The organism is Acidobacteriota bacterium (assembly GCA_009861545.1).
In the GTDB taxonomy this organism is placed as follows: Bacteria; Acidobacteriota; Vicinamibacteria; order Vicinamibacterales; family UBA8438; genus WTFV01.
In genome coordinates this window covers 54,119-102,913 of sequence record VXME01000125.1, presented here as the reverse complement: position 1 = coordinate 102,913, position 48,795 = coordinate 54,119, and the positions used below count along the sequence as shown (strand labels likewise).

Annotated in this window: 37 protein-coding genes and 3 pseudogenes; 35 read left to right on the top strand and 5 right to left on the bottom strand. The window is 69.0% G+C overall.

Annotation, left to right across the window (positions count from 1 at the left end; all coding sequences use genetic code 11):
- Positions 1-161 precede the first annotated feature (161 nt).
- From F4X11_20195 to F4X11_20135, 13 genes are all read left to right on the top strand, one after another.
- Positions 162-785: a DUF1015 domain-containing protein gene (locus F4X11_20195; protein ID MYN67317.1), complete on the top strand. Its 624-nt coding sequence runs from the start codon at positions 162-164 to the stop codon at positions 783-785.
- 7 nt (positions 786-792) lie between these two features.
- Complete coding sequence (serC, locus tag F4X11_20190) at positions 793-1,878, top strand: 3-phosphoserine/phosphohydroxythreonine transaminase (GenBank protein ID MYN67316.1); 1,086 nt, start codon at positions 793-795, stop codon at positions 1,876-1,878.
- Between the two features lie 200 nt (positions 1,879-2,078).
- A complete protein-coding gene (locus F4X11_20185; protein MYN67315.1) occupies positions 2,079-2,507 on the top strand; it encodes a type II toxin-antitoxin system HicB family antitoxin in 429 nt (142 codons plus the stop codon).
- Positions 2,508-2,753: 246 nt separating this feature from the next.
- On the top strand, positions 2,754-3,878 hold the full coding sequence (locus F4X11_20180; protein ID MYN67314.1) for an XdhC family protein: 1,125 nt from the start codon (positions 2,754-2,756) through the stop codon (positions 3,876-3,878).
- Positions 3,868-4,485 (top strand): nucleotidyltransferase family protein, encoded by a 618-nt coding sequence (locus F4X11_20175; GenBank protein ID MYN67313.1) that lies wholly within the window; start codon positions 3,868-3,870, stop codon positions 4,483-4,485. Before F4X11_20180 ends, F4X11_20175 begins: the two co-directional genes overlap by 11 nt.
- Before the next feature lie 5 nt (positions 4,486-4,490).
- Complete coding sequence (locus F4X11_20170; protein MYN67312.1) at positions 4,491-5,642, top strand: YHS domain-containing protein; 1,152 nt, start codon at positions 4,491-4,493, stop codon at positions 5,640-5,642.
- 34 nt (positions 5,643-5,676) lie between these two features.
- Positions 5,677-6,540: a MoxR family ATPase gene (locus F4X11_20165; protein ID MYN67311.1), complete on the top strand. Its 864-nt coding sequence runs from the start codon at positions 5,677-5,679 to the stop codon at positions 6,538-6,540.
- A complete protein-coding gene (locus F4X11_20160) occupies positions 6,533-7,708 on the top strand; it encodes a VWA domain-containing protein (GenBank protein MYN67310.1) in 1,176 nt (391 codons plus the stop codon). The genes F4X11_20165 and F4X11_20160 overlap by 8 nt, the downstream gene beginning before the upstream one ends.
- 1 nt (position 7,709) lies before the next feature.
- Positions 7,710-8,471 carry a membrane oxidoreductase gene (locus tag F4X11_20155; GenBank protein MYN67309.1) on the top strand — a complete coding sequence of 254 codons (762 nt, stop codon included), beginning with the start codon at positions 7,710-7,712 and terminating at the stop codon, positions 8,469-8,471.
- Positions 8,472-8,482: 11 nt separating this feature from the next.
- On the top strand, positions 8,483-9,355 hold the full coding sequence (locus F4X11_20150; GenBank protein ID MYN67308.1) for a xanthine dehydrogenase family protein subunit M: 873 nt from the start codon (positions 8,483-8,485) through the stop codon (positions 9,353-9,355).
- Between the two features lie 2 nt (positions 9,356-9,357).
- Complete coding sequence (locus tag F4X11_20145; protein ID MYN67307.1) at positions 9,358-9,837, top strand: (2Fe-2S)-binding protein; 480 nt, start codon at positions 9,358-9,360, stop codon at positions 9,835-9,837.
- 23 nt (positions 9,838-9,860) lie between these two features.
- A complete protein-coding gene (locus tag F4X11_20140; GenBank protein MYN67306.1) occupies positions 9,861-12,227 on the top strand; it encodes a carbon-monoxide dehydrogenase large subunit in 2,367 nt (788 codons plus the stop codon).
- 126 nt (positions 12,228-12,353) lie between these two features.
- The gene (locus F4X11_20135; GenBank protein ID MYN67305.1) at positions 12,354-13,043 is read left to right on the top strand and encodes a hypothetical protein; all 690 of its coding nucleotides are present in this window, start codon (positions 12,354-12,356) and stop codon (positions 13,041-13,043) included.
- A 380-nt stretch (positions 13,044-13,423) separates the two neighbouring features.
- Here F4X11_20135 and F4X11_20130 read toward each other — a convergent pair whose 3' ends face one another.
- A complete protein-coding gene (locus F4X11_20130; protein MYN67304.1) occupies positions 13,424-14,077 on the bottom strand; it encodes a hypothetical protein in 654 nt (217 codons plus the stop codon).
- Between the two features lie 678 nt (positions 14,078-14,755).
- Between F4X11_20130 and F4X11_20125 the strand changes: the two are divergent.
- From F4X11_20125 to F4X11_20110, 4 genes and pseudogenes are all read left to right on the top strand, one after another.
- Positions 14,756-15,219 (top strand): annotated as a pseudogene (locus F4X11_20125) (hypothetical protein).
- Positions 15,220-15,379: 160 nt separating this feature from the next.
- On the top strand, positions 15,380-15,610 hold the full coding sequence (locus F4X11_20120) for a DUF433 domain-containing protein (protein MYN67303.1): 231 nt from the start codon (positions 15,380-15,382) through the stop codon (positions 15,608-15,610).
- Positions 15,607-15,981: a hypothetical protein gene (locus F4X11_20115; protein MYN67302.1), complete on the top strand. Its 375-nt coding sequence runs from the start codon at positions 15,607-15,609 to the stop codon at positions 15,979-15,981. The genes F4X11_20120 and F4X11_20115 overlap by 4 nt, the downstream gene beginning before the upstream one ends.
- A gap of 87 nt (positions 15,982-16,068) precedes the next feature.
- Positions 16,069-16,305: pseudogene (locus tag F4X11_20110) on the top strand (oxidoreductase, large chain).
- Between the two features lie 27 nt (positions 16,306-16,332).
- On the opposite strand, the gene F4X11_20105 reads toward F4X11_20110, so the two are convergent.
- Entirely contained in the window at positions 16,333-16,794 is a 462-nt protein-coding gene (locus F4X11_20105; protein ID MYN67301.1) for a nucleoside 2-deoxyribosyltransferase, read from the bottom strand.
- 236 nt (positions 16,795-17,030) lie between these two features.
- Here F4X11_20105 and F4X11_20100 point away from each other — a divergent pair, with 236 nt between their 5' ends.
- Entirely contained in the window at positions 17,031-17,504 is a 474-nt protein-coding gene (locus F4X11_20100; GenBank protein MYN67300.1) for a DUF2384 domain-containing protein, read from the top strand.
- Positions 17,505-17,508: 4 nt separating this feature from the next.
- Here F4X11_20100 and F4X11_20095 read toward each other — a convergent pair whose 3' ends face one another.
- Positions 17,509-17,988 (bottom strand): RES domain-containing protein, encoded by a 480-nt coding sequence (locus tag F4X11_20095; GenBank protein ID MYN67299.1) that lies wholly within the window; start codon positions 17,986-17,988, stop codon positions 17,509-17,511.
- A gap of 415 nt (positions 17,989-18,403) precedes the next feature.
- Between F4X11_20095 and F4X11_20090 the strand changes: the two genes are divergently transcribed.
- From F4X11_20090 to F4X11_20045, 10 genes and pseudogenes are all read left to right on the top strand, one after another.
- Positions 18,404-22,027, top strand: coding sequence for a DUF3883 domain-containing protein (locus tag F4X11_20090; GenBank protein ID MYN67298.1), 3,624 nt, complete (start codon positions 18,404-18,406; stop codon positions 22,025-22,027).
- Positions 21,678-23,783, top strand: a complete 2,106-nt coding sequence (locus F4X11_20085; GenBank protein MYN67297.1) for a DUF2813 domain-containing protein — start codon at positions 21,678-21,680, stop codon at positions 23,781-23,783. Before F4X11_20090 ends, F4X11_20085 begins: the two co-directional genes overlap by 350 nt.
- The gene (locus F4X11_20080) at positions 23,780-25,690 is read left to right on the top strand and encodes an ATP-dependent helicase (GenBank protein MYN67296.1); all 1,911 of its coding nucleotides are present in this window, start codon (positions 23,780-23,782) and stop codon (positions 25,688-25,690) included. Before F4X11_20085 ends, F4X11_20080 begins: the two co-directional genes overlap by 4 nt.
- Positions 25,684-27,006, top strand: a complete 1,323-nt coding sequence (locus F4X11_20075; GenBank protein MYN67295.1) for an AAA family ATPase — start codon at positions 25,684-25,686, stop codon at positions 27,004-27,006. Before F4X11_20080 ends, F4X11_20075 begins: the two co-directional genes overlap by 7 nt.
- A gap of 304 nt (positions 27,007-27,310) precedes the next feature.
- Positions 27,311-27,949: a toll/interleukin-1 receptor domain-containing protein gene (locus F4X11_20070; GenBank protein MYN67294.1), complete on the top strand. Its 639-nt coding sequence runs from the start codon at positions 27,311-27,313 to the stop codon at positions 27,947-27,949.
- Positions 27,946-28,461, top strand: a pseudogene (locus tag F4X11_20065) (DUF1156 domain-containing protein). The gene F4X11_20070 and the pseudogene F4X11_20065 overlap by 4 nt, the downstream one beginning before the upstream one ends.
- Positions 28,462-31,210: 2,749 nt before the next feature.
- Positions 31,211-31,453: a hypothetical protein gene (locus F4X11_20060; GenBank protein MYN67293.1), complete on the top strand. Its 243-nt coding sequence runs from the start codon at positions 31,211-31,213 to the stop codon at positions 31,451-31,453.
- 185 nt (positions 31,454-31,638) lie between these two features.
- Entirely contained in the window at positions 31,639-32,940 is a 1,302-nt protein-coding gene (locus tag F4X11_20055) for an AAA family ATPase (protein MYN67292.1), read from the top strand.
- Positions 32,937-33,521, top strand: a complete 585-nt coding sequence (locus tag F4X11_20050) for a hypothetical protein (protein ID MYN67291.1) — start codon at positions 32,937-32,939, stop codon at positions 33,519-33,521. Before F4X11_20055 ends, F4X11_20050 begins: the two co-directional genes overlap by 4 nt.
- Before the next feature lie 14 nt (positions 33,522-33,535).
- The gene (locus F4X11_20045; protein ID MYN67290.1) at positions 33,536-36,856 is read left to right on the top strand and encodes an ATP-binding protein; all 3,321 of its coding nucleotides are present in this window, start codon (positions 33,536-33,538) and stop codon (positions 36,854-36,856) included.
- A 17-nt stretch (positions 36,857-36,873) separates the two neighbouring features.
- Here the strand turns inward: F4X11_20045 and F4X11_20040 are convergent, their stop codons facing one another.
- Positions 36,874-37,797, bottom strand: coding sequence for an MBL fold metallo-hydrolase (locus F4X11_20040; GenBank protein MYN67289.1), 924 nt, complete (start codon positions 37,795-37,797; stop codon positions 36,874-36,876).
- Between the two features lie 17 nt (positions 37,798-37,814).
- Between F4X11_20040 and F4X11_20035 the strand changes: the two genes are divergently transcribed.
- The 4 genes from F4X11_20035 (at position 37,815) to F4X11_20020 (ending at position 42,499) form a co-directional block, all read left to right on the top strand.
- Positions 37,815-39,419, top strand: a complete 1,605-nt coding sequence (locus F4X11_20035; GenBank protein ID MYN67288.1) for an ATP-binding protein — start codon at positions 37,815-37,817, stop codon at positions 39,417-39,419.
- Between the two features lie 156 nt (positions 39,420-39,575).
- A complete protein-coding gene (locus tag F4X11_20030) occupies positions 39,576-39,899 on the top strand; it encodes an ATP-dependent Clp protease adaptor ClpS (protein ID MYN67287.1) in 324 nt (107 codons plus the stop codon).
- Positions 39,900-39,923: 24 nt separating this feature from the next.
- Positions 39,924-42,257 (top strand): AAA domain-containing protein, encoded by a 2,334-nt coding sequence (locus F4X11_20025; GenBank protein ID MYN67286.1) that lies wholly within the window; start codon positions 39,924-39,926, stop codon positions 42,255-42,257.
- Between the two features lie 35 nt (positions 42,258-42,292).
- Positions 42,293-42,499 carry a hypothetical protein gene (locus F4X11_20020; protein ID MYN67285.1) on the top strand — a complete coding sequence of 69 codons (207 nt, stop codon included), beginning with the start codon at positions 42,293-42,295 and terminating at the stop codon, positions 42,497-42,499.
- An 11-nt stretch (positions 42,500-42,510) separates the two neighbouring features.
- Here the strand turns inward: F4X11_20020 and F4X11_20015 are convergent, their stop codons facing one another.
- Positions 42,511-42,762 (bottom strand): ACT domain-containing protein, encoded by a 252-nt coding sequence (locus F4X11_20015; GenBank protein MYN67284.1) that lies wholly within the window; start codon positions 42,760-42,762, stop codon positions 42,511-42,513.
- Here F4X11_20015 and F4X11_20010 point away from each other — a divergent pair.
- The 3 genes from F4X11_20010 to F4X11_20000 are packed head-to-tail and all read left to right on the top strand — an operon-like array spanning position 42,761 to position 48,704.
- Positions 42,761-44,149 (top strand): aminotransferase class I/II-fold pyridoxal phosphate-dependent enzyme, encoded by a 1,389-nt coding sequence (locus F4X11_20010; GenBank protein MYN67283.1) that lies wholly within the window; start codon positions 42,761-42,763, stop codon positions 44,147-44,149. The two genes, F4X11_20015 and F4X11_20010, sit on opposite strands and share 2 nt — an antisense overlap.
- Positions 44,150-44,152: 3 nt before the next feature.
- Positions 44,153-46,924, top strand: a complete 2,772-nt coding sequence (locus tag F4X11_20005) for a M1 family metallopeptidase (GenBank protein MYN67282.1) — start codon at positions 44,153-44,155, stop codon at positions 46,922-46,924.
- Entirely contained in the window at positions 46,890-48,704 is a 1,815-nt protein-coding gene (locus tag F4X11_20000; protein ID MYN67281.1) for a hypothetical protein, read from the top strand. The genes F4X11_20005 and F4X11_20000 overlap by 35 nt, the downstream gene beginning before the upstream one ends.
- Positions 48,705-48,795 lie beyond the last annotated feature (91 nt).

Sequence of the window (48,795 nt, the reverse complement as noted above, 5' to 3'; positions counted from 1 at the left end):
CCCCCCCCCCCCCCCTCCCCCCCCCCCCCCCCCCGCCCCCCCACCCCCACCCCCCCGCCCCCCCCCCCCCCCCCCCCCCCCCTCCCCCGCCCCCCCCCCCGCCCTTTTCACCCCCCCCCCCCCCCCCCCCCCCCCCCCCCCCCCCCGGCGCGTTCGCCGACGTGCCGGCCGTGTACATCGCCGACGGGCATCACCGGATCGCCAGCGCCGCCCGGGCGCGCGACGAGCTGGCCGGCGGCGATTCGCAACACGAGGCGTGCTTCTTTCTCGGGGTGGCGTTTCCCGACCGGCAGACCCGCATCCTGCCGTACAACCGCACCGTCGCCGACCTCGCCGGCCGGACCGCGGCGGAGCTCCTGGACGCTTTGCGGGCGCGATTTCCGGTCGCGGCCGGGGGACCGCCGGTGCCGCCCAAGGGCCGGATCGCGATGTACCTGGAAGGCGTCTGGTACACCATCGAACCGGCGGGCGTCGGCGCTGCGGGGGGCACCGGAGCGCCGGCCGCGCGGCTCGACGCAGCCATCCTCCAGGACCGGATCCTGGCGCCGCTGCTCGACGTGGCGGACATCCGCACCGATCCGCGGGTGGGATTCGTCGGCGGGGCGCACGGCGTGGCGGCCCTGGAGCAGGCAGTCGATTCCGGCGCGGCCGCCGTCGCCTTCTCGCTGGCGGCGGTGACGCCGGACGAGCTGCTCGCCGTGTCGGACGTGGGCGGCATCATGCCTCCGAAATCCACCTGGTTCGAGCCGAAGCTGCGCGACGGCCTGCTGATTCACACCATCTGAGGCTTCTGTGGCGGAACGGGTCTTCAACTTCGGCGCCGGTCCGGCGGTGCTTCCCGAGCCGGTCATCGAGCAGATCCGCGACCACCTGCCGGCGCTGCCGGGGGTGGGGATGTCGGTGCTGGAGATCAGCCACCGGTCCCCGGCGTTCGACGAGATCCTGGCGGCGGCCGAGGCCAACATCCGCGCTCTGGCCGGCGTTCCCGACGACTACCACGTCCTGTTCCTCCAGGGTGGCGCGACGCTGCAATTCTCGATGGTCCCGATGAACCTGCTGCCCGCGGACGGAACGGCCGACTACCTGCTGACCGGGTCGTGGGCCGTGCAGGCGGCGCGGGAGGCGGAGAAGTTCGGGTCCGTGCGCGTGGCCGCCACCACGGCGGCGGAGGGTTTCCGGTGTCTGCCGGCGGCAGCGGAAATCGACCTCTCGCCCACCGCCGCGTACGTCCACGCGACGACGAACAACACCATAGCGGGGACGCAGTGGCCGGCCATGCCGGACGTCGGTGATCGGCCGCTGGTCGTGGACGCGTCGTCGGACATTCTCAGCCGCCCGATCGATGTCGCCGGGCACGGACTCATCTACGCCGGCGCGCAGAAGAACCTCGGGCCGGCCGGTGTGACGGTGGCGATCGTCCGACCGGACCTGGTGGAGCGGGGACCGTCGTCGCTTCCGAAGCTGCTCCGCTACGCCACGTACGTCCAGGGCGGCTCCCGGCCCAACACGCCGCCGGTCTTCGCCATCTACGTGGTGTCGCTGGTCACGGCGTGGCTGCGCGACCAGGGCGGCCTGGAGGCCGTTGCCGAGCGCAACGAACGCAAGGCGGCGAAGCTGTACGCGGCCATCGACCGCACCGACTTCTACCGCGGCGTGGCCGATCGGGACAGCCGCTCGCGGATGAACGTCACGTTCCGGCTGGCGACGCCGGAGCTAGAGGCCGGATTCATCCAGGAAGCCGGCGCCGCGGATCTGGCCGGCCTCAAGGGCCACCGGTCGGTCGGCGGCCTGCGCGCCTCCATCTACAACGCGTTTCCCGAAGCGGGCGTCGACGCGCTCGTTGCGTTCATGGCCGAATTCGAGCGGATATACGGGTAGCCGGCCCGCGGGCATCCCGGCGGGCTGCACGCCGGACCCGACGCATGGCGTCACTCGATGTCCTTCACTATGGGGACCGCAAGACCATCGTGAAGGACCTCCGGAAGGAACTCGGCCCGGGACTACTGGCCGCCATGCTCCGTCAGTTGGGCCTCACCGACCGGGATGTTCGGTAAGCGTACGTGTTCCGGAGGTCGCCGATGCGTTTCATCTACCCCGCGCGTTTGCAGCGTGCCGCTCCCGACGAGGCCGTCGTTTCCTTCCGCGACTTGCCGGAATGTCTGACCTCCGGCAGGAACGATGCCGAGGCGCTGACCGAAGCCGCAGACGCCTTGGAGGAGACGATCGCAGGCCGCATCATCGACGGCGATCCGATTCCGCGACCCAGCGCCCGGCGCACCGGCGAGCATCGAGTCGCCGTGCCTCCAACGATGGCCGCCAAGGCGGCGCTGGTACTGGCTTTCCGGGACAGCGGCCTGTCACGTGTTGCGTTTGCCCGGCGTCTCGGCGTCGACGACAAGGTCGTCCGGCGCATGCTGGACCCGCGCCACGCGACCTCCGCCAACCGGCTCCACAAGGCATTGAGGCTGCTCGGCCGCGAGCTCGTCGTGGAATCCACCGCGGCGTGAATGGCGCCGCGCTGCCGGAGGACACAGTGACGATCTCGGCCAGCCATCGCGCGCCGCCACGGCTGGCCTTTCCCGCCACGCTAGCGGCAGACGGGCTGCCGGGTTTGTTTCCGGACCGCGGAATTTGACCGGCCAGTGGGTGACTCCACGGTCCTGCCGCGGCCAGTTGCGACCCGACGCCGGAGCTTCGGGATCGTTCCGCCCATGTAGAATCACGGCTGGCTGCCCCGGTGCGACCGATCCACCATGAAGCACTGGCAGGAAACGTCGCAGATCGTGGACCGTGTTGCCGAGCTGGCGGCGGCTGGCCGGCACGCGGCGCTGGCGACCGTCGTGCGGATCGAGGGGTCCGCGTACCGGCGCCCCGGCGCCAAGCTGCTGGTGGAAGAGAGCGGCGCGACTCGCGGCGGCGTCAGCGGCGGATGCCTCGAGGCGGACGTGCGCGAGATCGCCATGGCGGTGATGCGCGAGCGAGCGCCCTGCCTCCGCCACTACGAAACCGGCGACGATGATCGCACCGTCTGGGGACTTGGCCTGGGCTGCAATGGCGCGGTCGACATCTTCGTTCAGCCGGCCACCTCCGGGGACACCGTGGACGCGGCGCGCCGCGTGCGGGCGCGTCTGGCTGGAGATGCGCCGTTCGCCGCGTCCACCGTCGTCCGCGGTCCAGCCGCGGTCCTGGGCAGGGTGCTCGTATCGGGCGATGCCCCGCCAGCCGGCTCGACGGGGGGGCCCGAACTGGATCGCGTGATTGCCCGACGCTCCGAGGCGCTCCTTGCGACCGGCGAATCGCAGTGCTACGAGATCGAAGCGACCGGCATCGGTCTCCCATCGACCGAGGTCTTCACCGAGGTACACGTACCGCCGCCCCGGCTCGTCATCTGCGGCGCGGGCGACGACGCGATTCCCCTCGCGGCGTATGCGTCACAGGTCGGGTTCCGCGTGACGGTCGTCGACCACCGTCCCGCCTACCTGTCCGCGGAACGCTTTCCCGGTGCGGAGCGCATCGACCGCAGACCCGCCGCCGGCCTGGAAGGGCTGCCGCTCGGCCCGCGCACTTACGCGGTGGTCATGACTCACTCGTTCGCCCACGACCGGGACTGGGTCGGGCGCCTGTTGCGGACCGATGTCCCCTACGTCGGCCTTCTCGGTCCGCGCGCCCGCCGAGACGAAATGCTCGAACAGCTCGACGGCGTGGGCGCGCAGATCGAGGCGGGCGCCGACCGTCTGTTCGCCCCCGTCGGTCTCGATCTGGCCGCGGACGGACCCGAGCAGGTGGCCGTGAGCGTCGTGGCGGAGCTGCTTGCCGTCCGCGCCGCGAGCGTGCCGCGCCACCTGCGCGAGAAGGAAGGTGTCATCCATGCCGTCTGAGCCGTCTGAGCGGAGCGGCCCGGTGGCCGGCGTCGTCCTCGCCGCCGGCAGCTCGACCCGCATGGGACGCAACAAGCTGTTCTTCGAGCTCGACGGCGAGACGCTGCTGAGACGGGTCGTGCGGCGCGCCATCGACGCCGGGCTCGATCCGGTCGTCGTCGTCGTAGGCCACGAGGCGGAGCGGGCCCGAGCGGAGCTTGCGGAACTGGCGTGCACGCCGGTCGACAATCCCGATCACGCGCTGGGGATCAACCGGTCGCTGCGGGCCGGCATCTGCCACGTACCGGAGGGCGTGCCGGCGGCGGTGGTGATGCTGGCGGACATGCCGTTCGTCACCACCCGCATGGTCGCGAGTCTCGTCACGCGTTACCGGGAGAGCACGGCCCCGCTCGTCATCTCCGCCTACGGCGACGTCAACGCGCCGCCGATGCTGTACGACCGTGCGCTGTTCTCCGAGCTCCGGCAGATGTCGGGAGAAGGTTGCGGGCGGCAGGTCGTGCGGCGGCATCGTCACGAGGCGGTCGCGGTCTCCTGGCCGGCGGCGGCGCTCCAGGACATCGACGTTCCCGAGGACTACGAGCGGATCAAGGCGGAGTTGGGAGCCTGACATCGATGCGCACCGAAATCCTGCAGCTTGCGTCCGAACTCGCCGGCCGCAGCGAGGCGTTCGCGCTGGCCACGGTGGTCCGCCGCGAGCCCCCGAGCTCGGCCCGGGTCGGCGACAGCGCCGTCGTGACCCCGGACGGCGAGTTCCACGGCTGGCTGGGGGGAAGCTGCACGCGGCCGACGGTGATTCGGGAGGCGCTCGCGGCCCTCGCGGACGAGAAGCCGCGGCTGATAGGGATCGTCCGCGACCCCGACTCGATATCGCACACTCGACCCGGACTGACGGTGTTTCCCATGGCCTGCCACAGCGGGGGAAGCGTGGAGATCTACATCGAGCCGCTGCTGCCGGCGCGCCGGTTGCTGATCTTCGGCGTGTCGCCCACCGCGCGGGCGCTGGCGCGCCTGGCCGCCGTGCTCGGCTACCGGGTGGAAGCGGTCGATCCGGAGGCCAGCGAGACGCTGTTCCCGGACGCGGGCCGCCTGGTGACCAGCGACGAATCCGTCGAGCCTCCCGGGTCGGCGCAGGACGCGTCGCGTTGCTTCGCCGTCGTCGCGACGCTCGGCCAGCGGGACGAGGAGGCGGCCTGGACCGCCAGTCGGTTGATGCCGGCGTACGTCGGCGTGGTGGCCAGCCGCAAGCGGTTCGGACAGATGCGCGAGACGCTGGCCGCGCGCGGCGCCACACAAGAGCAGCTCGACCGCATCGCCAATCCGGCCGGTCTCGACATCGGCGCGGAGACGCCGGAGGAGATTGCCCTGAGCATCCTCGCCGAGATCACCCGGCGCGTCCGCGCCGAGGGTCCCCGGCAAGAGAGCGACCGCCGTCCCGGCCGCGGTTCTGCTCCCCCCGCCCCGGCCACGCGGACCGAGCAGGCTCCGGCTCCGGCCGCGACCGTCGCCACCGCGCGCGAATCCGGTCCCGGCGCCGGTCCGGCGTCTCCGGCACCCGTCACGCGGACCGAGCAGGACCCGTTTCCCCCCGCGGCCGCCCCGGAGACAGCGCGCGACCCGGTGTGCGACATGTCCGTCGCCGTGGCGGCGGCCAGCCACCAGGCCGACGTCGGGGGAAGGACCTACTACTTTTGCTGCGCGCACTGCCGCGAGCAGTTCCTGGCCGAGCCGCAGAAGTACGCCGCGGCGGCGGCGCCGGAGGGGTAGCGTGCGGCCCGAGGTGCGCGAGACGCAGGCGGCGATGGAGCGGGAGGGGTACATCGCCGAGCCGGCCATCGCCACCGCGGTCTACCTGGCTCGCACGATGCGCAAGCCGCTCCTCGTCGAGGGGGAGGCTGGCGTGGGCAAGACCGAGATCGCCAAGGTGCTGGCCCGGATGCTGGACACCGAGCTGATCAGGTTGCAGTGCTACGAGGGGATCGACGTCAACACGGCCCTGTACGAGTGGAACTACCAGCGGCAACTGCTGCGCCTCCGCATCGCGGGAGCGGACGGCAGGGAACCGGTCGAGACCGAGCAGATGATCTTCAGCCGCGACTGTCTGCTGGAACGCCCGCTGCTGCGCGCCATCACCCGCCGCGAGGGCCCGCCGGTCCTGCTGATCGACGAGATCGATCGGGCCGACGACGGTTTCGAGGCCTTCCTGCTGGAAATCCTCTCCGACTTCCAGGTGACGATTCCCGAGCTCGGCCCCATCGCCGCCACGCACGTGCCGTACGTCGTGCTGACGTCGAACCGGACGCGCGAGGTCGGCGACGCGCTGCGCCGCCGTTGCTTCTACCTGTACGTCGAGCACCCGTCGCTGGAGAAGGAAATCCGCATCATCCGCGCCAGGGTGCCGGAGGTCATCGGTGAATTGGCCCGGGAAGTGGCGGCAGTCATGCAGGCGTTGCGCGCGCGCCGTCTCCACAAGGCGCCCGGCGTCGCCGAGACGCTGGACTGGACCCGCGCGTTGGTGGCTCTGCGGCAGGATCGGCTCGATGTCGACACGGTGGAGGAAACGCTCGGGTGCGTTCTGAAGGACCACCACGACGTGGAGGATCTGACCGCGCAGGACGTCGAGTCACTGCTCGCCCAGGCACGATCACCGAGCGCCGATGCCTGACCGTGACATCGTGGAACGGCTGGCCCGCTTCGCGGGCCGACTGCGGCAACGCGGCGTCGGCGTGTGCGTGAGCGACGAGATCGACGGGGCGGCCGCGCTCCTGCTGGTGGATGTGGACGATCGCGACGAGGTTCGCTTTGCGCTGCGCGCCGCGCTGAAGATCCAACGGTCCGACTGGGACACGTTCGACGAGCTGTTGCAGGACTTCTGGGCGGCCGCCCCGGCCGTCGAGCCGCCGGCCACCCCGCGGGAACCGCCGTCGCGGCCGCGCTCCGACCGGACCGGACCGATCCCCCAATGGCGTTGGATGCAGGCGATCGGACAGCTTCCCGGCGAACCTGGGCGCGAAAGGACGGCCGGAGACACGCCGGGCTACTCTTCGGAGGTGCTCCTGCGCCGCAAGCCGTTCGACGACTGGAGCCCGGACGACCTGCCCGCCATGGAGCGTCTGCTGACCCGGGCGGCGCGCCGGTTGCGATGCCGGCCGAGCCGGCGCCTGGTGCCGGTCCGCACCGGCGGCCGGGCGGATCTGCGGCGCAGCTTCCGCTGGGCGGTCGGCACCGGAGGCGAGTTCCTCTCGCTGGCGCGGCGGGACCGCGCCGTGGAGAGGCCGGACGTGGTGCTGCTGTGCGACACCAGCGGCTCGATGGATCCGCATACGCGCTTCCTGCTGACTTTCGCACTGTCCCTCAAGCGCGTGGTGCGGCGTTGCGAGGTCTTCGCGTTCAACACGTCGCTGACCCGGTTGACGCCGTGGCTGACACCGGACAAGATCGGTCCGACCCTGGACCGCCTGGCCGCCGGCGTGCCCGACTGGTCCGGCGGGACCCGGATCGGCGCGAGTCTGGACGAGTTCGTCACGCGGTACCTGGATACGCTGGTGAGCGCGAAGACCGTCGTCGTGGTGCTCAGCGACGGGCTGGACCTGGACAGCCCCGCGAAGCTCGCCGACGCGATGCGCGCCGTCGGGGAGAAGGCGCGAAAGGTGATCTGGCTCAACCCGCTGCTCGGCGACCCGCGCTACCGGCCGGAGGCGCGAGGCATGCAGGCCGCTCTCCCCTACGTCGAACATTTCGTGCCCGCGCACAATCTGGAATCGCTCGAACGGCTGCTGCCCCTTCTGGCGGCTGGTGGCGGAACCCCGCGTAGCACCGAGAGTGGCGTGTGACATGGCCATTCCCATAGAGAAGCAGTTCGTCGTCAACGCCGGCCGGCGGGAGGTGTGGGCGTTTCTCACCGATCCGTCCAGGGTGGCCGGCTGCCTGCCCGGCGCCGCGATCACGGAACAGGTCGACGAGCGGACCCACGCCGGCACGATCGCCGTCAAGGTGGGCCCGGTCTCGGCCCGCTACAAGGGCACGGTGCGCTTCGAGCGGCTGGACGAAGGCGAAGGCGTGGCGGAGATCGTCGCGGCCGGTCAGGACGTCCGCGGCAAGGGCGGCGCCGACATGCGCATGACGAGCCGGGTCGTCGAGCACGGCCCCGCCGAGACCGAGGTGACCGTGTCGTCGACGGTGAACATCAGCGGCATCCTGGCGCAGTTCGGCCGCGGGTTGATCCAGGACGTCAGCGACCAGATGTTCCGGCAGTTCACCGAGGCGATGCGGGCCGCGCTGGAGTCGGCGGGCGACGAAGCGGGAGCGGACGGCGCGGCCGGCGACCGGCCCGTTCCTGACGCCGCGGCCGGAGACGGCCCTGACGCGGCGCCCCGGCCCGCGGACTCCGCGGGAGCCCCGCGCCCACCTGCGGAGTCCACGGGTGCACGGGCTCCCGCCGGCGCCGGCGGCGATGCTCCCGACGACGACGCGATCGACGCCGTCTCTCTCGGGGCCCAGGTCGGCGGGCGGGCGCTCGGCCGACTGGTGCGCCGGCCCGGCTTCTGGCTGGCCGTCGTCGTCGTGGCCGCGATCCTGTGGCTGATTGTGGATTAAGGAGCGTCCCAATGATTCCGTCGGCATTCGACTACCACGCACCGGACACGCTCGACGAAGCGGTGGCGCTGCTCGCACGCCTCGGCGACGAAGCGAAGGTGCTGTCCGGCGGCCAGAGTCTCCTGCCGCTGCTCAAGCTCCGCCTTGGAGACGCCGGCCACCTGGTGGACATCGGGCGCATCCCGGGGCTCACGGGCATCACCGAGGAGGACGGGTACCTGCGCATCGGCGGCGCCACGCGCGAGGCCGATCTGGAACGCTCGGATCTGATTCGCGAGAAGTACCCGATCCTGCTCGACACCGCCGTCGTCATCGCCGACCCGCTGGTGCGCAACCGCGCCACGGTGGGCGGCAACCTGGCGCACGGCGACCCGGCGAACGACCACCCGGCGACGATGCTCGCGCTCGAAGCGGAGGTCGTGGCGCGCGGCCCCGGGGGCGAGCGCACCATGCCGGTCACGAGCTTCTTCACGGGGCTGTTCGCCACCGCGCTCGCGCCCGCGGAGATCCTCACCGAGATCAGGATTCCCGTGCCTCCGGCCCGCAGCGGCGGCGCCTACATCAAGCTCGAGCGCAAGGTGGGCGACTACGCCACCGCCGCCACGGCGGCGCAGGTCACGCTCGGCGCGCAGGGTGAGATCGCGCGAATCGGGATCGGTCTGACCAACGCCGGACCGACGCCGATCAAGGCGACCGCGGCGGAAGGGTATCTCCGGGGGCGGCAGCCGGACGCCGAGGCCATCGCCGAGGCGGCGCGGCTGGCCGCGGAGGCCACCTCACCCAGCGCCGATCGGCGCGGGTCGGTGGAGTACAAGCGCGACATGGCGCGCGTGTTGACGAGTCGTGCGGTCGCCCGGGCGGTCGAGCGGGCGGGAGGACAGTAGGCATGGCGACACACGACGTTCGGATCAACGTGAACGGGGAGGCGCAGGAAGCCGCGGTCGAGTCGCGACTCCTGCTCGTGCACTGGCTCCGCGACGTGCTGCGCCTGACCGGGACCCATATCGGTTGCGACACGACGCACTGCGGCGCGTGCACCGTCCTGCTCGACGGCGAGCCCGTCAAGTCGTGCACCGTGCTGGCCGTGCAGGCGGACGGCCGCGACGTGCAGACGGTGGAGGGACTGGAGCAGGACGGCGCGCTGCATCCGCTCCAGGAAGGGTTCCAGCAGGAGCACGGGCTGCAGTGCGGCTTCTGCACGCCGGGCATGCTGATGACCGGGCGCGCCCTGCTCGAGCGGAACACCGATCCGAGCGAAGCGGATATCCGGGAGGCGATCTCGGGCAACCTGTGCCGCTGCACCGGCTACGTGAACATCGTCAAGTCCATCGAGCACGCGGCCGCGAAGCTGCGTGAATCTGCGTAGGGACGGCGCGGAGGAGAGAAACCATGGCACCCCAGACGACGCCGGAAGTGTGCGGCATGGGCCACTCCATGAAGCGCAAGGAGGATCCGCGCTTCATCCGCGGCCAGGGCAACTACGTGGACGACATCCAGCTTCCCGGGATGCTCTACCTGGACATCGTCCGTAGCCCGTTCGCCCATGCGCGGATCAAGTCCATCAATTCGGAGAACGCGCTCAAGATCCCCGGCGTGCTCGCGGTCATCACCGGCGAGACCCTCGAGCAGTACAACCTGCACTGGATGCCGACCCTGATGTCCGACACCCAGATGGTGCTGCCGACCGAGAAGGTCATGTACCAGGCGCAGGAGGTGGCGGCGGTGGTCGCCACCGACCGCTACGCTGCGGCCGACGGGGTCGAGGCGGTGGAGGTGGACTACGACCCGCTGCCGGTCGTCGTCGATCCGTTCAAGGCGCTCGAGCCGGACGCGCCGGTGCTGCGCACGGACAAGGAGGACAAGAAGGACAACCACATCTTCCACTGGGAGGTGGGGGACCGGGCCGCCACGGAGAGCGCGCTGGCCGGCGCCGACGTCGTCGTCAAGCAGGACATCTACATCCCGCGCATCCACGTCGCGTCCATCGAGACCTGCGGCTGCGTCGCCGACTTCGATCGGGTCATGGGCAAGCTCAAGGTCTACATGACGACGCAGGCCCCGCACGCCATCCGCACGGTGCTGGCCCTCGTGGCCGGTCACGTCGGGCTGTCGGAAGAGAAGATCCAGGTCATCTCCCCCGACATCGGCGGCGGGTTCGGCGGCAAGGTGCCGGTCTATCCGGGGTACGTGCTCGCGATCGCCGCGTCGGTCGTGGTGGGCAAGCCGGTCAAGTGGGTCGAGGACCGCATGGAGAACCTGCAGGCCGACTCCTTCGCGCGCGACTACCACCTGAAGGCCGAGCTCGGGGCGACGAAGGACGGCACCCTCACGGCGCTCAAGATCAAGACGGTGGCCGACCACGGCTACACGGACGCCGCCGCCAACCCGTCGAAGTTCCCCGCCGGGCTGTTCTCCATCGTCACCGGATCCTACGACCTGCAGCACGCCTTCGCCGAGGTCGACGGCGTCTACACGAACAAGCCGCCGGGGGGCATCGCCTACCGCTGCTCGTTCCGCGTGACCGAGGCGGTCCACACCATCGAGCGGCTCACGGACATGGTGGCCCTCGAGCTCGGAATGGACCCGGCCGAGCTGCGCCTGAAGAACTTCATCCCCGCCGAGCAGTTCCCCTACAAGTCGGTGCTGGGCTGGGAGTACGACAGCGGCAACTACCACGGCGCCCTCGAGAAGGCGATGGAGCGGATCGGATACGCCGAGCTGCGGAAGGAGCAGGCCGACAAGCGCGCCCGGGGCGAGTTGATGGGCATCGGCATTTCCAGCTTCACCGAGATCGTCGGCGCCGGGCCTTCCCGGACCTTCGACATCCTCGGCCTCAAGATGTTCGACTCGTGCGAGATCCGGGTCCATCCCACCGGCAAGGCGACCGCCCGCTTCGGCACCAAGTCGCAGGGCCAGGGCCACGAGACCACCTACGCGCAGGTGCTCGCCGAGGAGCTGGGCATTCCCGCCGCCCACATCGAGATCGAGGAGGGCGACACCGACACCGCCCCCTACGGGCTGGGCACCTACGCCAGCCGCTCGACGCCGACGGCCGGGGCGGCTGGGGCGATGGCGGCGCGCAAGGTGCGCGACAAGGCGAAGAAGATCGCCGCCTACCTGCTGGAGGTGAGCGAGGACGACCTGGAGTGGACGCCGGGCGCCTTCTCCGTCAAGGGCGCGCCGCAGAAGACGAAGACCATCCAGGAGATCGCGTTCGCGGCCTACACCAACCACCCGCCGGGCATGGAGGGCGGCCTCGAGGCGGTCTCGTACTACGACCCGCCGAACCTGACGTTCCCGTTCGGCAGCTACATCTGCGTCGTCGACATCGACCGCGGCACGGGGGAGGTGAAGATCCGCCGCTTCGTGGCGGTGGACGACTGCGGCAACATCATCAACCCGATGATCGTCGACGGGCAGATCCACGGCGGCCTGACGATGGGCATGGCGCCGGCGCTGCTCGAAGAGATCAGCTACGACGAGAACGGCAACATCTCGGGCGGCAGCTTCATGGACTACCTGGTCCCCACCGCGATGGAGACGCCGCGCTGGGAGACCGACAAGACCGTGACCCCGTCGCCGCACCATCCGCAGGGCGCGAAGGGCGTCGGCGAGTCGGCCACCGTGGGCGCCCCGCCGGCGATCGCCAACGCCGTCGTCGACGCGCTGGCGCACCTCGGCGTCCGGCACATCGACATCCCGATCACGCCCGAGAAGGTGTGGCGGATCCTGAAGGACAACGGGGCCGGGCTGTAGCGGTTTCGATGAGGTCTCTGGTAGGCCATCACGCGGCTTCGCTTCATCGGGCAGCCGGCAGGGCAAGAGCCTTCGAACCATCCAAACAGCCGGGAGGGCTTCGAAGGCGCGGGTACGGAGATGACGATGTCTGGCGAAATCTGGACCATCAGGACGGAGAATGACGACCGCGTGCGCCGGGCGCGTAGCTGGCTGAAAAAGAGCAAGAGGGCACATTCTGATGTCGAGAGGTTCTTGTATCTTTGGATTTCGTTCAACGCCGCCTACGGACAGACGGCAGACAATGGACGTTTCGGCGCCGAAGGCCCACGCGGTCCCTGTGAGACCGAGATACAAGAGAAGTTTCTCCATAAGATTTGCGAGCGGGATCGACCGACACGACGGCTTCAGGCCATCGTCACCGGGAAAGAGTGCGCCAGAGCGATTCGCGGTCTGATGAAGAACGAGTTCATATACGAACCCTACTGGGATTGCGTCCGGGCCAAGAGCCCGTTTGACGCAGGGAAATTCGCGGAAGAAAATGGAGGCGTCGAGAGAGCCATAACCCCGGGCTCTTTAGATTTAGATCCTCGACAAGCGCTTCCCAGGATCTTCAGAAGACTGTATACGTTGCGAAACCAGATCGTTCACGGGGGAGTCACCGTTCGGAATGGATGGGGTCGGAAACAGTTGCGGGACGGGAGCCGCATCATGGAGAAAGTCATTCCTGCAGTGCTGAACATCATGAAGCGCGACATTGCCAATGAGCCGAGTTCCGAGAGGTGGGGACATCTTCGCTATCCGCGCCACAACTCTTCTCATCGCCGACCGGAGTGATCATGGATGACCAGACATGCGTGAAGCGAGTGCACATCAAGGGCTACAAATCGCTGGCGGACGTCGAGGTGACGCTCGAACCGCTGACAGTGCTATTCGGACCGAACGCCGCCGGCAAGAGCATTTCCTCGATGCCCTGCAACTGCTGTCCAAGCCAACGCAGTCGGGGCGAAGCAGCGGGTCCGGTGGCGGGGGCCGACGGTGTCGAGCCTAATTCGACGTTGATGGGGGTCCGACCGACGTTGTCAAGCCACTCCGTCGAGGCGCCGCTGCTCCGCTACCTCGGAAGCAACGGGTGTTCGCGTTCGGGGTTCGGGGGGTTCGGGGGTGCGGTTTCCGTGGCCGGGCTGGGAGGTCCGGCGACGGCGGAGAGGGCCAAACTACTGGGGCCAGAGGGCTACAATCAGCGCCACTGCGGCAGCCAAGACACCCAGACTGATCCTTGTCGCCAACGTCAGCACGAATTGCCGGTCCGCCTTCCGGTTGATCTCTCTCTTCGCTTCAAGGTCGTCACGGCTGGCGTCGAGCACATCAACGGCCTCGCGCAGACGGCGATAGGTCTCCATGAACTCCTGCGTCTGGCCGAGAACGGACTCTCGATCTGCCCGTCCAGCGTCGACCTGGGCTTGCGCCTTCTTCGCCAGCAGCCGAAAGTCGGAGTAGTCCTTGACGACTTCCGAGATGACGATGCCCGGGTAGCTCTTCCGGAATGAGACGATGGCGCGACCAGCCACCATTATTCCTGCCTCTGAAGCCTCGTACAACGCCCGCTCGCAGTGCCCGCGCGCCTTCCGGATCTGGCTGGCGTCCCTGACCATTCCGCCGGCATCGATGGATTGCACGACGTGATGACCGGCGTACCGCAACTCGTTCAGCGCCGGAATCACCGCGTCTTCACGGAACGTCCCGACCTCCCGCACGAACCTGTCTGCCGTCTCGTACAGAGCGAGTGTCTCCTGTAGGATGTCGGCAAGATCAGGATCTGCTGCCCCTGCAACAGGGGCAACCTGATGTTCAGTCAGCGTCGAAGTCAATGCTCTTGAACTCCTCGTACTCGCGCTGGAGGTCGTTCTTCGTCGCGTAGTTGCCGAACTGAATCGACAGATTTCCGCGGGTCTGCTGCACGACGACCTGCCGGTCGGCTTGGCGACGGGCATCTTCGACCGGGCGTGCCGGAGGAGAGGTACGGCTCAACGCCGACCGTACAGTTTCGACAAGATTCCTCATTTTCGCCTCCTATTCTCCTCGATGGGGAAGGACAGACTTACCCTGCCACCTCCTTTCGATTCACAGATCGCGGTGCGTTGTCAAGCCCGCGCGAGTGTAACGTGTCTAGAGGAGGATTTCCAAGAACGGCGACCTGGGCTTTCCGGCGGACGACCGGGCCGAAACGGTCCAGCGCGGCAAGCATCAGAACGGCGAGGTAGGCATCCGATCAAAATCACCCGCTCGTACATTGTGCCAGATTTTCCAGGATCAAGCGACACGGGCACCGGAGCCGGCGCAGCCTGTTCGGGAAGGCTGCAGACCGTGCCCCCCGCCGCCTTAATTCGCCCGTCACCCCGCGCTTGCGCCAGTAGCGCACGAGGCCCAGAAAGCACTGATCGAGCGGCGCGGCGGTGCCGTAGAGCGAAGCTTCCGCGGCCGGAACGTGCTGCTCGACGTCGCCGCGCATCTCGTCGACGAGCCCAGACCTCGACGTCGATGTCGGGCGGGGGCGTCGGCTGATGGGCATCGGCATCTCGAGCTTCACCGAGATCATCGGCGCCGGGCCTTTCCGGACCTTCGACATCCTCGGCCTCAAGATGTTCGACTCGTGCGAGATCCGGGTCCATCCCACCGGCAAGGCGACCGCCCGCTTCGGCACCTGCTCGAGGAGATCAGCTACGACGAGAACGGCAACATATCGGGCGGGAGCTTCATGGACTACCTGGTCCCCACCGCGATGGAGACGCCGCGCTGGGAGACCGACAAGACCGTGACCCCGTCGCCGCACCATCCGCAGGGCGCGAAGGGCGTCGGCGAGTCGGCCACCGTGGGCGCGCCGCCGGCGATCGCCAACGCCGTGGTCGATGCGCTGGCGCACCTCGGCGTGCGGCACATCGACATTCCGATCACGCCCGAGAAGGTGTGGCGAATCCTGAAGGACACCGGGGCCGTCCACAGGAGCGGGTGACGATGCGCCGGACTCCGCGTCCAAGTCCGAATAGCGGATCTGTCCGGCTACACGCACCAATCAGCATCCGACGTGGGCGGGTTTGGTCCCGCTCGTCCGTTCCGCTGGACGACGCCGTCGCGTCTGACATCACGCGTCATCTGAGGCTTATACTGGATCCGTGACCAGACTGCATCGAATCACGCGAGATCCAGACGTCATGGGAGGGCGCCCGTGCATTCGGGGGCTTCGCGTGACGGTGGGGACCATCGTGGGGCTTCTGGCTGCGGGCCATGACCCGGACGAAGTTCTGGCCGCCTACCCCTATCTCGAGCGTGACGACATCCGCCAGGCGCTCGCGTATGCCGCGTGGCGCAGCGAGGAGCAGGAAGTCGCGGTCGGTTCGAGTTGAAGCTCCTCATCGACATGAACCTGTCGCCTCGGTGGGTCGAGGCGCTGGAACGCGCGGGCCTCGAGGCCCGGCACTGGAGCACCGTCGGCGACGGCGCGGCTTCCGACCGGGAGGTCTTCCAGTGGGCGCGTCGGCACGGGTTCGTCGTGTTGACCCACGACCTCGACTTCGGGCGGATCCTCGCGCTCGCCGGTGGCCGCTCACCCAGCGTCGTGCTGCTACGCACGTACCGCCTGCTACCGGCCGAGTCTGCGACGATGCTCGTCGGGGTGCTGCGCCGACACGCAGCGGAAATCGCGAAAGGGGCGGTTGTGGTCCTGAGCCCCAACCAGGAGCGCGTTCGCCTGCTTCCCCTTCAGCCGCACTCCTGATCATCCGCCACCGGCGCTATTCGCCGCCCGTCACCCCGCGCTTGCGCCAGTAGCGCGCGAGGCCGAGAAAGCACTTCATGGACTACCCTGGTCCCCACGGCGATGGAGACGCCGCGCTGGGAGACCGACTAGACCGTGACCCGGTCGCCGCACCATCCGCAGGGCGCGAAGGGCGTCGGCGAGTCGGCTACCGTGGGCGCCCCGCCGGCGATCGCCAACGCCGTCGTCGACGCGCTGGCGCACCTCGGCGTCCGGCACATCGACATTCCGATCACGCCCGAGAAGGTGTGGTGGATCCTGAAGGACAAGGGCGCCGGCCTGTAGGAGCCCGCATTCTGGACTCCCGGCGGCTCATTCCGGGAGCCACCGCGCCAGCGCCTTGTCCGGATCGGCGATATCCTCGACCGAGCCGTACCAGTACGCCTCCCAGCCGGTCTCCGGCATGCCGGTGAACAGCATCAGGTTCAGCGGGTAGACGTCGCTGTCGCAGCAGCGGCGAAAGTCGTCGCGGAACAGGAAGGTCGGCTTGCCCCAGGCTATCGCGAGGCCGAGCTCCACCATCACCCCCTCGTCCGGCGGGCAGCCGTTGACCACGGCGAAGATGCCGTCGGCCTCGCGCACGTCGCGCACGTCCGCCTGCCCCACCCGGTAGGCCCATCCGGCGGCGCCCGTGTTTAAATGAGTGTTGCGGGCGAACGGCTCCCACACCTCGGCGCCGGCGGCCGTCAGCGCGTCGACGAGCGCCGCCAGCGGCCCTGCCTTCTGCTGGGCGGAGAAGCCGTAGGGGTTGGCGAGATAGAGCGTCTTTGGCATGGTCCCACCAGCGTACCGCCAGCGGTGCGGTAAGGATCTTGTCAGTTCACGCGAACGCTGAGCCGCGCGAGCGGATCCCAACCGGCCCGCGACACGTCGTTTCGACGTGACTCAAGGCCAACTACTGCCCCCCGCCGGCCGTCTCGACGCGGGAATCGTGCCGGGCAGGAGCCCACTTGCGGCTGTCCGTCACCTGCAACTATAATTGTGTCATCTGACGATTTCGGGGAGGGCAGATGGCGGACGAGGCGCTCGCCAGCGGCACGACGGGGTCCTTCAGCGAGGCGGCCGAGATTGCGCGGCTCATGGGACTACCTTCATGGCGGAAGATGAGCAGCCTGTCCCTCGTCAACCAGATCGAACAGGGGCTTCCCCTGCAAGCCGTCGACCGGGTCGCGCAGGTCATGGCCCCGGACGACCCGCACGCGAAGTTCACGCTGTTGTCGCGGTCGACCTGGTCCCGCCTTCAGAAACGGTCACGTCAACAACTTACGCGCGAGATGAGCGAGCGCGTTCATGGCGTGGCGCGTGTGGTACTGGAAGCGCGCAGGCTGTGGGCGGACGACGAATCCGCGATGGTACGGTTTCTCAACCGGCCGCACCTGTTGCTCGGTGGGCGCACGCCCCTGGATGTAGCCCGGGAGTCGACGACCGGCGCCGATCTCGTCGTCAGGATCATCGGTGAAGCGAGAGCCGGGGTCGCGGTGTGATCCTTCACCGAGCGAACAGGCGCGAATCCCAGTAGACGGGAGTCTCAAGTCCGACCCTGATTGAACCGGCGTCGTCGTGGTGCGGATGGATGAGCACGTTGCGCTCCACTCGCGCTACAACGCTGGGCACGATCAGGATCGCCGACCGCCGTTCCCGGTACCACGCCGACCCGAACGCTCGCGCAACCGCGCCGTCGACATCACACCAACCCGGCAGATTGTCCTTCGTGACCACCTCGTACGTCACCCCGGCGGGAATCTCGATTCCAACATAATGCTGGTTCCGCGGCATCTCGCCAGTGCGCGCCAGCGTCTCCAGCAGGGCGGTCGAGTAATGCTCGGACGCATAGATCACAGTCTGGCCGCGTTCGTTCCAGCGGCCGGGGTACCTGCGTGACCCGGCGCCGCTGTACACCGGATGTTCCCCCGCTGGATCGCCCATCCGGTAGGCTCGCAACGACTCGTCGAGGCGACGCGAGGTCACCGGCGCCGCTCCTCCAGTAGGTCTGCGTGGTTCCCCTGGTTCTCGTCACCGCCCACGCACTGCTTCATGGCGCTCCCGCTCCAACGCCTGCCGCTCATATCTTGCCGCAACGTCAGCTCCCCGCTGTCCGATGCACGCCATGCGACGATCCTCGAAGGCCCGATCAGTCGTAGTTTCGATCACCGCGCCGAACCTCGCGCCCATCTCCTTGACCGTGTGCTGAACGCCGGGGCTGTACCGTGAGGCTTGCGCCAGGTCGCGCAGCATGCGGGGCGCAAGGGAGCCGAACCCCGGGTGAAGCGCAACACGCCAAACGCCAGCGGGGCGGCACGCCGCAGACCCCTGCAATTGCACATGCTATATTGCATTGCTCAACTCACAGCATATACCCTATAGTCCTCGCAGGTGTCGAGGAATGCAGCGGCCTGACCCGACGCTCCCTGCGGACTATCCCTCGCGCGTCAAGTCCGTCCGCGAGCGCCTCGATCTGACGCAGGTACAGCTCGCGGAGCGGATCGGCGTCTCCTTCGCGACCGTCAACCGCTGGGAGAACGGCCAGACGAAGCCGGCGCGCCTGGCATGGCGGCAGATCATCGACCTGGAGGCCGGGCTGGCGCCGGCCGACTCGAAACCCGAAGCGGCTGCCGCGCCGACCGCCGCGCCGCCGCTCGACTTCACGGCCCGGCCCACCGCGGTAACCGCCGTGGCCGAGGCGACGCGGCTCTCGTACGGCCACCTGTTCAACCCCGCCTTCGCGACGGAGGTCTCGCTAATCGATCCGCTGCCGCACCAGCGGATCGCGGTCTACGAGCGGATGCTCGACCTGTCGCCGCTCCGGTTCCTGCTCGCCGACGACACCGGGGCGGGCAAGACGATCATGACCGGCCTCTATCTGCGCGAGGTGCTGGCCCGCCGGCTCATCCGGCGCGTGCTGGTCGTGCCGCCGGCCGGCCTGATCGGCAACTGGGAACGGGAGATGCGGACGCTGTTCTCGCTGCCGTTCCGCATCGTGCGGGGCGCGGACGCGCGCACCGGCAATCCGTTCGCGGGACCGGAGAGCGACCGGGTGATCGTCAGCGTCGACACGCTCGTGGGAGAGCGCACGTTCGGACGGCTGCGCGAGGCGGCCGCCGGAGCGGCGCCGTACGACCTGGTGGTCTTCGACGAGGCGCACAAGCTGGCCGCCCACCAGCGGCAGGACTTGTCCGTCGACAAGACGGATCGCTATTGCCTCGCCGAGGCGCTGGCCGGGCTGCCGGCCGACGAACCGGGGTGGGAGCTGGGCTGGTCGGCGACACACGTGCTGCTGCTGACCGCGACGCCGCACATGGGGAAGGACTTCCCCTGGTACTGCCTGTGGCGGTTGCTGGCGCCGGACGCGCTGGCGACGTTCGATGCGTTCCGGGCGTTCCCCGAATCGCAGCGCCGACGGCACTTTATTCGCCGCACGAAGGAGGAGATGGTCCGGTTCGACGGCCGGCCGCTCTATCCGCAACGGCGTTGCGACACCCTCAGCTATGCGCTGAACCCATCCGAACAGGCGCTCTACGACGCCACGACGCGCTACATCGCCGAGACCTACAACCGGGCGCGGGTGCTGAACCGCTCGGCCGCGCGCTTGGCGATGAGCGTGTTCCAGCGCCGGCAGGCCAGCTCGACGCATGCGCTGCTGCGGTCGTTCGAGCGCCGCCTCGTTCGGTTGGAAGAGGCGATCGAGCTGGTCCGCGCCGGCCGTGCGGAAGAGCTGGAGCAACGCCAGAAGCGCCTCGCGGCGACCCCCGACTTCTTCGAGATCCGCACCGCGGACGAGGACGCCGAGGAGGCCGGCGGCGCCGAGAGTCACGAAGCGTTCGAGGAGCGCGCGCTGGGCGGCGTCGTGGCGCCGACCCTGGCGCAACTCCGGGAGGAAAGCCGCGAGGTGGAAGCGCTGCTCGCCCAGGCGCGGTCTCTGGTCGACGACGGCGAGGATTCCAAGTTCGAGAAGCTGCGCGCCGTGCTGCGCAGTGCGGAGTTCGCGAGGGAGAAGTTCATCGTCTTCACCGAGCACCGCGACACCGCCGAGTTCCTGGTGCGCCGCCTCGAAGGGCTGGGCTTCACCGGACAGGTCGCGCTGATCCACGGCGGCCTCGACTACCGCGAGCGGGAGGCGCAGGTGGATCTGTTCCGGCGTCCGCTCGACGCGGGCGGCGCCAACTACCTGGTCGCGACCGACGCGGCGGGCGAAGGCATCAACCTGCAGTTCTGCTGGCTGATGGTGAACTACGACGTGCCGTGGAATCCGGCGCGCCTCGAGCAGCGGATGGGCCGCATCCACCGCTACGGACAGCAGCACGACCCGGTGGTCATCGTCAACCTCGTCGCGGGCGAGACCCGTGAGGGACGGGTGCTGAAGACGCTGCTCGACAAGCTGGAACTGATCCGCCAGGAACTCCAGTCGGACAAGGTCTTCGACGTCGTGGGCCGCCTGTTCGAGAACGTGTCGCTGAAGGACTACCTGGAGCAGGCGGCGACGGAGGAAGGCGCGACCGCGGCGGTCAAGGGCATCGACGGACTGCTGACGGCGGCGCAGGTGCGGGCGCTCGGGGAGCGCGAGCAGGCGCGGTTCGGCGGCGGCGACGTGAAGAGCAGCCTGCCCGCGCTGCAGGCGGCCATCGACCGGGAACAGTACCGCCGGCTGCTGCCCGGCTACGTCCGCCGGTTCGTCACGGCTGCCGCGCCGTTGATCGATCTGCGCGTCGACGGCGATCCGGACGGCGTCTTCGGGCTCGCCCAGAAACGCCGACGGGGCCTGGATCCCGTGCTCGCCGCCATGGAAATCTACCCGGCCGGCGCGCACGGCTGTTTCACGGTCTATCGACCCGCGGATCGGTCCGACGTCATCTGGCTCCATCCCGGCGAGCCGGTGTTCGACCGGTTCTGCGCCGCGCTGCTGGCGCGGCACGAGGACGAGGCCCGGCGCGGCGCCTTCTTCGTCGACCCGCATGCCGGCGCGCCGTACCTCTTCCATCTCGCACGGGTGTCGGTGGTGCGGCGCCCGGGGCCGATCGAATCGGCGGGCCACGAGGTGACGCCGGCGTACGGTCGGGCGGACGGAGAAGACCGGCGCGTCGAGATCATCGAGAGCCGCCTGGTCGGACTGCGGCAGGACGGCGACGGCGTCATCGAACCCTGTCCACTGGAGCACCTGTTGCTGCTGCGTGGCGCGCCCAACGTGCCGCCGGGCAGCGTGCCGCTGGCGCGGATGGCGCACGGCCTGACCGCCGCGGCCCGCGAATGGGTCGACGGCGACGCGCTCGCTCGCCTCGTGGACGAGCACCGCGCACGCATCGAGCGGTCGCTTCCCGAGCGGCTCGACTGGATCGCACGCGGTTGCGATCACCGGACGGCCGAGTTGATAGCCAGGCGGCAGCACGTCGGCCGGAAGGCGCGCGGCGGCGATGCGGGGGCGGCAGCGTCGCTCGCGAAGATCAAGGACGAGCAACGCCGTCTCGCGGCCGACAAGGACCGCCGCCTGCGGCAGGTGCGGAGGGAGCCGTCCCTCGTCGTCGCAGGAGACTGCGAGATCGTCGCCCACGCGCTGGTGCTCCCGACGGCAGACACGGAGGAACGGCGGCGGCACGATACGCAGGTCGAGGAGATCGCCATGCAGATCGCCCAGGCGCACGAAGAAGCGTCCGGCGCCGTGGTTCATGACGTTTCGCGACCCGAGCTGGCCCGTCGCGCCGGCTTGGGGGACTGGCCGGGCTTCGACCTGCTCTCGGTCGCCGCAACCGGAGACCGCCGCGCCATCGAGGTCAAGGGCCGGGCCGGCACCGGCGATGTCGAGCTGTCCGAAAACGAATGGGCCAAGGCGTGCAACCTGCGGGACGGCTACTGGCTCTATGCCGTCTACGACTGCGCCACGCCCCGGCCGCGGCTGGTGCGGGTGCGCGACCCGTTCGCGAAGCTGCTGGCGAAGAGCCGCGTGTTCTCCACCTACGCCATTTCGGCGGCGTCGGTGCAGGCAGCGGCGGAGGGAGCCAGCGAGGGAGCGTCATGAGCACATCGAGGCGACTTCCGATTATCGCCGGCCGCACGGTGCAGCCCAGGGAAGTGACCGGATGAGGCTGACCACCGTCGAGATCCGCAATTTCCGCTGCATCAGGAACCTCACCGTCGACCTCGACGAAACCACGGTTCTGATCGGCGAAAACAACTCGGGAAAAACTGCTTTCCTCGAGGCCATCCGCATCTGTCTCGAACGGCTGCGGGGACGTGGTCGCGGGCCGTTCGACGAGTACGACTACCACCTCCCGGACGACGAGGCGGCGCCTACCGACGCCGAACCCATCGAGATCGAGCTGTCGTTCGTCGAAACGGAGGCCGAGCCGTGGAATGAAGAGGTTGTGCAGGCGCTTGCCGATTTGTTTGCACGCGACGCCAACGAACAGCGGCGCGTCACGTTTCGGGTCACGTCGTCATTCGACCGGAATGCCGGCGAGTTCGTGACGGACTGGGATTTCCTCAACGCCGACGGCAATCCGATGCCGGCCGGCAAGGGAGCAGGTCAACTGAACACGCTCCAACGGCTGGCGCCGCCGTTCTACCTCTCCGCTCTTCGGGACGCGTCCAGGCACTTCGCCGCCAAGGGCCGTTTCTGGCGAACATTTCTCGCCGAGAGCGGTATTCCCGAGGACGACAGGGAGGCCCTGACTACGGAGCTCGCGAACCTGAACGAACGATTGATCACGGCCCATCGACCACTGCTCGACGTCCGTACCGGCCTTGAGGACGCTGGCAGGGTGATCGAGTTCGGCGCCAACGAGGCCGTAACCATCGATGCGCTGCCGACCCAGCTCTTCTCGTTGCTGTCCCGGGCCCAGGTGAACCTGGCATCCCGTTCCGGCGCCAGGATTCCTGTCGAACTTCAGGGTGAGGGCACGCAGAGTCTGGCGGTGCTTCTGCTGTTCGGGGCCTTTCTTCGCAGCCAGCTCTCCGACCTCGACCCCGATGCGGCGCCCGTCACGGCGCTCGAGGAGCCCGAGGCGCATCTGCATCCGTCGGCAATCCGGTCGCTGATGGGGCTCGTGAGCGATCTGCCGGGTCAGAAGCTCGTCTCGACCCACAGCGGCGACCTGCTGGCAAGTGTGCCATCGTCAGCCATTCGCCGATTCGTGCATGCCGACGACGGTATCGAGGCGCATCGGATCGAACCGGGAACACTGACTCCGGAGGAGGCGCGGAAGTTCGACTCCCATGTCCGCCGCACGCGCGGCGAGTTGCTGTTCGCGAGGTGCTGGCTGCTCGTCGAAGGTGAGACCGAGACGACGCTGTTGGCCGGCGCCGCCGAAGCACTGACGCTGGACATCGAACGCGCGGGCGTGCGTTGCGTCGAGTTCAGCCAGACCGACGTGGGCATGCTGGCGAAGGTGGCCAACAGCCTCGGCATCGTGTGGTACTGCGTGCTCGACAACGACAGCGGGCGCGGGAAGTACGAGCGACGTGTAAGAGACGAGTTCGGCGCCGCGGTCGAGGCGGATCGGCTGACCATGCCGTACGACAACGTCGAGCGGATGCTCTGCGACGGCGGATTCGGCGATCTCTACGAGGCACGCATGTCCCCGCAGAAGGCGCAGCCCACGTCGCCAAGAGGCACACCGGCCTACTGGACCGAAGTCCTGGCCGCATTGCCCAATCGTTACAGCAAGCCGGAAGTAGCGGCAGAAGCGGCGGCCCGGATGACGGCCGGACAAACCGCGGTCCCGGTCGAGCTGTCAAGTATCCTGAACAAGGCTGCGGCGCTCGCCAGGGCGTGACCATGCTCGAACTCGAATCCCTGAACGTCAACCAGCGGCAGGCCGTCGACTGGAACGAGGGCCCCATGCTGGTGCTCGCCGGGCCGGGGGCCGGCAAGACCCGGGTGCTGACGACGCGAGTGGTGCGGCTCATTCAGGGAACCCCCGACAAGCGATTCCGAGTCCTCGCTCTCACGTTCACCACGAAGGCCGCCGAAGAGATGCGGGGCCGAGTCGCGCAACTGCTCGGTCCGACCATGCGCCGGGCGCGCTTGACGACGTTCCACGGCTTCGCGACCGACGTGCTGCGCCAGCACGGCAGCCATTTCGGCCTGCGCCCCGATTTCACGATTCTCAACCAGGACGCGGACCGGCATCTGGTGCTGCGCGACGCCATGGAGCAGGCCGGTGACGCCGGCATCCCGTCCGGCGCGACGGCGAGAGGTGTGCTCCCCTTGATCGACCGTCTCCTTCGGGATGGTCAGGACGGCCGCGAGCAGCAGGACGCGCCGCTGCCGTTCGCAGCCCCGGGCAAGGAGTGGATTCGCCCGGTCTACAGGAGCTACATCCGCCTGCTGATCGAAGGCAACCATCTCGATTTCGGCGCGCTCCTCGTGTGCTGCCTCCGCCTCTTCAACGAACGCCCTCGTATCGCTCGCGACTACGGCGTCGTGTACCCCTTCGCATGTGTGGACGAGTATCAGGACACCAACAAGGTCCAGGATCTACTCCTGCGGACGCTCTACCCTGACCGGAACGCGAACCTGTTCGTGGTCGCGGACGATGACCAGACCATCTACCAGTGGAACGGCGCCAGCCCCGAGCGTCTCCGTCGCCTCCAGCAGGACTACGACATGCGCGTCGTCCAGCTTCCGGAGAGTTTTCGGTGCCCCCCCGAGGTCGTCGACCTGGCCAACATCCTCATTCGTCACAACGTCAATCGGGCGCCGAACAAGTCACCGCTGGCATCTGCCGTCGACTCATCCCCATCCCGCGCCGTGAGGGTCCGCCGCTTCGCCGACTGCGCAGCCGAGTTGTCGTGGGTCGCAGCCGACATCGAGGCAAGATCCCTGGACCCCGGAACCTGCACGGTCCTTGCCCGCAACACGAAACTCGTGCGGGCCGCGGCAGCCGCCTTGTCACATGCCGGCTTGCCGTCCCATGTCGTCAAGCGAAAGGCGGAGTTCGAGTCGCCCCTGTTGCGATTCCTGCACTCCGCGCTGCGCTTGAGCAACCGCCCGGCCGACCTCGAGCAGCTCGCCGCACTATGCCGTGCGTATCAGGACCTCACGGCTGCGCGCGTGCTGCCCGATGATGTGGAGGCGGAGAGCGTTTTCGCCGGAGATTCCCTGCTGGCCGGGTTCTTGTCGGCCGCGTCCGCATGCGCGGCCACCGACGCACGCCCCTTGCTCGACACGTTGCGGGATGATCTGCACGACCGGGCCAAGTACCGCGAATTCGCCAAGAACACCCTGGCCTGGCGCGATCGCCATCGCCGAACACCGAACATCGATACCGACGAAGAAACCGAAGAGCGGAGCACTTGGGGATCGCTGACGCGCGAGATTCGACACCAGCTCGGAGCCGATCCACCACTGGGACAGTTCCTGCAGCAGATCGACCTGCGGCAGAAGACGCCGCCGCCGCGCCCGACCGACGTGCAGTGCCTGACGATCCACCTGGCCAAGGGCAAGGAGTTCCAGCACGTCTACCTGACAGGCTTGGCGGAAGAACAGCTGCCCTCGTATCAAGCCGTCCAGGGTGGTTCATCCGCGATGGAAGAAGAACGACGCAATTGCTTCGTGGCGATCACGCGCGTTCAGTCCAGCCTGACGCTGACGCATGCCGATTCGTACTTCGGCTGGCCCAAGCAGCCTTCCCGCTTCCTGGCGGAAATGGGACTGCATGCCGGAAGCATGGCATGCTGAAGCGAGTCCACATCAAGGGCTACAAGTCCCTGGCCGACGTCGAGGTGCAGCTCGAGCCGCTGACGGTGCTGTTCGGGCCGAACGCCGCCGGCAAGAGCAACTTCCTGGATGCGCTCCAGTTGCTGTCCCGGATCGGCGCCAGCCGGACGCTCCGGGAGGCCTTCGACGCCCCGTACCGCGGCAAGCCGCTCAAGTCGTTCCCCATCGGGAAGGAGGGCGTCAGAGGTCTGATCGAGCAGGAGCGGCTCGCTTTCTCCATCGAGGCCGATCTGGAGCTGGCGGACGCGGTCGCCGACGCCGTCAATCGACAAGTACGGAACATGCGCCGTTCGAGCGGCCGGACGGCGTCCGGGAGCGCCGGCCGGCAACCCGCCCCGGTCAGCGCGCGAAACCTGCGGTACCGCATCGTGATCGAGATGCTGCCTAAGACGGGCGCGTTGCGCGTTGCGGACGAGTACCTGGCCGCGCTCACGAGCAAGGGCGTTCCGGCGATCAAACGAAAGCCGTTCATCGAGCGCCGGGGCGAGCAGATCCACGTGCGGCGCGAAGACCGGCCGCAGGTCGCCGGCCACGATCGTTTTCCGGACCACAGCATCCTGTCGATGCCGCACTATCCGCCCCACCACCCCCACGTCGTCGCGGCACGGAGCGAACTGGAGGGCTGGCAGTTCTTCTACCTCGAGCCGCGCGAACGGATGCGGGCCGACAACCCCGTGCGGGAAGCGCCGGGCATCGGGCCGGCGGGACAAGACCTCGCGGCTTTCCTCAACACCGCGAAAGCGGAAGAGCCCGATCTGTTCCGCTGCGTCGAGAGGGAACTGCACGGGATGATGCCGACCATCGACGGGATCGACGTCGAGGTGAACGATGTCGGCGAAGTGGAGCTCCGGCTCAACGAACGCGGCGTGAAGATGCCGGCGCGCCTGCTCTCGGAGGGCACCCTGCGCCTGCTCGGCCTCCTGGCGCTGACCGCGGACCCGCCGGCGCTGGTCGGCTTCGAGGAGCCGGAGACCGGCCTGCATCCCCGCCGGATCCCGATGATCGCGCAAACGCTGGAAGCGCGTTCGCATTTTTTCAGTGGCCTCCACAGCCAGTACATCGTCACGACGCACGACCCCTTCCTGCCCGATCTGGTGTCACCCCGCTCCCTGTTCGTGGTCGAGCGCACGAAGCGCACGAACCACCAGACCCGTATCGTTCCGTTCGCCGCTTGGCGCGGGGCCCGCCGCGGCCGTAACGTCCAGGAAGCCCGGCGGGACGACCGCGAACACACCCGCATCTGGGAGCGCATCGTACGGGGCGACTTCGGTGCATGAACGACATGAACGACAGTGTCCCATCTGTACACAGATTGAAGGAAGACTGAAACATGACGCTGACACCGTCGGATCGCGTCCTTATCATTTCGGAAATCGGGCGGCGCCTCGGCACCTCGGAGTGGACGCTCATTGACCTGACGCTCCGTCAGTTCGGCCTTCCGTGGACTGATGATTGGCGCGGCGACGGTCGGGACGACTACGTCATGAGCATGATCCAGGATGGCCCGGATGACGTATTGCTTTCCCTGGGCAAGCACCTGGACTACGAGTTCACGACGTCGCGTCCCAGCGTGGAGTCTACATGCTGGAAGAGCGACTACTTCGCATCTTTGTTTCGCATTTGGCTGAGCATCGGCGATTGGCTGCCAACATCCAGAGGGAGCTGCTTGCATTTGGTGTCTCTTCCTTTGTGGCACACAATGACATACGGCCAACGCGGGAATGGCAAGACGAGATTGAAGCGGCGCTGGCAACATGCGACGGTATGCTCGCGCTACTTCACCCGGGGTTTCACGAGAGCAAGTGGGCAGACCAGGAGATCGGTTACGCGATGGGCCGTCAAGTCCTCATTGTGACCGCCCGCCTCGGGACCGATCCGTACGGATTTATCGGCAAGTTTCAGAGCATGAACGGAATCGGCAAGAACGCGGTAGCGCTGGCGGAGGAGCTGTTCGACATCCTTCGCGAGCACGCAATGACCCGCGCACGTATCGCCGAAGCTGTTGCAGCCCTGTTCTGCCAGTCCGACTCCTTCGCCGAAGCAAGGAACAACATGAGGCTGCTGGAACAGACAAGCTACTGGAATGCATCTCTGTCCGATCGAGTGCGCTCCGCATCCGAGTCGAACCGCCAGATAAGTGATGCCGTGTGGCAGTGGACTCCGGAGGTAACCGTGCCCCAGCGATTGGAAGAGTTTCTGGCACGCATGGAGTCATCGTGAACGACAAGCGCCTCATCGAGGCCGCCTTCCCCCTGGAGCACGTCTCGCTCGACTCGGTCCACGAGAAGAACGTCCGCCACGGGCACATCTCGACGCTGCACATCTGGCCGGCGCGGCGACCGCTGGCGGCGTGCCGGGCGGCGCTGATAGCCACGCTGCTGCCCGACCCCGGCAACGCGCGGGAGCGGCAGGCGATCTACCGGCGGATGGCGGGCACGGTGGTCGAGACGGTCGAGGACGAGCGCGTCGGCGGCCGGACGGTCGCGCGGCGGAAGCGCGAGACGCAGGGGGGCATCCTGCACTGGAAGCGGGAGTCGGAGAACGAACCGGATCTCGACTGGTTCCGCGCGCGGATTCGCGAGGCGTACGACGGGCGCGCCCCGAGGGTGCTCGATCCGTTCGCCGGCGGAGGCGCCATCCCGCTGGAGGCGATGCGCCTCGGTTGCGAGGTCACCGCGGTCGACCTCAATCCGGTCGCGTGGTTCATCTTGAAGTGCACGCTCGACTACCCGCGCGGGCTTGTGGACGAGACCCGGCCGCTACCCGAATTCGCACTGCGGGACCGCGACTTCATGACCGCCTTCCTGAAGGCGCAGGGCGTCAAGGGCCGGGCGCTGACGCGCGAGCTCGCCGCGCTGGGCCTCGGCGACAACGGCGAAACGGCGGAGCCGAAGCTGCTCGATGCCAGGCCGGTGCCGGAGGCCGACCTCGCGTGGCAGGTCCGCGCGTGGGGACGCCGGGTGCTGGCGGCGGCGCGGCGCCGACTCGCCCGCCGCTATCCGACCTATGCAGCGTTCCAGGCGCTGAAGCCGGGCGGCCGGCCGTTCGAGCCGCAGCCGTTGACGTTGCTCGCCCCGGACGCGGACGGTAACGCGGACGCCTGCCCCCTGAACGCGGCGTTCGATGCGGTCTACCTGAAGGACGCGCGGAATCCGCGGTGGGTGGCGAAGCCGACGGTGGCGTATCTGTGGGCGCGCACCGTCCGCTGCAAGGGGTGCCGCGCGACGATCCCGCTGCTGAAGACCCGCTGGCTCGTGAAGAAGGGCGCCAAGCGAGTGCTGCTGACGATGTCGCCGGACGCGGAGCACACCGGCGTCGTGTTCGGGGTCGAGGCCGACGTGCCGCCGGGAGAAGGCAATCCCGCGCAGCGGCGCGAGCACGACCGGCGGACGGGCGGCGGCACGATGAGTCGGTCCGGCGCGCAGTGTCCCCTGTGCCAAGCCATCATGACGATGCAGGATCTCCGTCTCGACGGCCGCGCAGGGCGACTGGGAGCCGTCATGACCGCGGTCGTGGTCGCCGGACCACACGGCAAGGAGTACCGGCTGCCGAGGGCGCTGGAGCTACAGGCGGCGCGCGTGGAGCAGGCGGAGCTCGACACGCTCTACGCGGGCATCCCGTTCGGTCTGCCCAACGAGCCGACGCCGAGCCAGGACAACCTGGGGATGCGGATTCCGCGCTACGGCTTCGACGCGTGGCGCACCCTCTTCACGAACCGCCAGCTTCTGGCCCTCGGCACCTTCGTCCAGGAGACACGCCGCCTGGACGAGACGATGGCCGCCTGGCCGGCAGCGTGGCGCGAGGCGGTGGTCGCGATGCTGACGCCGACGATCAGCCGCCTCGCCGATCGCGGCAGCACGTTGGCGACCTGGACCGCCGGAGCGGAGCAAGTTGGCCACGTCTTCACTCGCTTCGCCTTGCCTATGGTGTGGGATTTCGCGGAGTCCAGTCCGCTGACCGACACCACAGGCGGTTTCATCCAAGCGGTTGATTGGACCGCCGGTGTTTGCCAACACCTGCTCGGCGCCACGCCCGCCGCACCCCCGCCGGCCGTGCGGCGTCGGTCGGCAGCCGCGGCGCTGGCCTCCGCGGACGGAGACGCCGGCTTCGACCTCATCTGCACCGACCCGCCCTACTACGACGCCATTCTCTACTCCGACCTGATGGACTTCTTCCACGTCTGGCTGCGGCGCGCCCTGTGGGGGCTGTCGCCGGCCATCGACGCGGCTTTCGACACGCCGCTCGGCCCGAAGTGGAACGCCACGGCCAATGACGGCGAGCTGATCGACGACGCGGCGCGCTTCGACGGCGACCGGGCGGTGTCCAAGCGGAACTACGAGGACGGCATGGCGCGGGCGTTCTCGCGCTTCCACGCGGCGCTACGCGACGACGGCCGGTTGGTGATCGTCTTCGCCAACAAGTCGCCGGACGCCTGGGAGACACTGGTCTCGGCGCTGATCCGGGCCGGATTCGTCGTGGACGGCTCGTGGCCGATCCAGACGGAGCGGCTGGCGCGAACGCGCGCCATGCAGTCCGCCGCCCTCGCCTCGTCCATCTGGATCGTCTGCCGCAAGCGCCCGGCCGCGCGGCCGGGCTGGGACACGGCGGTGCTCACGGAGATGCGCAAGAACATCTCGCAGCAGCTTCGGGATTTCTGGGACGCCGGCATCCGCGGCCCCGACTTCGTGTGGGCGGCGACCGGACCCGCGCTGGAGGCGTTCTCGAAGTATCCCGCCGTGAAGCGGGCGGACGACGCCGACTCGCAGATGACCGTGTCGGAGTTCCTGCGGGCAGTGCGGCGGTTCGTCGTCGACTTCGTCGTCGGCCGGGTGCTCACGCACGACGGCGACGACGAGGCCACGAGCGGACTCGACGACGTCACGACGTACTATCTGCTGCACCGCAACGACTTCGGCCTCGGCGACGCCCCGATCGGCGCCTGCATTCTGTACGCGATCTCCTGCAACCTGTCGGACCGCGACCTTACCGACCGTTACGACGTGCTGTCCCGGGGCGCCCGCGCATCCGACGGTGAACCGGACGACGACGAGCCGGACGCGGAGGAGGACGCCGGGGCGCCGGACGGTCCCGGCGCCGGCAGCCGGGTCAGGCTGAAGTCGTGGAGCCGGCGCACCGCCCGATCGCTCGGCTACCGGACGCCGGACGGCCGTCCTCCGCCGCTGATCGACCAGGCGCACCGGCTGATGCACTTCTGGCGCGCCGCCGAAGAAGCGAAGGTCAACGACTACCTCGACGAACGCGGCCTGAAGCGCCACGCGCTCTTCGCCCGGCTGCTGCAGGCGTTGATCGAGCTGGCCGATGCGGGCTCGGAGGAACGTGCGATCCTGGAATCGCTGTCCAATCACATCGCCGCGCGCAGCGGGGTAGCGCCCGCGCGACAGGCGAAATTGCAGCAACTGGGAGAAGAATCATGACCACGCGAATGGACGATGGGTGCGCATCGTGCTAGTTTTCCGGCCCATGCGTTTGCGCATCGCACTGGACGTCGATCTCGTCGACGAGATCACCCGGCGAGCGGGTCCGCGGCGCGAAGTACGCTCATCGCGGAACTCTTGCGGCGTGGTCTCGATCGAGCACGAACGGCATTGGGATAACATCGAAGCCACGCTAGGTGGTCTGCCCGATACCGGCCACGAGTGGGACACGGATTCCGCGGCGTGGACACGGCGACAGCGTCATGCCGACCCGCGACGGGCAGGTTGAGTAATGACTCGCCTGCTGCTCGATTCGACCGTGCTCATCGACGCAACCCGTGGCCGGCCGATTGGGTACCCTGAAACGAACGGGTGCGGAGCTCTGAGCGTGCGCGACCTCCGTCGAGGAGATCTGGCGCGGCCGGCGCACAGGCGAAGAGAGCCGAGTCGGGAAGTCCTTCCGGGAGAAGAGCCATGATCACCTCCCTACGACTCGTCGACTTCAAGAACTTTATCAACGAGACGCTGCGCGTCGGTCCATTCACGGTGATCGTAGGCGCGAACGCAAGCGGCAAGAGCAACATCCGGGACGCTTTTCGGTTCCTCCACGGTGTCGGGCGCGGCTACACGCTGTCCGAAATCATCGGTGGAAAATATGGGTCCGGTGGCCAACCTGAATGGACATCGATTCGCGGCGCCCCCAATGAAGTCAGCCGCCTCGGGAACGTCGAACACGGGAAGCGTTTCCGCCTGTCCGTAGACCTGAAGCCCAAAAAGAAGACCCCCTATTGGATGGACAGGTACTTGATCGAAGTCTCCCGCGACGAGCGCAATTCCGGCGGTTTTCGAGTAACGCGAGAAGAGCTGTCGGCGTTCGGGACAATCTACACAAGTCATCCGGGTCATGGAGACCCGGTGCACGCGCAAGGCGACGATGCGCACCTGCTGCTTCGCATGGCCAAGACCAGGGGGCAGCGCAAGTTCGGAGATCGGCTCGCCGTGCGCCCGGATCAGCCGGCGTTGACACAAATCCAAGAGCACAAGTGGGTGGCTCGGTCTCACAAGGACTCTGCACAAAGAGCAATCGACACCTTGGCCAGTATGCGGTTCCTTGACTTGAGTCCGGAACGCATGCGGCAGCCCGCTTTTCCCGGCCAGACTGTTCTGGGCGACCGGGGCGAGAACCTGCCGACAGTGCTGCGGAAGGTCTGCAACGATCCGAAACGCAAGGACGCCCTGGTCAGTTGGGTCCGCGAACTCACACCGATGGATGTGAGGGACTTCGAGTTTCCGGTCGACAAGATCACGGGGCTCGTCCAGCTCGTGATCCGCGAAAAGGACCAACGGGCACTGTCCGCCTACAGCGTATCCGACGGTACGTTGCGCTTCCTGGCCATGTTGGCGTCTCTCCTGGCAGAAGATTCGAGAGGGATGTACTTTTTCGAGGAGATCGACAACGGCATCCATCCCGCACGGCAGTGGTTGCTCCTCGAGCTCATCGAGAAGCAGACCGCGAAGGGTGACGTTCAGGTAGTTACGACCACCCACTCACCGGGTCTGCTCGCGTTTGTCAACGACAGCACGTTCGGGAACACTTCCGTCGTTGGCCGTCTCGAGGACGCGGCCGACTCGATCATCCGCCCGGTAGCAGGACTGCCCAACGCCGAGGAGTTGCGGAAGACCCAAGGGTTGGGACGCCTACTGACTGGCGGTTGGATGGAGACCGCGCTTTCCTTCACCGAAGAGCACCCCGAGGGCGAAGGGGTCGAAGCGTGAACGTCCTGGTCATTCCTGAGGATTTTCGCAAGGACCAGTATATCCTGAAGCCTCTCTTTTCTAAGTTGTTCAGAACGATCGGCAGACCGAGAGTCACAATTGAGGTGTGCCGGGATCCCGTCCTTGGCGGCGTTAACGAAGCGTTGAAACCGGAACGCATACTGGAGGTCGTCAGGCAGCACGGAGGCATGACGGACATCTTCATTCTGTGCATCGACCGAGATGGCGTCGTCGGACGGCGCCAACGACTCGACGAGATCGAAGCGCGGGTCGAATCGGAGTTCGATGGCGCTCACGTGTTCGTCGCCGAGAATGCCTGGGAGGAGATTGAAACCTGGATTCTCGCCGGTCTGGAGCTCCCCAAGGGCTGGCGCTGGATTGACGTCCGTACGGAAGTCCACGTCAAGGAGCGGTACTTTGATGTGCTGGCTGAAGAGCGTGGCTTGACCTATGGCCCTGGAGAATGGCGCACCACTCTGGGTCAGGAAGCGAGCCGCCGAATCGGCGCGATCCGCCAGAAGTGCCCTGATGATTTCGACGCCCTGGCCCGGCGGCTCGAGGCCATCGTCCGCCGCGATTGAACGAGATGCAGAAAATGCCCCAGAAGCTCCCCTGGACCCCCTGGCACCGCGTCGTGAAGCTGCGCGACGACGTGCGCACCGGCGAGCTGTCGCTGGCCGATTTCGCCGCCGACCTGCACGACGTGATGATGCAGCGGGGGGTGCGGCCGATATACGAGGATCCCGCTCGCTTCTTCGCGCTGACCTACCCGACCTTCGCGCTGCGCGAGCTGGCGCGGGACGTCCTGCTCCGGCTCGCGGGCCGGAACACGAAGGCGGTCCGGCAGCTCGAGCTGACTTACGGCGGCGGCAAGACCCACACCCTGGTGGCGCTGCGCCATCTCGCGCACGATCCGGCGGCGCTGCCTGACCTGCCGGCGGTGGAGCAGTTCAGGTCCGACGCCGGCGCCGCCCTGCCGCCGGCGCGCGTCGCCGCGCTCGCCTTCGACAAGCTGGACGTCGAGAAGGGAATGGAGGTGCGCGGGCCGCGGGGCGAGCTGCGCTGGCTGAAGCATCCATGGAGCGTGCTCGCCTTCCAGATTGCCGGCACGGTCGGGGTCCGGGCGCTGCACGCCGAGGGCCGGGACGAGGAGCGCGAGACGGCGCCGGCCGAACCCCTGCTGGTCGATCTGCTGGCGCGGCCACAGGCCGAGGGGTTGGCGACGCTCGTGTTGATCGACGAGGTGCTGATGTTCGCGCGCGGCAAGGTCGCCGTGGACGAGGCGTGGCGCGGCCGGCTGATCGACTTCTTCCAGTATCTGTGCCAGGCGGTGACGAAGGTCGACCGCTGCGCGCTGGTGGCGTCGCTGCTCGCTTCGGACCTGGACAAGAGCGACGATACCGGCAAGGCGATCAGCGCGCAGATCGGCGAGATCTTCAATCGACAGAAGGAGGAAGGCGTCCAGCCGGTCCAGAAGGAGGACGTGGCCGAGGTGCTGCGCCGGCGTTTCTTCACTCCCGCGTCGATCGCCGACGCCGATGCGTTCCTGCCGCACGTGACGACCGCGGTGCGCAACCTTGCCGCGGTGGACGACACGGTTCGCAAGGACCGCAGGACGGCCGAGGAGCGCTTCGCCCGCGGGTATCCCTTCCACCCTGACCTGACCGACCTCTTCTACGTACGGTGGACGCAGCTCGATCGCTTCCAGCGGACGCGCGGCACCCTGCGGACGTTCGCCATCGCCTTGCGGGACGCGGAGCCTTGGGACACGGCGCCCCTGGTCGGGCCCAACGTCTTCCTGCCGGCACCTGACCGGAATGGCATCGCCGAGGCGGCCCGCGAGCTGACCGGCATCGCCACGCGCGAGGTGACCGAGAGCCGCGGTCACGATTGGGCCGCGATCCTCGAGGGCGAGCTGGCCAAGGCGCGGGCCATCCAGGACGAGCAGGCGGGACTGCGAGGCCGCGAAGTGGAGCAGGCGGTCTGCACCGTGTTCCTCAGCTCGCAACCGATCGGCCGGAAGGCGCACACGCGGGATCTGATCGGGCTCGTGGGCGCGACGCGCCCCGACCGCATCGCGCTGGAGCAGGGGCTGCGCCGCTGGACGGAGCTGTCGTGGTTCCTGGACGAGAACGAGTTCGGCAGCGACCCGGCGCCGGACGGCGGGCCGCCGCCGCTGCCGAAGGCGTGGCGGCTCGGCGACCGGCCCAACCTGAAGCAGATGTACGACGACGCCTGCGCCAACCGCGTGACGGCGGAAGCGGTGGAGCTGAAGCTGCTGGCCGAGGTCCGGGCGACGAAGAGCCTGACCCAGGGAACGCGGGCGTTCGGCGCGCGGGTGCACATGCTGCCGGAGCGGCCCCGCGACGTCGAGGACGATGGCGAGTTCCACTTCGCCGTCCTGCCGCCGGCGGCCGTCTCGAACGCCGGCCGGCCCAGCCGCGCGGCGCGCCGCTTCATCGACGAGACGACCGGGCCGGATCGCCCCCGCATCCGTCGCAACGCCGTCGTGCTGGTGGCGCCGTCGACCGACGGGCTCGACGTGGCCCGCCTGCGCGTCCGCGAGTATCTCGGCTGGGACGACGTGCAGCAACAGCTCAAGGGGCAGCCGCAGGACCCGGTGCGCGAGGACATGCTGGCGACCTGGACCGAAGAGGCCCGCCGCAGGATGCCGGAAGCAATTCGGCAGGCGTGGACGATCGTCGTGACCGCGAACCCGCAGAACGAGGTCCAGGCGTTCCGGGTGACGGTCGGCTCGGACCCGTTGTTCGCGACGGTCAAGGCCGACCGCCGTGCGCGCATCCAGGAGACGGCGATCAACGCCGAGGCGCTGTTGCCGGGCGGGCCGTACGACCTGTGGCGCGACGACGAGCCGTCGCGACGCGTGAAGGACCTGACGAGCGCGTTCGCCGAGCACCCGCGGCTGCCGAAGATGCTCCGCGTGCAGGAGATCCTCGCCACCATCGACCGCGGCGTGCAGGACGGCCTGTTCGTAGCGTCGCTCCCGCGGCCCGACCGCACGGTCCGGACGTGGTGGCGGACGCCGGTGGACGAGGCGGCGCGCGCGGAACCGGCCCTGGAGCTCTTCCTCCCGGGCGCGGCCACGCTGTCCAACCTCGATGCGAGCATCCTGGCGCCGGGAATCCTGCCCCGGCTCTGGGAGGGCGAGTCGATCACCGTCGCCGCCGTCATCGACTACTTCGCCGGCGGGCGGACGGTGATGACGCCGCGCGAAGGCTACGACGAGCCGGTCGACATCCCGGCGTGCGCCCCTGGCGCGGTCGAAGCGGCCGTCGCGCAGGCGGTGCGGCGGGGCGGTCTGTGGCTGCTCAACGGACCGGCCAGCTTCCAGGGCGAGCCGCTGCCGGCCGGCGTCCTGACCCCCGCCGCCACGTTGCGGGCGCCGCTGGACCCGCTGCCGGTGCAGCGCCTCATGGTGGACGCCCTCCCCGACGCCTGGACGTCCGGTGAAGCGACAGTCCTGGCGCTTTCCGTCGCCCTGGCCGGTCAGGAAGGCCGTCCCCTCCCGTGGACGGTGCTGCGCCGCGCGGTCGACGACGCGATCGCGTCTCGTTGGCTGGAAACGACGCCCGGCAGCGACGCGTGGCCGTGTGACGTTGCCGGCGCGGCGGCGGTGGTCCTGAGGCCCCCCATCGCGTTCGAACCGTCCTCCGCCACACCGAAGGCGGCCGAGTCGCGGGCCGCGTACAGGTGCTCCGCGGTGCTCGATCCGGCCGCCCTGCAGGACCTGATCGACGTGCTGCCGGACATCGTGAAGTCCGCGGCCGGCGTGTCGCTGGAGTTCCGGCTCGATGTCGCGCTCGGCGACGGCGGCAAGGACGTCGATGCGGACACTGTCGCGTCGATCGACGACCTGCTCCGCGAGGTCAGCCCCGACCTGCGCCTGAAGCGCTGAGCGGTCGATTCCCGCCGCTACTCGCCCGTCACCCCGCGCTTGCGCCAGTAGCGCGCGAGGCCGAGGAAGCACTGATCGAGCGGCGCCGCGGTGCCGTAGAGGCCCGCCTCGTCGGCCGGGATGTGCTGCTCGATGTAGGCGCGCATCTCGTCGACGAAGCGGCTCTGCTGTTCCGAAGCGCCGCCCCCCGCCGTGATGCACTCCCGCGCGATGTCGGTCATCGTGGTCAGGTGGGTCTGCATGGCGTCGAGGTGCTTTTCCGGATCGTGGTGCGCGCCGAAGTGGGTGACCAGCAGGGTCGACGCGCGCCACTGCCGGACAAGCTCGATGCTCTGCCCCCAGACTTCGACGTCGATGTCGGGCGGGGGCGTGGGCGGCAGCACGAAGAGCTCGTGGCCGGTCCGGACGCCGGCGACGTCGCCGACGAAGGCGATGCCGCTCTCGCGGTCGAGGAAGCTGACGTGGTGGGAGGCGTGCCCCGGCGTGTAGGCGACCTCGAACCTGCGGTCCGCCGCCCCGATGCGTTCCCCGCCGGCGAGCACCCGCACGTTGGCCTCGGGCACCGGCAGGAAGGCCCCCCAGAGCTCGTCCATCTCGTCGCCGTAGAGCCGCGCGGCGCTGGCGAGCAGCTTCGACGGGTCGATCATGTGCGGTGCGCCCCGCTCGTGGACGTAGACCGCGATGTCGGGGTTCTCCCGCAGCAGCGATCCGGTGGCGCCGGCGTGATCGAGATGGATGTGCGTCAGCAGCAGAGCGCGCACGTCGGCGATCGCGATGCCGGCGTCGGCGAGCGCCGTCCGGAGCGTCTCCAGGCACGACGTCGGACCCGGATCGATGAGCGCGACCCCGGCGGCGCTCTGCACGATGGCAGTCGCGATGACGCGCGGCCGGCCGCGGTGCAGCAGGTCGGTGTACGTGATGCCGCGCGCAATCGTCTCCACCGGGGCCGGATTGTACTATGGAGCTGCGCCGCAGAGACGGTGCCGGCGCAGGCGACGCTGTCCTTCGGCCGGTCGTCGGACCCGGGCGGCAATCGGGCCGACCGCGCCGGGCCCAACCTCCGATATTTGAAAAAGAGCACATTTTCAAACTTATTGTGTTCGATAATGTATACATTATCGAAGTCGCGGGCCGGACCCCTGCCGCAGACATTGAGGATCCCACGGTGAAACAGGGCGACGTGCAGCGGATGCTGGTGGCGACCAACCGCTGGTGGCGCAACCCGCGCGGATGGTCGCGGGACGATCCGGACCTGCGGGACGCCGACGATGCCCCGTTCCGCTACTCCGCCGGCGTGCTCGACGACCTCGCGCCGGGCGGACTGTACGTGCTGCGCGGCCCACGGCGCGTCGGCAAGTCGGTGGAGGTCAAGCGCGCCATAGAGACCCTGATCGCGGGCGGCGCCGAGCCGAGACGCATCCTGCACGCCTCGGTCGACGGCTGGCGCGCCAACGACCTGGGCGGCCTCGTCCAGGCTGCGCGGCCGTTGACGCCGCGCGGCGGCCGGCGGTTCTGGTTCATCGACGAGATCACCGGCATCACGGACGGTTGGCCCGAACGGATCAAGTTTCTGCGCGACAACGACGCGCGGTTCCGCGCCGACACCGTGGTGATCACCGGATCCTCGGCCGCGGATCTGACGGGATCGGTGAAGGCGCTTGCCGGGCGGCGCGGGCCGGCCGGCGATCCGGACCGGGTGCTGCTGCCGATGGGTTTCCGGACCTTCATGCAGCTCACGGCCGAGGAGCCGGCGCCGGTGGACGTGGGCCGGCTCCGGGCCGTGGACCTGACCCCGCAACGGGTGGCCGAGGCGGCCCGCGCACTGGCGCCCTGGCTGGATCTGCTGGCCGGCGCCTGGGACGCCTACCTGCTGGTGGGCGGATTCCCCACCGCCGTCGCCGGCTACCTGACCGCCCGCGAGGTCGCGCCGGCGTTCGTGCGCAGTCTGATCGACGTCATCCACGGCGACGCCTTCCGGCGCACCGAGTGGTCACGGGTGCAGACCCTCGCGTTCCTGGAACGCATGACGAACAGTCTCTGCTCCCCGCTCAACTACGCCGCGATCGCGGACGACATCGGTGTTTCGCAACCCACCGCGCGGCGGCGCATCGACGATCTGCGCGAGGCTTTCGTTCTCTGGCCGTGCCACCGGGAGGACCGGTTGCGACCCAAGCTGAACGCGCAGGCGAAGGCCTACTTCACCGATCCCGTCTACGCACGCCTCGGACCGGGCACGCCCGATGCGAACGTGCTCTCCCAACAGCAGATCGGCATGGCCTTGTTGCGCAACTTCGAACGCGCCCACCCGGGCAGCTATCCGGAGTTCGACCGCGTGCTCTACCACCGAACCGCGACCCGCAAGGAGATCGACTTCGTCGGTCCCGAATTCGGCGGTGTCGCCATCGAGTCGAAGTACGTCGACGGCCGCTGGCGGCGCGAGGCGCAAACCCTGGCCGCTTCCGGCTGGCGCGGCATCGTTGCGACCCGCACCGAGCTGGACGTCGAAGACGCCGGCGTCATGGCGGTCCCGGCGTCCATGCTGGCCTGGTTGATCGACGGCTGATCTCGAACCGGCCACGTCCGTTCCGCAGAGGCGACCATCCCGGCTGCCGGCCGCGCAGCCGCCCGTGGGCCGACATGCGCGCCGCTTGACCGCGCGAAACCCATGCCGGTACTCTGGCAACGTGGCCCCGCGAAGCCCGCTCGGGCGACTGCAGGCATGACCGCCCACGACGACGACCGGCAGCCCGGCGGCGAGGTGATCGAGCGCACGCGCGACAAGACCGTCACCCCGAAGCTGTACCGCGTCCTGCTGCTGAACGACGACTACACGACGATGGAGTTCGTGGTCGCGGTCATCGAAGAGGTGTTCCGGAAGACGCCGGCCGAGGCATTCCGGCTGATGATGCAGGTGCACACCGAGGGTCAGGCGGTCTGCGGCGCCTATACGTACGAGGTGGCCGAAACGAAGGTCGACACGGTCCGGCAGCTCGCCGAGCGCGGCGGGTTCCCGCTGCAGGCCTCCATCGAGGGCGACGGGTAACCGCGGCCCTCCCACGGCATCCGCATGTTCAGCGCCTCCCTCGAGTTGATTCTCAACGTCGCCTACCGCGAGGCGATGTCGCGGCGCCATACGCACCTGACCCTGGAGCACCTCCTCTACGCCCTGGCCCACGACACCGAGGCGGAGCGGATCCTGGCCGCCTGCGGCGCCGACCTGCGGGAGCTGCGGAGTGCGCTCGACGAGTTCCTCGGGACCCTGGAGACCGCGGGCCGCCGCGAGCGCAACGGCGAGCCGGCGCAGACGCTCGCCTTCCGCCGCGTGCTGCAGACGGCCGTGCTGCACGTGCAGAGCGCCGGCAAGGACGAGGTGCGGGCGGGCGACATCCTGGCCGCCATCCTCCAGCAGCCCAAGGCGCACGCGGCCGAGGTGCTGGCCGCGCAGGGGGTCACCCGACTCGACGTCCTCAACTACATCTCGCACGGCATCGCCAAGGTCTCGCCGGGAGACGGCGAACGCGACAAGCGGAGGAACGGGGCCGAGGCCGGCGCGGGCGAGGAAGGACGCGCCGCGGCCCGCGATCCGCTGCAAGCCTACACGGCCAACCTGTCGGAACGGGCCCGGGCCGGGGCGCTGGATCCGCTGATCGGCCGGGTCCCGGAGCTGCAGCGGACGCTGCAGATCCTCTGCCGGCGGCGCAAGAACAACCCGGTGTTCGTCGGCGACGCGGGCGTCGGCAAGACCGCGCTCGCCGAAGGGCTCGCGGCGCGGCTGACGGAGGAGGACGTGCCGGCGCGGCTGGCCGGCGCGGAGGTCTTCTCGCTCGACACCGCCGCCCTGCTGGCGGGGACGCGTTTCCGCGGCGACTTCGAGGAGCGGTTCAAGGCGGTCACGAAGGCGCTGGCCGATCATCCGCTGCCGATCCTCTTCATCGACGAGGTGCACGCGACGGTCGGCGCCGGGGCGACCACCGGCGGGACGATGGACCTGGCGACCCTGATCAAGCCGCTGCTGTCGGCGGGCGAGCTGCGGGTCATCGGATCGACGACCTTCGAGGAGTTCAAGCACATCGAGAAGGACCGGGCGCTGGCGCGGCGGCTGCAGAAAGTCGTGGTGGAGGAGCCGACCGTCGACGAGACGTCGAAGATCCTCGAGGGGCTGCGGTCGCGCTACGAGGAGCACCACGGCGTGACGTTCGGTCCGGAGACCGTGCCTGCCGCCGCGAAGCTGGCCAAGCGCCACCTGCGGGATTCACGGCTGCCCGACGGCGCCATCGACATCCTGGACGAGGCGGGCGCCGCGATCGGCATGCAGCGGACGGCGGCCGACGCCGCCGAAGAGGCAGACACCGGCGCCGAGGCTCCGGAGGTGACCATCGCCGACGTCGAGCGTGTCGTCGCCCGCATGGCGCGGATCCCGGAGAAGCAGACGACCTCGTCGGACAAGGAACGCCTGCGGACGCTGGGCGAGGCGCTCGAGCGCGTCGTCTTCGGGCAGTCCGAGGCGGTCGCGACCGTGGTCACCGCCATCAAGCGGGCGCGGGCCGGGCTCGGCGTGCCCGACCATCCCGCCGGCTGCTTTCTCTTCACGGGACCGACCGGGGTCGGCAAGACGGAGCTCGCGCGGCAGCTCGCCATCCACCTGGGCAACGAGTTCATCCGCTACGACATGAGCGAGTACATGGAGAAGCACGCGGTGGCGCGTCTGATCGGCGCCCCGCCCGGGTACGTCGGCTTCGAGCAGGGCGGCCTGCTGGTCGACGCCGTGCGCTCCCACCCGTACAGCGTGGTGCTCCTCGACGAGATCGAGAAGGCGCATCCCGACATCTACAACATCCTGCTGCAGGTCATGGACCACGCCACGCTCACCGACAACGGCGGGCGCCGGGCCGACTTCCGCCACGTGATCCTCATCATGACCTCCAACGCCGGCTCGCGCGAGGCCAGCGCCACCCCCATCGGATTCGGCGACGATCAGGCGGCGACCGCGCGGGGGCGGATGAAGGCGGCCATCGAGCGGATCTTCAGTCCCGAGTTCCGCAACCGGCTCGACGCCATCGTACCGTTCGACGCGCTCGCGCCGGCGACGATGGAGACGATCGTCGAGAAGTTCATCCTGCAACTCGAGTCGCAGTTGGCCGAGCGCAGGGTGGCCATCGCGCTCGACCCGGCCGCCAGGGCCTGGCTCGCCGGCAGGGGCTACGACCCGGTGTACGGTGCGCGACCGCTCGCCCGCGTCGTGCAGACGGAGGTACGCAATCCGCTGACCGACGAGATCCTGTTCGGCCGGCTCGAACACGGCGGCACCGTCCGGATTGGGCTGGCGGAAGACACGCTGCACTTTTCCATCGAACCGGCGGAGGCCCCGGCCCGGGCCCCGGAAGAGGCCGCCAGCGAATGAACCGGAGACGGGCCGCTTCCCGCTGAAGGCATTCCATGCGTCTCTACGTGGAGCCGATGGACGCGGTCCTCGTCGATTTCGACGAGCGCGGGCAGGTGTGTTTCGAGGACGAGGAATGGAGCAGGCCCTCGCTCCAGGAGACCCGCGCCATCCTCTACGCGGCCGAGAAGGAGATGGCGTCGCTGCGCGAGCTCGTCGAAGCCCTCGACGCCTCCATCGCGCCGCGGACGACGGATTCCTAGCGTCCTGGGCGCTAGACGCCGGCCGCCGTGGCGGCCCGCTCGGCGTCCTCCGCCCCGACCACGACCGCCGCCAGCGGCTGGCTCCCGATCGCCGACGCGTAGGCGTACTCGATGTTCACGTCGGCTGCCGCCAGCAGGCCCGCCGCGCGCCCGAGGGCCCCCGGTCCGTTCGGCACCTCCAGGAACAGCACGGAACGCTGCTCGACGGCATGCCCGTGTTCGGCGAGCGCCCCGGCCGCGCGCAGCGGGTTGTCCACCACCATGCGGAGCGTGCCGCCGCGTTCGACGGTGAGGGCGACGACGTTGACCCGCTCGTCGCCGAGAATCCGGCACGCGCGGCCGAGGGCGCCGGGACTGTTCGGCAGCCGCAGGGAGAGCTCGGTCCGGATCGCCATGCGCGGGAGCTTAGCCGCGAAGCTGCGGTATCATCAACAGATGGTCGTCGATGCGCCGTTCACCGTGCCGGTGGCGAAGCGAAGCGCCGCGTTCGACTACGCGATCCGCGGCATCGTCGCCGAAGCGCGCAAGGCGGAGGCGCGCGGCCGGCGCGTCCGCTACCTGAACATCGGCGATCCCGTGCTGTTCGGCTTCCGGACCCCGCCGCACCTGATTGAGGCGGTGGAGCGCGCGATGCGCGACGGGTACAACGGCTACACGCCGGCGGCCGGCGTGCCCGAAGCCCGGGAAGCCGTCGCGGCCGACTTCGAGACACGCGGGCTGGCCGTGTCGCCGGACCGCGTGGTGCTGACCGCCGGGGCTTCGGAGGGCATCGACCTCGCCCTCAGCGTGCTCGTCGATCACGGCGACGAGGTGCTGGTCTCGGTGCCGACCTATCCGCTGTACACCGGGGTGCTCGCGAAGCTCGGCGCCCGCGCCGTCTACTACCGCAAGGATCCGGCCTACGGGTGGCAGCCGGACATCGAACATGTCGAGAGCCTGATCTCGCCGCGGACCCGCGCGCTCGTCGTGGTCGACCCGAACAACCCGACCGGAGCCGTCTACACGCGCGACAACCGCCTCGCGCTGCTGGAGCTGGCGGATCGCCACAACATCGTGCTCCTCTCCGACGAGGGCTACACCGATCTCGCCTACGACGGCCGGGTTTCACCGCTCGGGTCGTACAACCCGGACGCGCCGGTAATATCGTTCTCGTCGCTGTCGAAGGCGCATCTGGCGCCGGGCTGGCGGGCCGGCTGGATGGCGGTGGGCGGCGGCGCGCGGCTCGACGCCGCGCTCGCGGCGATCAAGGACATGGCCGACGGCCGCCTCTGCAGCGTGGGCCCGATGCAGTACGCGGTCCCCGCGGCGTTGAACGGCGACAAGTCGCACCAGGTCGAGTTCCTCCGCGCGCTGCGCGAGCGCGCGCAAGTGACGACGCGCCGGCTCAACGCGATCGACGGCGTCTCCTGCGTGCGTCCGGCGGCGGCGTTCTATGCGATGCCGAAGGTCGAGCTGCCGCCGGGCCGCACCGACGAGGACTACGTCATCGGACTGCTGCGCGCCACCGGCCTGCTGTGCGTGTACGGCTCGGGATTCGGGACCGCGCCCGCGGACGGCTATTTCCGTATCGTGTTCCTGGCGCCGCCGGCGGAGCTCGACTCGTTCTACGACGCCATCGAGACGTTCACCGCGGATTTCCTCGCGGAGTAGCTCATGATCCGCTCTCGCGCCGTCACGGGTGCGATCGTCGGCGCGTTGTCGCTGGCAGCCGCCGGCGCCGCGGCGCAGACGCCAACCCTCGCGGATTTCGACCCGCTCGTGGCTCGCCTCGAGGCGGCGGTGCGAACGGCCGACACCGAAGCCTACATGGACCTGCTGGCGGACGGCGCCGACCGAACCGCGGCGCGCGCCTTCACCGCCGACGCGTTGAGGCGGAACGTGCAGGAAGCGGCGGCGCGGGGGCGTTTCGTCCGCCCGCTCGACGACGAGGCCGACGGGACCGGCTACGAGTTGACCGTCGAGGTGTTCACGGAGCGCGGCGTCGCGGGCCGGCTCCAGACCTGGACCGTCGACGTCGTACGGGACGACGGCGCCGGCGACGGCCCCCACGGCTGGCGGATCGCCGGCCAGGAACGCGTCGACGTCGTCGAGGGACTCCTCAACCTCACGCTGAACGCCGACGTGGCGTACGACGCGGCGAACCTCGTCATCGCGGGCGAGGACATGACCCTGCACATGGTGCGGGGCAGCGTCTTCGTCGCCGAGACCGACGCGGGCGGCATCACCGCGATGGTGCTCCTCGGCGACGGCGTCCTCACTTTCGCACCCGCGCCCGAGGCCGAACGAGGGCAGGTTCGGTTGCTGACCGGACGCGAGACCCTGGAGGCCGATCTCTCAGGGGCGTTCGTTCGGTTGAACCCGGCGCGGTTCGCGGCGCGAGTCTCGGTCGACGGCCTGCGTGCGCGCGCGGTCGACCGTGGCGAGCTCGAACGGGCCCGCGAGATCTTCGACGAGTTCGCACCCTTGTCGTTCGGGCTCGACCTCGGCGATCTGAGCCGGAAGGCTTGGTCCTTGACGCCCGGCGGCGGCGACTTCATCGCCGACATGCAGACCGATCGGTACGGGACGCTGACCTTCGCGCAGTCCGCGAATCAACCGGAGGACGTATCGCTCTACGAGCGCGAGAACCAGCGCATCATCGCCCTCTACTCGTCGGCGCGGAAGCGCGCGGTGCAGGGCCGCTACTACAGCGAGGACGACGGGGTCGCCTACGACGTCCTCGACTACCGGATCGCGGCGTCCTTCCAGCCCGCCGGCGTCGCGCGCGAGTCGCTGCGGGCGCAGCCCCGGCTGCGCGGCTGCTTCATCACCGGCCGGACCCGACTGGCCGTGCGCGTCACCGGACCGAACCTGACGTCGCTGACCCTGCGTCTGGCGGAGGATCTCGAGGTGCATTCGGTCGTCTCGAACGAGCTGGGCCCGCTGCTGTTCTTTCGCATGCGCGGCCGGGACAACGTCATCGTCAGCCTGCCGAGCGGCGTCCCGCCCGTCGGTGCCGAGTTCACGGTGGAAATCGAGTACTCCGGGCTGCTCGAGGCCCAGGAGCTCGACGAGAACTGGATGGGCCGGCGGGGGTTCGGCCTCGACTCGGTCGGCGCACCCACGCTCTTCGGCATCGGCGCGCGCCGCTACGTCTACAGCAACTCGATCCACTGGTATCCCCGTGCGGGCACGTCGGACTACGCCACCGCGACGATGGACCTGACCGTGCCGGCCGACTACGGCGTCGTCGCGAGTGGCGAGCCGAGCGACGACAATCCAGCCGTCTGGGCGCCGAACGGCGACGCTGCCGGGACGCGGCGGTACCGGTACGTCACGCTTCAGCCGACACGCTATCTTTCCTGTCTGATCAGCGAGTTCGCGCCGGTTGCGGACAATGCGGGCCTGGTGACGCTGGACGCCGCTCCGGAGACGACGGGGACGGTGCGGCACGGCGTCTCCTACGACAGCGTGCGGCTGGCGGTGGAGTCCAACGAGCGCACGCGGGATCGGGTCGGCCGATACTACGCCGCCGCCGCGGACATACTCGACTTCTATGCCTCCGTCGTCGGCGACGTTCCGTACCCCACGTTCACCCTCGCCCTGACCGACGCGATCCTGCCCGGCGGTCACAGTCCGGCGTACTTCGCCGTCCTGAATCAGCCGTTGCCGTTGCCCCCCGGGGTGATGATGTCGTGGCGCACCGATCCGGTCGCTTTCAGCTCGTATCCCGACTTCTTTCTGGCCCACGAGCTCGCGCACCAGTGGTGGGGTCAGGCCGTCGGGTGGAAGAACTACCACGAGCAGTGGCTGAGCGAGGGCCTCGCGCAGTACTTCGCCGCCCTCTACGCCGAGCACCGCAGCGGGCCGGAGGTCTTCTCCGACGTGCTCACCCAGATGCGGCGCTGGAGCCTGCGGCATTCGGATCAGGGGCCGGTGTATCTCGGCAACCGCCTGGGACGCATCGAGGACGAGCCGCGCGTGTTCCGGGCGCTCGTCTACAACAAGGGCGCGATGGTGCTGCACATGCTGCGGCGCCTCCTCGGGGACGACACCTTTTTCGCCGGGATCAGGCGCTACTACAACGAGATGCGGTTCCGAAAGGCGGGGACGGACGACCTGATCCGGGCGTTCGAGGCCGAGTCAGGGCGATCGCTCACGGCGTTCTTCGATCGCTGGATTCACGAGGACGACCTGCCCGATGTCGACTTCCGGTACCGGATCGAGTCCGGCTCCGGCGGTCGCGAAGCCGTGTTGCGGTTCGAGCAGCGAGGCAAGCTTTTCGAGGTGCCGATCACCGTCACGCTCCGTTATCGGGGAAACGCCCGCGAGACGCTGGTCGTGCCGGTCGCCGGCGAGGTGACCGAGGTGCGCGTGCCGCTCCGCGGTCGGCTCCGGGACGTGGAGGTCAATGAGGATGGAGGGGCGCTTGTCGAGGTTGGATAGTTCCGGGCTCTTGCGCCGGACACTTTGGGCGCTGGCCGCGGCCGCCGCGGCGTTGAGTGCGCCGCCGGCCGCGACGGCGCAGCCGGGGCGGATCTCGATCGACATCGCGACGGTGGCCGAGGCCGATGTGGCGCACGCCGGCTCCACGCATCGGGTCGCCGTCGACGCCCGGCTCGAGCCCGCGGGAAGCGGCCTGCACGTCAACTCGAACGAACCGCTCGAGGACTTTCTGATTCCCACCGTGCTCACGGTGGAACCGCCTGCCGGGATCGCCGTCGCGGGCCTCGCCTGGCCGGAGCCGGTCATGCTGGAGCAGCAGGGCGCGGAACAGCCTCTGGCCGTGTTCGAAGAGACGTTCGCCATCGGCGTCGCCCTTGCCATCGAGGGGGACCTGGCGCCGGGCGACTACGAGGTGCCGGCCTCGCTCCGCTACCAGGCGTGCGACGAGCGCATGTGCTACATCCCGGCGACCGCCAGGCTGGCGTTCCAGGTCCGCATCGCGCCCGGCGATCAGGTGCCCACGCCGACGGGGGCCGAGCGGTTCGAGAGAATGGCCTTCACCGCGGCGGGCGCCGCCGATCCGCCGCGAACCGCTTCGCCGCCCCCGGCCGAGCCCGTCGACGAAGGCGACGTGCTGGCGCGGCTGGAGCGGTTCACCGTCGCCGCAACCACCGGCGGCTACCTGAACGAGGAGCAGTTCCTCGAGTTCATCCGGCGCGCCGAGTCGGGCGAGGTCGAGCGGGGATGGTTCGAGGGACGCGGCCCGTTGGCCATCCTGGCCCTCATCCTCATCGGCGGACTCGCGCTGAACCTGACGCCGTGCGTGCTGCCGATGATCCCGATCAATCTGGCGATCATCGGGGCGGGCGCCCGCGCCGGCTCACGGCTGCGCGGCTTCTCGCTGGGAAGCGCCTACGGCCTGGCCATGGCGCTGGTGTACGGCGTGCTCGGGCTCGTGGTGATCCTGACCGCCGGGACCTTCGGCACGATCAACGCCTCGCCCTGGTTCAACCTCGGCATCGCACTGCTGTTCGTCGTGCTGACGCTGGCGATGTTCGACGTCGTCACGATCGACTTCTCGCGCTTCCAGAACCGCTTCTCCGGCGGGGCCTCCGGACAGGGATCGTTCCTGCTGGCGTTCGGCATGGGCGGCGTGGCGGCGCTCCTGGCGGGCGCCTGCGTCGCGCCGGTGGTGATCCAGGTCATCGTCTTCTCCAGCAACCTGTACGGCACCGGCACCACGCTGGCGCTCGCGCTGCCTTTCGTGCTGGGGATCGGGATGGCCATCCCGTGGCCGATCGCCGGCGCCGGACTGACGTTGATGCCGAAGCCCGGGCCCTGGATGGTGCGGGTCAAGCAGGCATTCGGCGTGTTCATTCTCGGCACGGCCGTCTACTACGGGTACCTGTCCTACGGCCTGTTCAGCCAGCGCTGGGTCGATCCGGACCTGGTCGCCGAGAGCGTGCAGGAGCTGGTGAGCGAAGGCTGGCACCCCTCGCTCGCCCGGGGGTTGGCCGCCGCCGAGTCCGAGGGCAAGCCGGTGCTCGTCGACGTCTGGGCGACGTGGTGCAAGAACTGCCTGACCATGGACAGGACGACCCTCCAGGCCGCCGGCGTGCAGGCGGCGCTCGACGAGTACGTCAAGGTCAAGTTCCAGGCGGAGGATCTCGGCATCTCGCCTGCGCGCGAGGTGATGGAGACCTTCGAGGCCATCGGCCTGCCGGCCTACGCGATCCTCCACCCGCAGGACGGCGCCGGGGCCGGCGTCACCGCCGACTAAGCGCGACCTTGCGGTCGCGTTGGGAGTTTCGCGCCAGCGAAACTCCTGCGGCCTAGGCTCCCAGCCTCGGGAGCCCGCGGCACGCGCACGC

Coding starts and splice junctions, on each gene's coding strand:
- F4X11_20185 (MYN67315.1), top strand. CDS start 2,079: ATGCGTTTCATCTACCCCGCGCGTTTGCAGCGTGCCGCTCCCGACGAG.
- F4X11_20180 (MYN67314.1), top strand. CDS start 2,754: ATGAAGCACTGGCAGGAAACGTCGCAGATCGTGGACCGTGTTGCCGAG.
- F4X11_20175 (MYN67313.1), top strand. CDS start 3,868: ATGCCGTCTGAGCCGTCTGAGCGGAGCGGCCCGGTGGCCGGCGTCGTC.
- F4X11_20170 (MYN67312.1), top strand. CDS start 4,491: ATGCGCACCGAAATCCTGCAGCTTGCGTCCGAACTCGCCGGCCGCAGC.
- F4X11_20165 (MYN67311.1), top strand. CDS start 5,677: ATGGAGCGGGAGGGGTACATCGCCGAGCCGGCCATCGCCACCGCGGTC.
- F4X11_20160 (MYN67310.1), top strand. CDS start 6,533: ATGCCTGACCGTGACATCGTGGAACGGCTGGCCCGCTTCGCGGGCCGA.
- F4X11_20155 (MYN67309.1), top strand. CDS start 7,710: ATGGCCATTCCCATAGAGAAGCAGTTCGTCGTCAACGCCGGCCGGCGG.
- F4X11_20150 (MYN67308.1), top strand. CDS start 8,483: ATGATTCCGTCGGCATTCGACTACCACGCACCGGACACGCTCGACGAA.
- F4X11_20145 (MYN67307.1), top strand. CDS start 9,358: ATGGCGACACACGACGTTCGGATCAACGTGAACGGGGAGGCGCAGGAA.
- F4X11_20140 (MYN67306.1), top strand. CDS start 9,861: ATGGCACCCCAGACGACGCCGGAAGTGTGCGGCATGGGCCACTCCATG.
- F4X11_20135 (MYN67305.1), top strand. CDS start 12,354: ATGTCTGGCGAAATCTGGACCATCAGGACGGAGAATGACGACCGCGTG.
- F4X11_20105 (MYN67301.1), bottom strand. CDS start 16,794: ATGCCAAAGACGCTCTATCTCGCCAACCCCTACGGCTTCTCCGCCCAG.
- F4X11_20100 (MYN67300.1), top strand. CDS start 17,031: ATGGCGGACGAGGCGCTCGCCAGCGGCACGACGGGGTCCTTCAGCGAG.
- F4X11_20090 (MYN67298.1), top strand. CDS start 18,404: ATGCAGCGGCCTGACCCGACGCTCCCTGCGGACTATCCCTCGCGCGTC.
- F4X11_20085 (MYN67297.1), top strand. CDS start 21,678: ATGACGTTTCGCGACCCGAGCTGGCCCGTCGCGCCGGCTTGGGGGACT.
- F4X11_20075 (MYN67295.1), top strand. CDS start 25,684: ATGCTGAAGCGAGTCCACATCAAGGGCTACAAGTCCCTGGCCGACGTC.
- F4X11_20070 (MYN67294.1), top strand. CDS start 27,311: ATGCTGGAAGAGCGACTACTTCGCATCTTTGTTTCGCATTTGGCTGAG.
- F4X11_20060 (MYN67293.1), top strand. CDS start 31,211: ATGCGTTTGCGCATCGCACTGGACGTCGATCTCGTCGACGAGATCACC.
- F4X11_20055 (MYN67292.1), top strand. CDS start 31,639: ATGATCACCTCCCTACGACTCGTCGACTTCAAGAACTTTATCAACGAG.
- F4X11_20045 (MYN67290.1), top strand. CDS start 33,536: ATGCCCCAGAAGCTCCCCTGGACCCCCTGGCACCGCGTCGTGAAGCTG.
- F4X11_20035 (MYN67288.1), top strand. CDS start 37,815: ATGGAGCTGCGCCGCAGAGACGGTGCCGGCGCAGGCGACGCTGTCCTT.
- F4X11_20030 (MYN67287.1), top strand. CDS start 39,576: ATGACCGCCCACGACGACGACCGGCAGCCCGGCGGCGAGGTGATCGAG.
- F4X11_20025 (MYN67286.1), top strand. CDS start 39,924: ATGTTCAGCGCCTCCCTCGAGTTGATTCTCAACGTCGCCTACCGCGAG.
- F4X11_20020 (MYN67285.1), top strand. CDS start 42,293: ATGCGTCTCTACGTGGAGCCGATGGACGCGGTCCTCGTCGATTTCGAC.
- F4X11_20010 (MYN67283.1), top strand. CDS start 42,761: ATGCGGAGCGTGCCGCCGCGTTCGACGGTGAGGGCGACGACGTTGACC.
- F4X11_20015 (MYN67284.1), bottom strand. CDS start 42,762: ATGGTGGTGGACAACCCGCTGCGCGCGGCCGGGGCGCTCGCCGAACAC.
- F4X11_20005 (MYN67282.1), top strand. CDS start 44,153: ATGATCCGCTCTCGCGCCGTCACGGGTGCGATCGTCGGCGCGTTGTCG.
- F4X11_20000 (MYN67281.1), top strand. CDS start 46,890: ATGAGGATGGAGGGGCGCTTGTCGAGGTTGGATAGTTCCGGGCTCTTG.